Annotated in this window: 57 protein-coding genes and 1 pseudogene; 19 read left to right on the top strand and 39 right to left on the bottom strand. The window is 41.8% G+C overall.

All coding sequences use genetic code 11. The features are described 5' to 3' along the window. Positions 1-53: 53 nt before the first annotated feature. Positions 54-1,523 (bottom strand): MFS transporter, encoded by a 1,470-nt coding sequence (locus tag HWQ23_RS07475; RefSeq protein WP_292825762.1) that lies wholly within the window; start codon positions 1,521-1,523, stop codon positions 54-56. A gap of 236 nt (positions 1,524-1,759) precedes the next feature. Here HWQ23_RS07475 and queG point away from each other — a divergent pair, with 236 nt between their 5' ends. Both queG and HWQ23_RS07465 read left to right on the top strand, forming a co-directional pair. Further along, on the top strand, positions 1,760-2,758 hold the full coding sequence (queG, locus tag HWQ23_RS07470; protein ID WP_292825759.1) for a tRNA epoxyqueuosine(34) reductase QueG: 999 nt from the start codon (positions 1,760-1,762) through the stop codon (positions 2,756-2,758). Further along, on the top strand, positions 2,733-3,371 hold the full coding sequence (locus HWQ23_RS07465) for an HAD-IA family hydrolase (RefSeq protein ID WP_292825756.1): 639 nt from the start codon (positions 2,733-2,735) through the stop codon (positions 3,369-3,371). Before queG ends, HWQ23_RS07465 begins: the two co-directional genes overlap by 26 nt. 365 nt (positions 3,372-3,736) lie before the next feature. Here HWQ23_RS07465 and HWQ23_RS07460 read toward each other — a convergent pair whose 3' ends face one another. Further along, positions 3,737-4,111 (bottom strand): hypothetical protein, encoded by a 375-nt coding sequence (locus HWQ23_RS07460; protein WP_292825753.1) that lies wholly within the window; start codon positions 4,109-4,111, stop codon positions 3,737-3,739. 220 nt (positions 4,112-4,331) lie between these two features. Between HWQ23_RS07460 and HWQ23_RS07455 the strand changes: the two genes are divergently transcribed. Beyond that, a complete protein-coding gene (locus HWQ23_RS07455) occupies positions 4,332-4,862 on the top strand; it encodes an orange carotenoid protein N-terminal domain-containing protein (RefSeq protein ID WP_292825751.1) in 531 nt (176 codons plus the stop codon). Positions 4,863-4,950: 88 nt separating this feature from the next. Here the strand turns inward: HWQ23_RS07455 and HWQ23_RS07450 are convergent, their stop codons facing one another. Next, the gene (locus tag HWQ23_RS07450; RefSeq protein WP_292825748.1) at positions 4,951-5,715 is read right to left on the bottom strand and encodes an ABC transporter ATP-binding protein; all 765 of its coding nucleotides are present in this window, start codon (positions 5,713-5,715) and stop codon (positions 4,951-4,953) included. A 431-nt stretch (positions 5,716-6,146) separates the two neighbouring features. Between HWQ23_RS07450 and HWQ23_RS07445 the strand changes: the two genes are divergently transcribed. Then, positions 6,147-7,058, top strand: a complete 912-nt coding sequence (locus tag HWQ23_RS07445) for a DUF4351 domain-containing protein (RefSeq protein ID WP_292825745.1) — start codon at positions 6,147-6,149, stop codon at positions 7,056-7,058. 39 nt (positions 7,059-7,097) lie between these two features. After that, a complete protein-coding gene (locus tag HWQ23_RS07440) occupies positions 7,098-7,367 on the top strand; it encodes a DUF4351 domain-containing protein (protein ID WP_292825742.1) in 270 nt (89 codons plus the stop codon). Positions 7,368-7,385: 18 nt separating this feature from the next. Here HWQ23_RS07440 and HWQ23_RS07435 read toward each other — a convergent pair whose 3' ends face one another. The 5 genes from HWQ23_RS07435 to HWQ23_RS07415 form a co-directional block, all read right to left on the bottom strand. Further along, positions 7,386-8,603, bottom strand: coding sequence for an ABC transporter permease (locus HWQ23_RS07435; protein ID WP_292825739.1), 1,218 nt, complete (start codon positions 8,601-8,603; stop codon positions 7,386-7,388). 10 nt (positions 8,604-8,613) lie between these two features. Next, complete coding sequence (locus tag HWQ23_RS07430; protein WP_292825737.1) at positions 8,614-10,080, bottom strand: efflux RND transporter periplasmic adaptor subunit; 1,467 nt, start codon at positions 10,078-10,080, stop codon at positions 8,614-8,616. Positions 10,081-10,366: 286 nt separating this feature from the next. Next, complete coding sequence (locus HWQ23_RS07425) at positions 10,367-10,648, bottom strand: Uma2 family endonuclease (protein WP_292825775.1); 282 nt, start codon at positions 10,646-10,648, stop codon at positions 10,367-10,369. A 244-nt stretch (positions 10,649-10,892) separates the two neighbouring features. After that, on the bottom strand, positions 10,893-11,348 hold the full coding sequence (locus HWQ23_RS07420; protein WP_292825734.1) for a response regulator: 456 nt from the start codon (positions 11,346-11,348) through the stop codon (positions 10,893-10,895). A gap of 14 nt (positions 11,349-11,362) precedes the next feature. After that, positions 11,363-11,842, bottom strand: a complete 480-nt coding sequence (locus HWQ23_RS07415; RefSeq protein ID WP_292825731.1) for a hypothetical protein — start codon at positions 11,840-11,842, stop codon at positions 11,363-11,365. Between the two features lie 322 nt (positions 11,843-12,164). Here HWQ23_RS07415 and HWQ23_RS33610 point away from each other — a divergent pair, with 322 nt between their 5' ends. Then, on the top strand, positions 12,165-12,245 hold the full coding sequence (locus tag HWQ23_RS33610; RefSeq protein ID WP_472850388.1) for a hypothetical protein: 81 nt from the start codon (positions 12,165-12,167) through the stop codon (positions 12,243-12,245). Here HWQ23_RS33610 and HWQ23_RS07410 read toward each other — a convergent pair. The 11 genes from HWQ23_RS07410 to ureC all read right to left on the bottom strand — a co-directional run bounded on the left by HWQ23_RS07410 (position 12,209) and on the right by ureC (position 22,411). Then, the gene (locus HWQ23_RS07410) at positions 12,209-12,457 is read right to left on the bottom strand and encodes a DUF1816 domain-containing protein (protein WP_292825728.1); all 249 of its coding nucleotides are present in this window, start codon (positions 12,455-12,457) and stop codon (positions 12,209-12,211) included. The genes HWQ23_RS33610 and HWQ23_RS07410 overlap by 37 nt on opposite strands. Positions 12,458-13,524: 1,067 nt before the next feature. Next, positions 13,525-14,127, bottom strand: coding sequence for a hypothetical protein (locus HWQ23_RS07405; RefSeq protein ID WP_292825725.1), 603 nt, complete (start codon positions 14,125-14,127; stop codon positions 13,525-13,527). A gap of 45 nt (positions 14,128-14,172) precedes the next feature. Then, positions 14,173-15,198 (bottom strand): glucokinase, encoded by a 1,026-nt coding sequence (locus tag HWQ23_RS07400; RefSeq protein WP_292825722.1) that lies wholly within the window; start codon positions 15,196-15,198, stop codon positions 14,173-14,175. An 85-nt stretch (positions 15,199-15,283) separates the two neighbouring features. After that, positions 15,284-15,931, bottom strand: coding sequence for a histidine phosphatase family protein (locus HWQ23_RS07395; protein WP_292825719.1), 648 nt, complete (start codon positions 15,929-15,931; stop codon positions 15,284-15,286). A gap of 242 nt (positions 15,932-16,173) precedes the next feature. Continuing rightward, positions 16,174-17,307 carry an endonuclease NucS domain-containing protein gene (locus HWQ23_RS07390; protein WP_292825716.1) on the bottom strand — a complete coding sequence of 378 codons (1,134 nt, stop codon included), beginning with the start codon at positions 17,305-17,307 and terminating at the stop codon, positions 16,174-16,176. Between the two features lie 170 nt (positions 17,308-17,477). Further along, complete coding sequence (locus tag HWQ23_RS07385) at positions 17,478-18,041, bottom strand: Uma2 family endonuclease (protein WP_292825713.1); 564 nt, start codon at positions 18,039-18,041, stop codon at positions 17,478-17,480. A 33-nt stretch (positions 18,042-18,074) separates the two neighbouring features. Further along, positions 18,075-18,806: an ABC transporter ATP-binding protein gene (locus HWQ23_RS07380; RefSeq protein WP_292825773.1), complete on the bottom strand. Its 732-nt coding sequence runs from the start codon at positions 18,804-18,806 to the stop codon at positions 18,075-18,077. A gap of 222 nt (positions 18,807-19,028) precedes the next feature. Further along, positions 19,029-19,370, bottom strand: a complete 342-nt coding sequence (locus tag HWQ23_RS07375) for a type II toxin-antitoxin system VapC family toxin (protein WP_292825710.1) — start codon at positions 19,368-19,370, stop codon at positions 19,029-19,031. Between the two features lie 27 nt (positions 19,371-19,397). Beyond that, a complete protein-coding gene (locus HWQ23_RS07370) occupies positions 19,398-19,613 on the bottom strand; it encodes a hypothetical protein (protein WP_292825707.1) in 216 nt (71 codons plus the stop codon). 125 nt (positions 19,614-19,738) lie between these two features. Next, positions 19,739-20,692 carry an RpnC/YadD family protein gene (locus HWQ23_RS07365; RefSeq protein WP_292825704.1) on the bottom strand — a complete coding sequence of 318 codons (954 nt, stop codon included), beginning with the start codon at positions 20,690-20,692 and terminating at the stop codon, positions 19,739-19,741. A 3-nt stretch (positions 20,693-20,695) separates the two neighbouring features. Then, complete coding sequence (gene ureC, locus HWQ23_RS07360) at positions 20,696-22,411, bottom strand: urease subunit alpha (RefSeq protein WP_292825701.1); 1,716 nt, start codon at positions 22,409-22,411, stop codon at positions 20,696-20,698. A gap of 129 nt (positions 22,412-22,540) precedes the next feature. Here ureC and HWQ23_RS07355 point away from each other — a divergent pair, with 129 nt between their 5' ends. Next, positions 22,541-22,753, top strand: a complete 213-nt coding sequence (locus HWQ23_RS07355) for a hypothetical protein (protein ID WP_292825698.1) — start codon at positions 22,541-22,543, stop codon at positions 22,751-22,753. Positions 22,754-22,758: 5 nt separating this feature from the next. After that, on the top strand, positions 22,759-23,163 hold the full coding sequence (locus HWQ23_RS07350; RefSeq protein WP_292825695.1) for a pepsin/retropepsin-like aspartic protease family protein: 405 nt from the start codon (positions 22,759-22,761) through the stop codon (positions 23,161-23,163). A gap of 33 nt (positions 23,164-23,196) precedes the next feature. Here HWQ23_RS07350 and HWQ23_RS07345 read toward each other — a convergent pair whose 3' ends face one another. The 6 genes from HWQ23_RS07345 to HWQ23_RS07320 form a co-directional block, all read right to left on the bottom strand. After that, a complete protein-coding gene (locus tag HWQ23_RS07345) occupies positions 23,197-23,502 on the bottom strand; it encodes an urease subunit beta (protein WP_292825692.1) in 306 nt (101 codons plus the stop codon). A 14-nt stretch (positions 23,503-23,516) separates the two neighbouring features. After that, positions 23,517-23,819, bottom strand: a complete 303-nt coding sequence (gene ureA, locus HWQ23_RS07340; RefSeq protein ID WP_190736634.1) for an urease subunit gamma — start codon at positions 23,817-23,819, stop codon at positions 23,517-23,519. 38 nt (positions 23,820-23,857) lie between these two features. Continuing rightward, complete coding sequence (locus HWQ23_RS07335; protein ID WP_292825685.1) at positions 23,858-24,694, bottom strand: urease accessory protein UreD; 837 nt, start codon at positions 24,692-24,694, stop codon at positions 23,858-23,860. A gap of 102 nt (positions 24,695-24,796) precedes the next feature. Next, positions 24,797-25,588, bottom strand: a complete 792-nt coding sequence (locus HWQ23_RS07330) for a hypothetical protein (RefSeq protein WP_292825682.1) — start codon at positions 25,586-25,588, stop codon at positions 24,797-24,799. Next, positions 25,581-26,519, bottom strand: coding sequence for an SPL family radical SAM protein (locus HWQ23_RS07325; RefSeq protein ID WP_292825679.1), 939 nt, complete (start codon positions 26,517-26,519; stop codon positions 25,581-25,583). Before HWQ23_RS07325 ends, HWQ23_RS07330 begins: the two co-directional genes overlap by 8 nt. 66 nt (positions 26,520-26,585) lie before the next feature. Beyond that, complete coding sequence (locus HWQ23_RS07320) at positions 26,586-27,365, bottom strand: class I SAM-dependent methyltransferase (RefSeq protein WP_292825676.1); 780 nt, start codon at positions 27,363-27,365, stop codon at positions 26,586-26,588. Between the two features lie 120 nt (positions 27,366-27,485). Here HWQ23_RS07320 and HWQ23_RS07315 point away from each other — a divergent pair, with 120 nt between their 5' ends. Further along, a complete protein-coding gene (locus tag HWQ23_RS07315; protein WP_292700456.1) occupies positions 27,486-27,716 on the top strand; it encodes a type II toxin-antitoxin system HicB family antitoxin in 231 nt (76 codons plus the stop codon). A gap of 7 nt (positions 27,717-27,723) precedes the next feature. After that, positions 27,724-27,951: a type II toxin-antitoxin system HicA family toxin gene (locus HWQ23_RS07310; RefSeq protein ID WP_292825673.1), complete on the top strand. Its 228-nt coding sequence runs from the start codon at positions 27,724-27,726 to the stop codon at positions 27,949-27,951. A 43-nt stretch (positions 27,952-27,994) separates the two neighbouring features. Here HWQ23_RS07310 and HWQ23_RS07305 read toward each other — a convergent pair whose 3' ends face one another. The 5 genes from HWQ23_RS07305 to groES all read right to left on the bottom strand — a co-directional run bounded on the left by HWQ23_RS07305 (position 27,995) and on the right by groES (position 32,203). Next, on the bottom strand, positions 27,995-28,198 hold the full coding sequence (locus tag HWQ23_RS07305) for a DUF4351 domain-containing protein (RefSeq protein WP_292825670.1): 204 nt from the start codon (positions 28,196-28,198) through the stop codon (positions 27,995-27,997). 158 nt (positions 28,199-28,356) lie between these two features. After that, the gene (locus HWQ23_RS07300; protein WP_292825668.1) at positions 28,357-29,430 is read right to left on the bottom strand and encodes a ParA family protein; all 1,074 of its coding nucleotides are present in this window, start codon (positions 29,428-29,430) and stop codon (positions 28,357-28,359) included. A gap of 201 nt (positions 29,431-29,631) precedes the next feature. Further along, positions 29,632-29,937, bottom strand: a complete 306-nt coding sequence (locus HWQ23_RS07295; RefSeq protein ID WP_292825665.1) for a hypothetical protein — start codon at positions 29,935-29,937, stop codon at positions 29,632-29,634. 198 nt (positions 29,938-30,135) lie between these two features. After that, positions 30,136-31,773, bottom strand: a complete 1,638-nt coding sequence (gene groL / locus HWQ23_RS07290) for a chaperonin GroEL (RefSeq protein ID WP_292825662.1) — start codon at positions 31,771-31,773, stop codon at positions 30,136-30,138. Positions 31,774-31,891: 118 nt separating this feature from the next. After that, the gene (gene groES / locus HWQ23_RS07285; protein WP_292825659.1) at positions 31,892-32,203 is read right to left on the bottom strand and encodes a co-chaperone GroES; all 312 of its coding nucleotides are present in this window, start codon (positions 32,201-32,203) and stop codon (positions 31,892-31,894) included. 1,096 nt (positions 32,204-33,299) lie between these two features. Between groES and HWQ23_RS07280 the strand changes: the two genes are divergently transcribed. After that, the gene (locus HWQ23_RS07280) at positions 33,300-33,977 is read left to right on the top strand and encodes a response regulator transcription factor (protein ID WP_012407592.1); all 678 of its coding nucleotides are present in this window, start codon (positions 33,300-33,302) and stop codon (positions 33,975-33,977) included. An 83-nt stretch (positions 33,978-34,060) separates the two neighbouring features. On the opposite strand, the gene HWQ23_RS07275 is transcribed toward HWQ23_RS07280, so the two are convergent. From HWQ23_RS07275 to HWQ23_RS07240, 8 genes are all read right to left on the bottom strand, one after another. After that, the gene (locus HWQ23_RS07275; protein ID WP_335127755.1) at positions 34,061-34,300 is read right to left on the bottom strand and encodes an NIL domain-containing protein; all 240 of its coding nucleotides are present in this window, start codon (positions 34,298-34,300) and stop codon (positions 34,061-34,063) included. A 182-nt stretch (positions 34,301-34,482) separates the two neighbouring features. Next, positions 34,483-35,883 (bottom strand): hybrid sensor histidine kinase/response regulator, encoded by a 1,401-nt coding sequence (locus HWQ23_RS07270; RefSeq protein WP_292825656.1) that lies wholly within the window; start codon positions 35,881-35,883, stop codon positions 34,483-34,485. Between the two features lie 236 nt (positions 35,884-36,119). Continuing rightward, positions 36,120-37,109 carry a chemotaxis response regulator protein-glutamate methylesterase gene (cheB, locus tag HWQ23_RS07265; protein ID WP_292825653.1) on the bottom strand — a complete coding sequence of 330 codons (990 nt, stop codon included), beginning with the start codon at positions 37,107-37,109 and terminating at the stop codon, positions 36,120-36,122. Positions 37,110-37,441: 332 nt separating this feature from the next. After that, positions 37,442-39,718 (bottom strand): hybrid sensor histidine kinase/response regulator, encoded by a 2,277-nt coding sequence (locus HWQ23_RS07260; RefSeq protein WP_292825650.1) that lies wholly within the window; start codon positions 39,716-39,718, stop codon positions 37,442-37,444. Between the two features lie 119 nt (positions 39,719-39,837). Next, the gene (locus HWQ23_RS07255) at positions 39,838-40,599 is read right to left on the bottom strand and encodes a chemotaxis protein CheW (protein ID WP_292825647.1); all 762 of its coding nucleotides are present in this window, start codon (positions 40,597-40,599) and stop codon (positions 39,838-39,840) included. 9 nt (positions 40,600-40,608) lie between these two features. Then, complete coding sequence (locus HWQ23_RS07250) at positions 40,609-42,219, bottom strand: methyl-accepting chemotaxis protein (RefSeq protein WP_292825768.1); 1,611 nt, start codon at positions 42,217-42,219, stop codon at positions 40,609-40,611. 54 nt (positions 42,220-42,273) lie between these two features. Next, positions 42,274-43,548 (bottom strand): CheR family methyltransferase, encoded by a 1,275-nt coding sequence (locus HWQ23_RS07245; protein ID WP_292825643.1) that lies wholly within the window; start codon positions 43,546-43,548, stop codon positions 42,274-42,276. Positions 43,549-43,569: 21 nt separating this feature from the next. Continuing rightward, complete coding sequence (locus HWQ23_RS07240) at positions 43,570-44,052, bottom strand: chemotaxis protein CheW (RefSeq protein WP_292825641.1); 483 nt, start codon at positions 44,050-44,052, stop codon at positions 43,570-43,572. A 134-nt stretch (positions 44,053-44,186) separates the two neighbouring features. Here HWQ23_RS07240 and HWQ23_RS07235 point away from each other — a divergent pair. Continuing rightward, positions 44,187-45,052 (top strand): annotated as a pseudogene (locus HWQ23_RS07235) (Rpn family recombination-promoting nuclease/putative transposase). 313 nt (positions 45,053-45,365) lie between these two features. Here HWQ23_RS07235 and HWQ23_RS07230 read toward each other — a convergent pair. Then, positions 45,366-45,551: a hypothetical protein gene (locus HWQ23_RS07230; protein WP_292825638.1), complete on the bottom strand. Its 186-nt coding sequence runs from the start codon at positions 45,549-45,551 to the stop codon at positions 45,366-45,368. A 95-nt stretch (positions 45,552-45,646) separates the two neighbouring features. Between HWQ23_RS07230 and HWQ23_RS07225 the strand changes: the two genes are divergently transcribed. The 7 genes from HWQ23_RS07225 to HWQ23_RS07195 all read left to right on the top strand — a co-directional run bounded on the left by HWQ23_RS07225 (position 45,647) and on the right by HWQ23_RS07195 (position 52,911). Then, positions 45,647-46,489 (top strand): YaaW family protein, encoded by an 843-nt coding sequence (locus tag HWQ23_RS07225; protein WP_292825765.1) that lies wholly within the window; start codon positions 45,647-45,649, stop codon positions 46,487-46,489. Then, positions 46,471-47,922 carry an O-antigen ligase family protein gene (locus tag HWQ23_RS07220; RefSeq protein ID WP_292825635.1) on the top strand — a complete coding sequence of 484 codons (1,452 nt, stop codon included), beginning with the start codon at positions 46,471-46,473 and terminating at the stop codon, positions 47,920-47,922. The genes HWQ23_RS07225 and HWQ23_RS07220 overlap by 19 nt, the downstream gene beginning before the upstream one ends. 637 nt (positions 47,923-48,559) lie before the next feature. Continuing rightward, positions 48,560-49,078, top strand: coding sequence for a hypothetical protein (locus HWQ23_RS07215; protein WP_292825632.1), 519 nt, complete (start codon positions 48,560-48,562; stop codon positions 49,076-49,078). 470 nt (positions 49,079-49,548) lie between these two features. Continuing rightward, on the top strand, positions 49,549-50,070 hold the full coding sequence (locus HWQ23_RS07210) for a Ycf51 family protein (RefSeq protein WP_292825629.1): 522 nt from the start codon (positions 49,549-49,551) through the stop codon (positions 50,068-50,070). Between the two features lie 180 nt (positions 50,071-50,250). After that, on the top strand, positions 50,251-50,418 hold the full coding sequence (locus HWQ23_RS07205) for a hypothetical protein (RefSeq protein WP_292825626.1): 168 nt from the start codon (positions 50,251-50,253) through the stop codon (positions 50,416-50,418). 31 nt (positions 50,419-50,449) lie between these two features. Next, entirely contained in the window at positions 50,450-51,682 is a 1,233-nt protein-coding gene (locus HWQ23_RS07200; protein WP_292825624.1) for an iron-containing alcohol dehydrogenase family protein, read from the top strand. Then, the gene (locus HWQ23_RS07195) at positions 51,679-52,911 is read left to right on the top strand and encodes an aspartate aminotransferase (RefSeq protein WP_292825621.1); all 1,233 of its coding nucleotides are present in this window, start codon (positions 51,679-51,681) and stop codon (positions 52,909-52,911) included. Before HWQ23_RS07200 ends, HWQ23_RS07195 begins: the two co-directional genes overlap by 4 nt. Positions 52,912-53,514: the final 603 nt, after the last annotated feature.

The following is a 53,514-nucleotide window of genomic DNA, read 5'->3' as shown; positions in this document are numbered from 1 at the left end:
GGCATTGGGCATTGGGCATTGGGCATTGGGCATTGGGCATTGGGCATTGGGCATTAATTATTTCTCCCCTGCTCCCCCTGCTCCCCTGCTCCCCTGCTCCCCTGCTTTTTACTGATCCTCAAAACGGATGCAACTGCTGCCCCACAAAGTATTAGGGCTGCAAAGCGAAAAGTTCCTTGGAACCCCGCAACGATCGCCTCAGGAGGGGCAACAGAGACATCTGCACCCGCAGACATGCTAGCGATTAACGCTCCAAATACTGTCCCGATTAGAGAAACTCCAACCGTGTTTCCTGATGTACGTGACAAAGACAGCAGCCCAGAAGCAATCCCTAGCCGCTCCCTTGGTACTGCTCCCATGACAGTGCTATTGTTGGGCGATTGGAATAAACCTAGTCCAATGCCGTAAATAAAATAGCGCGATACATAGCCTACCTCAGTAATTTGAGCATCAAAGGTGCTAATTCCCAGACAGCCGCCAATCATCAACCCCAGCCCAATGGAACTGATTAATCGAGCGCTAAAGCGGTCTGAAAGTCTTCCAGATAGTGGGGCAATTAACCCACTAAGTACAGGCGACACGGCTAGTAGTAGCCCCACTTTTACCGTCGGATAATGCTTAACGCCCTCTAGAAAGAAAGGGACGATGAGTAGCGAACCGCCAATAACAATGAATGCTAGCCAGCCACTTAGCAAACCCATACTCAACTGAAGATTGCCAAACAGGTGTAGCTCTAGTAGCGGCTGCTCTATAATCGCTTCAACTACCAAAAAAGTTGTAAAACTCACGGCAGCGATCGCTAATAATACCAATGCATTGGTACTGCCAAAGCCCTGGCTTTGCCCTAGCGTCATACCCAGCCCAAAACTACCCAGAGTCAATAAAGCCAATATCGCTCCAAAAAAATCAAATTTCTGTTTGCCCGGAAGGTGTACAGAAGGCGGCACCACGCGAGCTATTAAGAAACTGGCGATGATCCCCAGAGGTACATTGATAAAGAATATACTATGCCAGCCTGAGAAGCTTAGGAGCAGCCCGCCAGCAGAAGGCCCAAAAGCAATTCCCAGTGACACTACGCTACCGATAACGCCAACAGCCCGACCTCGTTCGGAAGAGGGAAAAACTTCTGTGATGATTGCCAAACCAAGCCCAGAAATGAACACAGCACCGAGTCCTTGAAGCGCCCGAAAGCCGATCAACCAGCCAATACCAGGTGCAAAACCACATAACAGCGAACTGAAAGTGAACAGCACAAGTCCCCCCTGATATAAGGACTTCTTGCCCCACATATCCCCCAGGCGCGTTGCCCCCAAAACTAAACCGGAACTGACCAACTGGTAACTCAATACAGCCCATTGGGTTGTAGGGAAACTGGTATCAAAGGCTTGCACCAATGTGGGCAAAGCAACATTGATGATCCCCACATCTAGAGTAGACATGAACACCCCAAGTCCGACACCGACTAAGACCCAATTTTTTTGAGAGCCTGATAAAGCCAGAGGTTGTCCTTGCAATTGTGCCAACGTTTAGCCTCCGGCTTTGACTTTACGGTGATGAATAGTTTGCATACGTATATTAATTGTAGGCTGCTATACCTACTAACTGCTTTAGATCCCCGAAGTACGAAACCTTGAGACAGGGATATTACAGCGATTAGATAAAATTTATCATGTATGGAAGCAACAAATCTTAATCAAAGGTATTGACTATGTAATGTAAAGTTAATGTGCCTTTATTTAGGCAAAATCCAGATAAAAAAATGAATCAGTATTCCGTAACAAGCAGTAGTGTAGTGAAAGAAAAAGCCAGGGAGTTGGGCTTTCACAAAGTTGGAATTGCTGCTGTAGATAAGGTAGATCCCACAGAAGCGCAGAGGTTACAAGCATGGATTGAACTGGGTTATCACGCGGATATGGAATGGATGGCTAATCGAAAGCGTCAGGATATCAGCTTAGTGATGCCAAAGGCGCGATCGCTAGTGTGTGTGGTGCTAAATTACTACACAGCAGATCAACGTCCCGTTCGCGCAGCGTCTCCGTCAGGAGAAGGCGAGGAATACGCCAAAATTTCCCGTTATGCTTGGGGAAGGGATTATCACAAAGTGATGCATAAAAAACTCAAGCAGCTAGCTACATGGCTAGAATCACTTGATGAGGGCGTACTAGCTCGTTATTATGCAGACACTGGCCCGGTACAAGAGAAAGTCTTAGCACAACAAGCCGGAATTGGTTGGATTGCCAAAAATGGTAATCTGATTACACGAGAATATGGCTCTTGGGTATTTTTGGGAGAAGTGTTGACCAATTTGGAATTAGAGAGCGATCGCCCGCATACAGAACACTGCGGTAGCTGTACTCGTTGTATTCAGGCTTGTCCTACAGGTGCAATTACTCAGCCTTTTGTCGTGGATGCTAATCGCTGCATTGCTTATCATACCATTGAAAATCGAGCCAAGGAATTGCCAGAGACAATCACACCCCATTTGCAAGGCTGGGTTGCTGGTTGTGATATTTGCCAAGATGTTTGTCCTTGGAATCAACGTTTTGCCAGCCCAACTGATATTGCAGAGTTTCAGCCTTATCCTGGGAATATTGCTCCCCACCTGCTAGAATTAGCCCAAATCTCAGATCAGGATTGGGATAAACGATTTCCAGCATCTGCCTTGCGGCGGATTAAGCCAGAAATGTTACGACGCAACGCCCTAGCTAATCTTGACGCATCCAGGCGAAAGAATGACCCCGAAAGTAATTATTTTTGATTTTGATGGCACAATTGCTGATACAGTAGATGCCCTTGTAAGTATTGCTAATCGTCTAGCTGTAGACTTTGGCTATAGGCACATAAGTCCTGAGCAATTAGCCCTCCTTAAAAACCTAACATCTAGGGAAATTATTAAATACTCAGGAGTTTCTCTATTTAAGATCCCTTTTCTAGTTAAAAAAGTTAAAGGAGAATTAAAAAACAAAATCCCTGAATTAAAGCCAATTCCTGGAATTAAAGATGCATTAATGGAACTGCAAGCTAAAGGATTTAAGCTGGGCATTATCACTTCTAATTCTAAAGAAAATGTGACGCAGTTTCTCACAATCAATGATTTAAATCATCTATTTGATTTTATCTACTCAGGAATTACAATTTTTGGCAAAACAACCATAATCAATAACGTCTTGAGGCAAAACCAACTCCAGCCTCAAGAAGTTATTTATGTGGGAGATGAAACCAGAGATATAGAAGCATCAAAGAAAGCAAATGTCCAAGTGATTGCAGTGACTTGGGGCTTTAACTCACCGGAAGCATTAGCCAAGCAAAATCCAGATTATTTAATTCAGCAACCTAGTGAACTACTTGAAGTGTTAACAATTCAAAATTGAAAATGACGCTCTCTAGGAAGGCGAATAGCGTGTCGCAGACAGACGCGCTCTTTACGCGGACTCGTTGGCGCAGCCTCTACGAAGGCGTAGCCCAGGTAGAGAAGAGTTGAGGCTGCGCTAACAAAATTCACGCATTAAAGACATTTTGCCTACGGCACGCTATAGCCAACAGACTCTTATTTAAACCCCGACTGTAGCAAGCAAGATCCCCGCAGCGTAACTGAGCGGAGTTTCGGTGGCTTTGCCGGAGCGCTACCTGTAATGGTTGGGGTCTTAAACCCTTTAATTTACGATAAATGCTACTTAAATAATTATTAGTTAATAGTTAAAATTTTAACTATTAACTATTAAATGTTGGGGAAAACTTAATTTTTCCGTTCACCCTTTTCAAAAGCTTGTTCTAATAGATCATCGCTAACATTAGTTACACCCTCAGTCGGAGTATTCCCGACTTCCTTTGCTAAGTTTAGATAATCATCAGGATTACCAGTTGACTGGGATTGGGTTTTTGTCTCTTCTGGTTGAGAGGTTTTAAATTTAGATTCAGTCGCTGATTCGGCTGCTGCTACACCTTCACCTGTGCGATCAACTTCGCTAACGCTAAATTCTTGTGCAGCTGCATAATCAGCATCAAAATTCACCTTTGGCGCTTCTTCTTCACCACTAGCTATGCTTTCGGCAGCTAATTGGGCTTCGTGGGTGGGAGCTTCACTTAAATTGGGCTTTACTTCATCGGGCATAAACTAAAAAACCTTAGCTAAATTTTTTATTACTGAAGGAGATTGTAGCAAATTAATCTGCTGCTTTTTTGCTTCCTTAGGAGAGACTTTACCTCTACTAAAAGGTAGATTAAAGCTACAATTTCCAATTAATTTAACTCTTTCTCTTGGTAGTAGAATCTGATACTCAAACTTTGGTAAGCCTTAGTTTGGCCTGTAAAATTTCTTTGGAAATAAAATTATGACTGCAAGTTACGATAAAACTATTTCTCAAGCCCAGAGCAATGAAACTCAAAAATTGGTGGATGCGTTTAACGATTTAGATACTGATGCCAAATTAGCCTGGTTCTATTTGGTTTATGAAAAAATGGGTGACTCGATCACTCCAGCTGCTCCAGCTACGGCCGAACCAGAGTTAGCACCACTTCTGCTAAAAGACTATTTTGAGTTATCAGATGAGCAGCAACTAGATATAATGCGGGATATAGTTAACCGCAAAGATACAGAATATTCTCGTGCTTATGGGGCGATAAAAGAAAACAACCAGCTGTTAGTTTGGTATGCTTGGGCAGTAGCTATGGGAGATACGGTGGTTGACTTACCAGCTAGCTACGAGGCAACTAAGCCAATTAATGATCTGATTTCTCAGATTGAAGGACTAGAATTTGAGGAGCAAATGTCAGTGTTTCGGACAATAGCTGGTGAAGTGGGTTACACCGATGTTAAGCCGATCGCAACGCAAGCAGAAACTGGAAAAACAGCGAGTTTGTAATCCGCCCTGTCCACTAAAACTCGCAGCTAGACAAACAAAGTCCGCGTACTGCTTGGCAGAACCCGCAGGGTAGGCGGGCTTTAATAACTTATGACACCGCAAAGTGATTCAATTCGGCTGGGGTGAGATTAGAGTGTATTACTTCACCATCACGGAACCAAACGATGCGCCGGGTTTGACGGGCAACTTCTGGCTCATGAGTTACCATGACAACGGTGATTCCACTGGTATTTAGTTCGCCAAAAATATCTAAGACTTCTTGGGTTGTGCGCGAATCAAGTGCGCCTGTGGGTTCATCGGCTAGGAGTACTACCGGACGATTAACGATCGCACGCGCGATCGCTACTCGTTGTTGTTGTCCGCCAGATAGTTGAGTGGGTTTGTTGTTGAGGCGATTTGCTAAACCGACTCTTGTCAATGCTTCTATTGCGCGATCGCTTCTTTCTTTGGGATTCACATCAGCATACACCATCGGCAGCATCACATTTTCTAATGCTGTTAGTTGGGGCAATAGGTGGAATTGTTGGAAGACAAACCCCAGCTTTTTATTACGGATGTGTGCCAATGAGCGATCGTCCATTTGGGCTACATCGAGGTTATCTAAGTAATAATGTCCGTCTGTGGGACGATCTAAACAACCGATAATATTCATGGCTGTGGATTTACCAGAACCTGAGGGCCCCATGATTGCACAATATTCGCCCTGTTCCACAATTAGGTTGACATCATTCAGCGCTCGAATTTCTGTTTCGCCACTACCATAAATCTTGGAAATTTTTTCTAGTCGAATGATTGCTGGTTTCGCTACAGGTTCAGGAACTAGAGAATCGGTAATTAAAATAGTATTTGCCATAATCTGCTCAAAATTAATACTTAACTATTCAATCTTATTAAGAATCTATGTAAGCAGTCCCAAGATTATTTTGCGTCATTGCCCATTCTTGACCAAAGGCGCTGCGGGTATAAACAGTGAGGGCGACTTCGTAGCCAGTAATAGCAATTTCCATGTTTCTAGCTTTGTTACCCAAGCATCGTGATGTTTCTCCTTAATGTCGTGATGTTGATGAGAAATGTCGTGATGTTTGTCCTTAATGTCGTGATGTTGATGAGAAACGTCGTGATGTTTGTCCTTAATGTCGTAATGTTGATGAGAAATGTCATGATGTTTGTCCTTAATGTCGTAATGTTGGTGACGACAAAATAAAGTTGCGTCACCGAATAGCCCGTCGTCAGCATCGCTTCATTAGTAAAATAGTATAATACACAACTAATTACACATCCCTCTTGGCCTACGATAACACCTGCAAATACCTTGCTGAAAACTACCCTGCTGAGTTTGCTAGCTGGTTACTCTCAATTGACACCTCAGATATCCAAGTACTCAAAACCGAACTCAACCTTGAACCAATTCGCGCTGATTCGGTGAGTCCAGTGCTGCGGGAGGGTTTCCCTCCACAGGCAACTGGCGAACCCGTAAGGGTGACATTCCTGCAAATCGCCAACCAAATCTTACATTTAGAGTTTCAAACTACACCCAAATCCACAACCCCGCTTGACTTTCGGATGCTGGATTACTACACCAGATTAAAGCGAGAATACTGGTGTGAGATTAAACAGGTGTTAATTTTCCTTCAAGCTACATCTTCGGCGATCGCTTTTCAAACTCAGTATATAGACACGAACACTACACACAGATATCGAGTGATTCGTTTATGGGAAGAAGATCCCACGCCACTGCTGGCTAACCCCGCACTCTTATCACTAGCGACATTAGCCAGAAGCGACTCACCCCAAAGACTTTTAGAGCAAGTCGCTACTGCTGTCGATATGATTGAGGAAACAGACGAACGACAGAATATATCAGCTTGTGTACAGGTTTTAGCTGGTTTGCGGTTTGACAAAAATGTGATTAAACAGCTTTTTAGAGAGGAAATTATGCAAGAATCTGTGATTTACCAAGACATTCTGCAAAAAGGAGAGCAAAGAGGTTTGCAAAAAGGAGAGGTGGCGGTAATACTGCGTCTTTTGAAGCTTCGGTTTGGTGCAATTGAGCCGGAGATAGAACAGCAGATTCGCAAATTATTGATCGCTCAACTTGAGGAGTTAACTGAAGCACTGTTGGGTTTTAACAGCCAAAGTGATTTAGTGAATTATCTAGCAAATATCTCCCCACTTCAACCCAGTTTAGGGGATTAAGGAAGCCATCGCTTTGCCAAACCCACTAAAAAGCAAATTATGCAAGAATCTGTGATTTATCAAGACATTCTGCAAAAAGGATTGCAACAGGGATTGCAACAGGGAGAAGAACGAGGAAAGAAACAGGAGCCGCTACAACTGATTTTGCGTCAATTAACACGTCGGTTTGGTGCAATTGAGCCGGAGATAGAACAGCAGATTCGTACTTTATCGATCGCTCAACTAGAAGAGTTAGCTGAAGCGCTGTTAGATTTCTCCAGTCAAAGTGATTTAGTGAATTACTTACCTCAACCTCATCAGGAAGATTAAGTTTTGCGATTCCCATAACTAAGCACTTCTAAGAGCCACAATTGGGTCAAGTTTAGCAGCGCGACGTGCGGGAACAACGCCAAAGAATAAACCAATACCAGCAGAGACACTAACTGCCATAGTAATCGCTACGGGAGAAAGACTCGCTTCTAAAGGAGTCAAGGCTCCCACTAATAGAATGCCACTGATACCAACCGCAGTCCCGACTAGACCGCCAGCTGCGGAAACTATCACTGCCTCAATGATGAACTGTAGCAAAATATCTTGCTCAGTTGCCCCGATCGCTTTTCTCAATCCGATTTCTTGGGTGCGTTCGGTGACGGAGACAAGCATAATATTCATGATGCCAATGCCGCCGACAAACAACGATATCCCAGCGATCGCTGCTAACATAATTGTCAATGCACCTGTAATTTGACCGACAGTTTGCAAAGCATCTTTCTGGGTGCGAAGAGTAAAGTCATCTTCACCATTAATTTTGTGTCGTAGACGCAACAAATTACTAATTTGAAATTCTGCTGCATCCACGCTCTCGGAATCACGAGCGGCAGCTACGAGGTAATCTAAGGCGATACCATAAGGAGAATTCTTTCCTACAAGTCGGTTAGCTGAGGTTGTGATCGGTATTAAGGCAGCTTCATCATAATCTGCACCGACGCTAGAACCTTTGGCTATTAACGTCCCAATCACTTGAAAGCTGGTATTTCCAAGTCGCAATTGCTGACCGATGGCGTTACTATTACCGAATAGTTTTTCTGCCAAGTCTGCACCCAGCACAACAACTTGGTTGCTTCGCTTAATGTCTACCTCAGAGAAAAACCTGCCTTTAGCAGTTTCAAAATCCCGCACCGATAAAAAGCTGGGAGTTGTGCCAATGATGTTGACATCGGTGTTTTTGTTGCGGTATGTAATTACCTGTCTTCTGTTTAATTCGGGAGCAACTCCTACTACTGTTGGTACCTGAGAAGCGATCGCATCGGCATCTTGCAACACTAGAGTTTTTGGCACTTCAAAGGAGATACGCTGAGTTTCTCGATTACCTGGAATCACAAACAGCACATTTGGCCCTAATGACTCCAGCTGTTTATTCACGTACTTTTGCCCACCTTCGCCAATACCAATCATGGCAATTACTGAGGCGTTACCAATAACTATACCCAACATCGTCAGGGCGCTACGCAGTTTATTTGATAGCAGGGTTTTACCCGCCATTTGGACACTTTCTAAAAAATTCATCTGTTAATAATTACGAATTATTCTGTTTCTCTTTTGCCTTCTCAATTTTGTAGTCTTTGGGAGGGTTAACAAAAACGCGATCGCCTGCTTTAACTCCCTCTAAAATCTGAGTTTGCTCTTGGATTTGCGCCCCAACTGTAACTTCGCGGAATTGGGGTTTATTGTTTGCACCGGGTACAAGTACGCCAGTTTTGCCCTTTTCGGTGACGATTGACACCGTTGGTAATACTAAGGCATTCTTGACGCGATCGCCCAAAAAAGTCAGATCCACATTTAAGCCAGAACGCAGTTTATTTGTGCCAGTATCGAGAGCAACCCGCACCTGGAACGATGTCACACCTTGTTCTATCACTGCTTCTGGAGCAATCAGGCGCACATGACCTTTAAAAACTTGATCGGGATAGGCATCGGCGACAATTTCCACCTGCTGTCCCTGTTTCATTCTGCCAAGATCGGCTTCGGGAACTTGAGCTAATATTTCTAAACCGCGTGCGACAGCGACAATTGAACTGGAGGTTGCCGAGGCACTAGTAGAAGCAGAAGTTGTCGGTGTGACAAACGCGCCTGGTTCGGCATACTTTTGCGTCACAATTCCCGAAAGAGGAGCGCGAATAATTGTATCTTCCAACTGCACTTGCACACCCTTCAATTGAGCCTCAGCAGAGGCAACAGCTGCTTGACGCTGGACAATTTCCTCAGAACGCGTGCCATCTTCCAACAGAACTAATGCCGCCCGTGCTTCATTCACAGCCGCTTGGCGTTGGTCGATTTCCTCAGTCCGAGTGCCACTTTGGACTAACGAAAATCGTTTTTTAGCTTCTTCTAAACTGGCTCTAGCACTTTTGTCTTCGCTGATGGCTTGATCGAGTAATTGCTTCTTCTCTGCTCCCTGTTCGTATAAGTATTGATAACGCTTTACCTGTTGACTGCTATAATTCACCTTTGCTTGAGCCGCATCCACTTGGGATTGAGATTGAGCAACCTCTTGGGGACGATTACCAGCACGGGCGGCGGCAAGCTGGGCTTGAGCTTGTGCTAATCGCGCCCTAGCTTGAGCAATTTCTTGAGGACGACTACCAGCAACGGCTTCGGCTAGTTGTGCTTGACTTTGGGCTAAGTTAGCACGATACTGGCTTTTTTGGGCTTCAATGCTAGCACTATCCATACGGGCGAGAATTTGTCCTTGTTGAATGCGATCGCCTTGTTCAACATATAATTGCGACAGCACTCCGGGGTTCTTCGGACTAATATTTACGCTCTGAACTGGCACGACTTTGCCACTCGCTGTAATCCGCAAAGTCACGTTTTGCGCTGCTACTGGCACAGTTAATTGACTAATGTCTTCTTTTCTCCCTTGATTTACCAGGGTGTAGGCTGTGATACCAACAACCAAGACACCCCCTGCTATCAGCCCCATCAGCCAGCGTAATGGATACTTAACTTTGCCAATAACTGGAAATTCTATGTGCGTAGCCATATCTAGAAGCCTATGAATCTTGTTTTATGCGGGTAGTCCTCAGTGAGAGGGCAAGTGTAGGAATACGGATTTTTTCAAAGTTTTAGATTAAATCTTTATTAGTAAACTAACAACTAGACGCATAATTAGCTTCATAGTTGCTTAATCTTCCTTCATAATAGCGATTAGATATCTGTATGTCTTCACCTAAATGGGTGGCTTTAGCCACTGGTGTACTGTAGCGGGAGTTTGTCTACCTATAACAAACAATTGGCTCCCCTACGGTTATTGAGAATGGTTCAAGTAATTATTGCTGAAATTGGGTTAATAACCAAGCACCAACTTGACTTTGATTTATTTGACGAGTTCGCCGTAATGCATCGTTTAATAAAGAAATTGCTAATCCTGGTAATACCTGAGATTCTATAGTCCGCCTACTACCTTGGTTTTCAATAACAAAAGCCATAACTTGCATATTCTGGACATTTAAAATCCAGTATTCTTTTACTCCTAAATCTTCGTACAAAAGCCGTTTTTTGCCTTGATCATCAGCAAGTGAAGTATTAGCAACGTAGAGACGGCGATTTATCGCGTCTCTTGCCTTAACCGAACTATATTGCCCCTACGGTTGTTACCTGAGCAAGGGTTTGAATCCACTTTAGTGGACTTTAGCTATAGCAATCCTAAATCATTCGTGAGATAGAAAATTGCTGAAATGCTTATAGACACATACTTTTTATCTCTGTATTTTCTCACGTTTCAATTCGGATTGCTATATGCAGTCCAGATTTATTTTAAGACGGGAAAACAATGCAGATACTTAAACTCATCTATTAGTGTAAAACTAGTAGTTCGGGGCTAAAATTTTCCCCCACATGTGACTGTATTTGATTCGTAATCATGGAAACAAATTTGTCAAGGTCGAATGGTTTAAGTAGATATTCTTCAAACTCTACCTCTGGAATTTGGTCATGAGTACCTGTGGTAGATGTTGAAGTCACAATGATTGGAATATGATTACCATTGTCTGCTTCCATAGCATTCAATGTATTTAGCAATGTATAAATACTTTCACCTAAGAACCTAATTTCACAGACTAGGATGTTGGGCGTGAAAAAACTCAGGATTTCTAAAGCTTCTTTTATAGAACCAGCAGTAATCACATTTGCGCTCAGGTCTTTGAGTAACAACGCGTACAAATCTCTACTATCGCGATCGTTGTCTACAACGAGTACTTGTACACCTTTGAGTATCCCAACTGCCAAGCAAAAGTCATTGATTAAATTCATAATAAGACCTGCCATTAGGGCTTTAAGTGCAAAGTGGGCTGAAAAATCCGTAGTCTTAAGGAGGCAAGACAACCGGATAGGTCAAATAAAAAGTGCAGAAAGGCAACTGGACGGCTGATATCCAATAACTGCAAAATACCACACTGATCTTGAATTTTGTCGAAGCGTTGCGTAGGCGTAGCCCGTCGTAGACATCGCACTTTTTGCACTAATATATCAATATCCAAGACACAGGGCTGGGTGAATTCTTCTCGTTGACTGAATTCTGCCGGAGGATTAGTCGCAATCTCTCGCCAATTCAGTGACAACACCGAACAAATTTCAATAAAGGTATGACGCTCAACCGGACGACTACTGAAAAACCGCCAAATTGGTTGTCTAGTCTTGAGGTCAACTTCAAGAGCTAGATTCTCTTGTGTCCACCCCTTGCGAGCAAATGCTTTTTTAGCCTCTTGAATGCCAGTAAGTGATGCTTGGAGCGATCGCTTGACCATAGGACAAATACCCTGCTCCTTAAATCATGAACTTAAACTTTTATTAAGGTCTGCAATATTATAGCTTTTTCTGTGATATCACTATTCTACTCGATTAATCTTATACAAAATCCCAGAGTATACTCTTATTTTTTAAAGTTTTGTAACAAACTCAAAGTTATACGTTTATCTTATACATCTCAAGCTTTGGCAAGATTTGAGCTTAAACATTGATCTGTAATGCTTAAGTAGAGATTGAGAGCTTACTTATGAATACTTGCTTGCTCAAAAATTCTTGTTGCATAATTTAGAGATATAAGCTCTAAATTATGCAACAAGTTATATTATTGAAAAACCCCTTTTAGCAAAATATCTGCAAGACGGGCTTCAAAAACTAAATACTTCGACTTGTGCTTCCTGCTGAAAAATCGTTAGGACATCAGGCTGACATTGCTTGACTAATGCAATGATGTCTCTGGCTCCTTCCTGATATAAGTCTTCGACGTAGCCACTTCTAGAAAGTTGTGCCTCTTTTTCACTATCAAAAGGGCCAAAGTAATAAGTACAGCGCGGAACAGTGGTGTTAATTTCTACCCACCAGGCAAACTCTGACTGATTAGATTCAAATAAATTCATCAGGGATACGAATGATTAATTAAACTTGATTAAAGAAATTTTGGATCACAGATTAAAGTAAAGTGCGATATCAAGACATTCTTCATTTTTCCTCCTGTCGTTTTCTAAAATGGCATTTACTGATAGCAGTAGCTACAACGCCAGTAAACTCCTTTTGAACTGACGTGACGGAGTAAAGCATTTGAACAGCAAAGACAAGTAGATTTTCCCTTCATAGATTGACTGATTTTTGTAGATATATCAGCTTGACTGCAACCAATAATCAAATTATTTCGACTCGTTAATAAATGTTTCATTTTCCTAGCCTAAATTGTTAAATGATAATTTGCTAATTATTTTTAGTATGACATCCTAGTGTTAGAAATCATGTTTTAGGAAGCGATTAAGTAGCGTATAAGTTGTATGATATGAGCTTAAAAAATTAAATAATTATTAAAATACAGCAGAAGTAAATCTTCGGTAGACTGCGTTAGGTTAAAGCCCTAACGCACCATGTTATACCATTTCAGACAAACCCTGATACATATAGATTTCTCGTAGGGGCACAGCAATGCTGTGCCCCTACCAACGTATTTGTATCATTATTAAAGTGAAACGGTATTAGGGACTTCCAAGAAAGAAATTATCCATCTTGTGGGGTGGGTCGAAAAGCCCGCCCAGAATATCGGACGGGTGTTCGCGTAGCGGCACGTAGTGCGGACACCCATCCCACAAGCGAATTTGGGATGTTTTTTTATTTTCAGTCCCTTGTATATATAGCAATCTTATCTGAGTTGTGAAATTACTGTTTTAACGAACCGCTCCAGGCGCAGCGAAAAGTCGGAGCGGAAAATGTCGGTCTTGGGGTCTCCCCAAGAGGAGCAATTTTCCAAGAGAGCGCCGGCTTCCGAAGAGAAGTGCCTTGCGCGGGTTAAGAGCGTTGTGGCGACTTCGGGCGTTGGCGCAGCCCCCCGCAGGCATCTGAACTTTTGAAGACACACGCAGAGAGAGGAATCAACAGAAATTTTCACAAATGAATTAGGACTGCTATAGCAATCCTAATTCGGAATTCTGCATTCTTCTTCAACTCAATTTTTCAAAACTACATGGAAGGAATTTAAATACCCAGTAATGGTTTTAGCTAACGTATTCTGCTGTTTTTTTGTAGTTATTGCCATTACTTGATACAATCGCCCTTGGGCAACATACATTCTACTTTTAGTGATTTTCCCTCCAGAATTGATGTACTCAATTTCTTTGCCAGGATGATTATTGGAACTACGAATATTTCGTTGACTAATTAAATGACTTTTCGTAGTCTTTAAAGCCATATCCCGTGCATTATTAAGTACAGCTTGAGGATCAGTCATTTCACCATAACTATAAGGAAAATCATTGTAAGCAACTACATATGCTACTTGCTGTTTTGGTGGTTGAGCGATAAATATTTTTAAAGTAATTTCCCCCATGTAAGTTTTTTGGTATTGGGTATTTCTGTTGGGGCTTCCCGGCATCAAAATAGTAAAGCGTCCATCTGGAGCGGTGAATAACTTCCATTGCGGTTGCGCGGGTTGAGAAACGGTTGGTTTGACAACAGCCTTTGGAAGTTTGGGTTGACGCGCCTCCACCAGAACACATCCACCACAGACAAAGGTGGCGGCGATTAATGGCAACAGACTTTTAATTGTCATATTTTTGACGTTTTAAGATGCTGATATCACTGATGATGCTAGCTGTTATAACCTAGCAGCACATAAAGCAGCACCTATTAGCCCCACTTGCGGGTTGAGGATAACATACACGGGGATCTCTTCAAGGAGGGGGCGCATCCTCCCTTTTTGAGTGAAATTTAATAAGAAACCGCTATTTTGGATTAAGGGCAGGATTTTGGGCGCAATTCCACCAGCGATGTATAAGCCACCGTAAGGTAGAAGTTTAAGGGCGAGATTCCCGGCTTCTGCACCATAAGCGTCTATAAATAATTGCAAAGTTTGTTCACAGAGGCGATCGCGTTTTTCTAGTGCAGCAGTACCAATGGCAGCACCGGGATCAACACTTTTCTCTTCCTTTCCGGCTTCTTGTTCCCAAGTTCTAACGATTTGGGCAATATCTGGTAATTCGGCGGCAAATTTGCGATCGCGCAAAAATTGGTAAATTGCCACAATTCCCATTCCAGAAACCACGCGTTCCACAGAAACTCGCTGGATATCATGTTTAGCCAGCAGGTGTTTCAACAGTTGAAACTCGATCTCGTTCCGAGGGGCAAAGTCAGCGTGTCCACCTTCTGAGGGAAAGACTTGATAGTGGTTTCCCTGCTTAATTAAAAATCCTTGCCCTAAGCCAGTACCAGCACCAATAATTCCAATGGGGGCTTCGGGTTGAGATTTGCCAACTTGCAACGTCAGCAAGTCTTGCTTTTCTAAACCTGAAATGCCATAGCCAACGGCGGCGAAGTCGTTAATCAAAGAAATATGTGAGATACCCAATTCTTCTTCTAAACGTTCGGTATCTAGGAACCAGGCTAAATTGGTCAGTTTGGCAGTATTTTTGACAATGGGGCCTGCGATCGCAAAACAAGCCTTTTCTGGTATGGGTGTATTAGCTTTGACCAAAAACTGCTGCACTATCGGTACCAAATCAGGAAAATCGGCACTGTGGTAACTTTCCTGATAAATAGTATGTATTGCTGATGAATCTGATGTTTCAACCAATTGCAGAATAGTTTTCGTACCGCCGATGTCTCCTGCTAGTAACAAAGTCATAGAATTTATTCGTGAATTAAATTACTTTTTTTGTAGGATATACCCAACCTAGCAGAAGTCATGAACCCAAATCTCTATCAGAGGTTTAAGCAAATCGAATAACTTCTTCTATGTGGGTTAAATGGGAAGTATCTCCCGTTAGTTCTAATAACCATTCTGGGTCTTGGCGTACCACTTTTACCAGCGAACATAAAGAAGCTTTAACTTCTGTTTTGGCAATTTCCCCCACTAGCCCCATTGCTCCCCCCAACACAGATGCACCATGTGCCACTAGCAGGATATCCTCTGGCAAGTACTCAGTAGCTAAACATCTCGCAGTTTGCCCAGAACGTTCTCGTACTTTTTCGTGAGTTTCAGGATATTTAGCGGCGATGCGCGAAGTGTAGCTGGTGTCAATTCTGGGGAATAACTCTGCTAATGCTGGAGTCGAGAGTCTTCCGGGTTCTTCTGTCATCCAAACTGGGTTTAGCCATTCACTCAAGCCTGTTTCCAATTTGATCGGCAAATTCAGAACTTCTGCAACTGCGTTTGCCGTCTGTACGGTTCGCAGGAAAGGAGAAGCGAAAATATGGGCAATATTTTCTCTTTTCAATCGTTTCGCTAACTGTTGTGCCTGCACCATACCATCATCAGACAAAGGTGGATCGTAGCGTCGTTCGGCGGTGAGGAACCAATCAGGGTTTACGAAGTCGAGGCGGTTAGCGTGTCTTGCTATCCAGACTATTTGACTCATGGGTTTAATTCTTCCGGTGAATAGAATTCGCCGCTAAACAAATATAGATATCTGCAAGGAGGGCTGCAAATATTAATATATGACAAAATTGTAATAATTTGTAATAATATAATTTATTAGGAAAACTTATCAGTAGCGTCAGTGTAGTTTTACTTAAAGCTTTTTGAGCCAAGTTTCTAAAGCAATATCGACTATAGTAATCTGCTGAAATGTTTAGTAGGATTGCGATAGTCATACTTTGCTTATAGTCTTTGTCGCCATCTTTCTAAAGCTAAATCAACTAATCCATATAGAGAATCATAGTGATCAAATTTATATATATTAGGTCTTTCACCACCGTAATTAACAGGAAATTTATTTACATCAATCTCTAATAATTTTCTTTCTTCATATGTTAAAGGTTCAGAGTTATTAAGTTTTCTAGCTATTCTGTTTCTATCTTTAAAATGTTGATAAATATATTTATATTCTCGTCGATACTTAGAATTTTCGTTGTATGCTAATTCATTCATTATTTTTACTCTATTTGAAAGTGTCTTTTTGGATGAATTCATCTTTACACCAATTCCACTTGGTACATATCCCTCTAACAAAGCATTACTTTGCCAATCTGTCCAAATCCTTGCTCTACTTATGCGGTCACTACTATTATTTTTTAAACCTAACCATAAAAATATAATTGGTATTCCTTTACTATCAAAGTAAAATTCAGCGCAGAATTTACTTGTTTTTCTATTACCATTTCCATATCTAAAACCAACAGCAGAAGACATTTCTTCCATCCGTTTATCAAAGCTAAGAACCTTTTGACGAATTTTCAATATTCCCTCGTGTTGTTCAGAAGAGCATTTGGTTAGACGGTTCATCAGCCCTCTAGAAGGTGGGGGTATATCTTCATTCCTTTCTCTGTCCTGATGAGGAACTTCTATTTTTGAAACTTTACCATTATCTAAATTTTTTATCTGTAAATAATAGTTAATACCATCTGCTAAAACGGCAAATTCAAAGAAATCAATAGACAAATGATTATATTTTCTATCTGTAAAATTATCTTTGTGAAAATCAGGCTTAATTGCTATTAACCTAATAGGTTGCTGATAGTCTATTTCGTCTTGTAAAGGTTTTACTTCCTGTAAAGCGTCATAATATCGAGTTAGTTGCTGAATAATATATCTGTCTTCACCGTTTTTCAATTCCAGCACTACTAACTGTTTCTTATCATTCAATGCTAAGATATCGCAAATTTGACCATTAACATAATATTGTCGCTTTAGGGGAATTAATCCGAAAAGTTCCTTTAAATTTGCCCAAACAAAATCTTCTAAATCAGCTTCAGTCGCAAATTTCCAACTATCACCCGTTTTTCTTAAATTCACGAAATCCATTATCTCAGTCTAACTTCAGTAAATTACTACCTTTAGTATTCCCAAAGCTAGACAGGAATTTATACAATTGCTTATATAGCAGTTCTTAGTTGAGTAGGTACTGAACCCCACCTCCAACCCCCTAATCGCTTGCGATTAGGGGGCTATGATGTTAGGAAAAGCTATAATTTCAACCATCCAAATAGTTGCCCTACAGTTAACTGAAAGCCGCTAACTAAATCGGGGACTGGTAATATTTCTTGTTCTTCTTGTAAAAGTTCTGGTTGCTGCTTTGGTGGATAAACTAAAACAGAACGATCGCCTGGATCAATTAACCAACCTAAACGACTACCATGCTTTAGACAATGTAAGATATTTCCCGTTACTTTAGTCTGACTTTGATCTGGCGAAAGAATCTCAATTGTCCAGTCTGGATACGCCTGAAAAACATTTGCCACATCTCCACGTTCATCTAAGGGAATTCGCTCCCAAGCAAACACAGCTACATCAGGGACAATTGAACGTCCGCCAAACGTACAGCGCAACTCTGGAAATGCAAGGGCAATTCTTTGAGGTTTCGCTACAGAATTGATATTACTGACTAGTTCACCCTGAAGAATACTATGTTTTCCCTGTGGCATTGGCTTTTGAATAATTTGACCGTTGATGTATTCTGAGCTAGGCTTTGTTTCTGGTAGTTTTAAAAACTCTTCTAAAGTTAGGGGTTTAGTTAGTGATTTTACCATCTGCTTGTACCTCCCAAGATTTCATTTAATTAATTACCCTAAATAAGCTTTTTTAACTCGTTCATCATTAATTAATTCTGATGCTGCGCCTGTTAAGGTAATAGAACCAGCTTCTAAAACATAACCGCGATCGGCAATTTGTAATGCCAAATTAGCGTTTTGTTCAACTAACAGAATAGTCACGCCTGTAGCACGGAGATTTTCAATAATAGAGAAGATTTCCCGGACGATCGCAGGTGCTAAACCTAAGCTAGGCTCGTCTAAAAGTAAGAGTTGTGGTTTACTCATTACAGCACGAGCGATCGCTAACATTTGTTGTTCGCCACCACTAAGAGTTCCTGCTAGTTGATCGCGTCTTTGTGACAAGCGGGGAAATAGCTCAAATTGGCGCTGAATATCTGCTTTTATCTCTGCTTGATTGGAGCGAATATAAGCACCCAAAAGTAAGTTATCAAATACTGTTTGCCGCGCTAATACTCTGCGCCCTTCTGGACAATGGGCGATACCAAATTTTACAACCTCGTGAGCTTGGCGGCGAGTAATATTATGTCCATTATAAATAATCACGCCACTCTGAGGATTAACTATTTTAGATATGGCGCGGAGTGTGGTAGTTTTACCAGCACCATTAGCACCAATTAGAGTAACTACCTCGCCTTTTTGAATAATTAAATTAATCTTTTTCAGAGCTTGGATACCGCCATAATTAACATTAAGTTCTTGAACTTCTAAAATTGTATAGTTTGGTTTACTATCGGCGTTCATCGGCGGTTTACATCCAGAAATATTCAAGGCTGACACAAAAACTAACATACATTAATATACACAACGCGCTCACAATTTTGGGGCTAGGGATGCCTAGATTGGGCTACGCCTACACCTGATCAAAACAAGCGCCACTTATTTATTATTACCCAAAAACTTTGTCAACTCATCCCTGTTGGTATGGAAGCAAAGAGAGTTGAGGAATTAGTGCGATCGCTCCCATTACACAATTTGCACTGAATGAGTGTTAATTTCTGTTAAATTAACCAATTTTACATCATTTGTAAACAATATTGCATTTAGAGATTTTGCAGTTGCTGCAATTATTGCGTCAGGAAGCCTGAGTCTATATTGTTTGCGAAATGCAATTGTTAACTTTTTAATATTATTATCAATACCAACAACTGTAATTTTGTTTAAAAAATCAATAATTTGTGTTTCTTCTTCTAGACTAAGACTTGGATAAGAAAGTAATTCAATCTCAGTAACCACTGAGATAAAATATTGTCCTAATGGTAGTGGGTTTAGCAAGCGACCACCCAAAAAATACAAGACTACATACATTTGTATCTAACAAAATCAAAGGTAGTGTCAACACCACTCATCCCTAACTTGCTGCTGATATTCCAAAGGGTCTTGAGTTAGTTGAATTACACCCGCATACTGGTTTAAATTAAACTCTTGTTTTTGTTGTGATTGATGAGCTTCTAATATCTTCTCAATTTGCTGCCAGTCCTGATAATCTATCAATACCGCTACCGGACGCATGGCTTCATCAGTCACAATTTTTTTCTTAAAAGGTAGCATGATTTTCTATATCAGATAGAACGTTTTACTATTTGATTGTAACCTCAAGACAGAAAATCGATGAGGGCAACTTTACTCTCATCTTTAAGAGCGATATCTGGCAATCAGCCGCTCGATGCCTACGCTTATTTCCCAGAGTTGAGACTATCTAAAACTTGCTGTAATTCTGCTGTGGAACGAATTGCGATCGCACTTTTGAAAAGCGTTTTTAGTACAGATGGTTCTTCTATCTTATTGATAACTTCGACAATAGAGTTTGGCACTTCTCCAAATCGCGTTTCTAAGACTGTAATGATGTTTTCTCTAGCATTTTCGACAATTCCTTCTTCTTTTGCTAGCCTTTCAATACTAGTTACGTACCGCATTCTATCTGTCTCCTCGTAACTTCTCACTTCCGTTTTAAAACTAAGCGCCAACTCTTTTGGCAAAACCATTATCCAGTCGATAAACCGAAATAATTCCCGTATATCTTCCCGGCTATATCCCCGTTCATACAGCCGTCTGACTAGGCTTAGTTTCCACTGTAGCCGATTTTCTGGGTTTCGTTGCGTTGCCTTGGTCTTGAGATGCGCCATCACAATTACACCAAAGGGGTTGGTTGTTTGCTCTAAAGTTTCCCATTCTTGCTCATAGTCCAACAGTTTCGCCACAGGAAACTCTAAGCTGACGCGACATCCGCCCAGTTGATAACTGTAGCTGGAAGGTCGCCAATTCGCTTGTTCATCTGCTAAAACTGCTAAACTAATGACTCGCTTTTTATGGCGGTCAAATAAGCGGTAATTATATGTGTACATCCGTTCCGCAAATTGGCTGTCATATTGCCCTTGGACTTCCACATGAACCAATACCCAAGCTTCTTCTCCATCCAGTAGCCAAACTTTTGCGACTTTATCGACCAAACGCCGCCCTATTTCTGCATCCGGTTCTAGCTGTTGCAGTTCCGTGTCCAGAAATTCATAAGGTCGCGTCCAGTCGATTTCGGCATAAGCTTGGGTGAAAAAGAATTCCAGAAAGCGGGGAAAATATAGCTCAATGACTTCTTTCCAAGGACTATCGTAATCAGTAAGTTGCTCGGTCATAAATTAAAACAAAAAGTACCTCTGTGCCATTGGTAAAACTGTCGCAGGTTCACAAATCAGCAACTCACCATCTGCCCTGACTTCATAGGTTTCTGGATCTACTTCAATGTGGGGTAGTGCATCATTCAGCTTCATATCCCGCTTACTTAATTGGCGTGTTCCAGAAACTGCAACTGCTGACTTTTGTAAACCTAGCTGGCTGGGTATTTCTTTCTCTAAAGCTGCTTGCGAAACAAAAGTTAATGATGTGGCATGACGCGCCCCTGCAAAACTACCAAACATCGGTCGCATATGCACTGGTTGCGGTGTGGGAATACTGGCGTTAGCATCGCCCATTTGCGACCATGCAATCATTCCGCCTTTAATCACTATCTCTGGTTTCACCCCAAAAAATGCCGATCGCCACAAACACAAATCTGCTAATTTTCCCTCTTCCACTGAACCCACATATTGAGCAATTCCGTGAGCGATCGCCGGGTTAATAGTATACTTAGCAACATATCTTTTTGCCCGAAAATTATCTGCTCTTTGCTCTGTTCCTTGGGGGTTAAGAGTTCCCCGTTGCACCTTCATTTTGTGAGATGTCTGCCAAGTGCGAATTATCACTTCGCCTACCCTTCCCATTGCCTGAGAATCGGAAGAAATCATACTAAATGCGCCTAAGTCGTGCAAAATGTCTTCAGCGGCGATGGTTTCTCGACGGATGCGAGATTCGGCAAAAGCGACATCTTCGGCGATCGCTGGGTCGAGGTGATGGCATACCATCAACATATCTAGGTGTTCATCTAAAGTATTGACGGTGTAAGGACGTGTGGGATTGGTGGAAGATGGCAGAACATTGGCTTGGCTGCAAACTTTGATAATATCTGGCGCGTGTCCCCCGCCTGCGCCTTCAGTGTGGTAGGTGTGGATGGTACGGTTCTTAAAAGCAGCGATCGTATCTTCGACAAATCCGGCTTCGTTCAGGGTATCAGTATGAATCGCTACTTGCACATCATATTCATCGGCAACGCTGAGGCAAGTATCAATTGCTGCGGGTGTAGTTCCCCAGTCTTCATGAAGTTTTAACCCCATTGCACCGGCGGCTACTTGTTCTACAAGTCCTTGGGGTTGACTGGCGTTACCTTTACCCAAAAATCCTAAGTTCACGGGAAAAGCATCAGCAGCTTGCAGCATTCGGTAAATGTTCCAAGGGCCGGGGGTGCAGGTAGTGGCATTTGTACCCGTAGCTGGGCCAGTACCACCGCCAATCATCGTGGTAATCCCAGAAGCGATCGCCACTTCAATTTGTTGGGGACAAATAAAATGAATATGGGCATCGATACCGCCAGCAGTGAGAATCATTCCTTCCCCTGCTAAGGCTTCAGTTCCGGGGCCGATAATAATATCTACATTATTTTGAATATAAGGATTTCCGGCTTTACCAATTTTGAAAATCTTGCCATCTTTAATGCCAATATCCGCTTTGACAATACCCCACCAATCGAGAATTAAGGCATTAGTAATTACTAAATCAACAGCACCATCGGCGTTAGAAATGGGGGATTGTCCCATCCCATCTCTGATGACTTTACCGCCGCCAAATTTCACTTCATCGCCGTAGGTGGTGAAATCTTGTTCAACTTCAATAAATAATTCTGTGTCTGCAAGTCGGATGCGATCGCCTACTGTTGGCCCATAGGTTTCGGCGTAGGCGCGGCGATCCATTCTGTAAGGCATAATGCTACTCCTGGTGTTGATTTTAGAGTTTATGGGATTGTACGATTCTCTATAAGATGGCAAAGCTGAACACGCTTTCGATAATTTGGGTTTATGCTATGAATGAGCATTCTTGGAGGCATAGACAAAATGACCCTAGCAGACATAATTCCTATAGCTCGAAAGCTTTCTCCATCAGAAAAAATCAAGCTAATTCGCATCCTTGCCGAAGATTTAGATACAGTAGAGGATATTTCTCCATTGGAACCCTTCAAAACCTACGATTTACCTACTCCTTATAATAGCTTTGGGGCTGGTACAGTCATGATGGAAGCACTTAAATCAGAGGATTCCATTCATTAACCTGTATGCGGTTTAATTATTCGACTACAAATTCCACTCAAGACGAATTTGATAGTTTACCCAGAATTCCCCTAGTTTTAAGTCGAGAAAATCACAGCATAGAAGCAAATGGTTTAGTTGATAGCGGTGCTACTGTCAATGTTATGCCTTATGAACTAGGGCTTCAGTTGGGTGGGATTTGGGATGAGCGTAAAGCTATTATTCAATTGGCAGGAAATCTCCGCAATCAACCTGCCATACCATTTTTCGCAAGGGCTGAAATTAGCAATTTTCCACCTGTGCAGTTAGTATTTGCATGGGTAAGCAGTCTTAAGGCTCCTTTAATTCTTGGACAAACTAATTTTTTCTTGGAATTCGATGTTTGTTTTTTTCGTTCCAAATTGGAGTTTGAAATTAAACCTATTCAATAAGCTTTTTTAAACGCAGAGGGACGCGGAGGGTTTTTAGAGATTACCGTTAATTTTGCTGTTGAAGCCGTAGACTTGGCGAGTACCAACTAATGGTACTAAAATCACTTCTTTTTCATCGCCTGGTTCAAAGCGGACTGCGGTTCCGGCTGGGATATCGAGGCGCATTCCTCGCGCTTGTTCTCTGTCAAAATTTAAGGCGGTGTTAACTTCATAAAAGTGATAGTGGGAACCGACTTGTATGGGGCGATCGCCTGTATTTGACACTTGTAATTTTAGAGTTGGACGACCAACATTCAGTTCAATCTCACCTTCTGGTGTAATAATTTCTCCAGGAATCATAATAAATTCAAAAATTAACGAATTGGATTATGTACTGTTACTAACTTTGTGCCATCAGGAAAAGTTGCTTCTACCTGCACTTCATGCACCATTTCAGGTATCCCTTCCATGACATCATCTCGCGTCAATAGAGTTGTACCATAACTCATCAATTCAGCTACAGTTTGCCCATCCCTTGCGCCTTCTAAAATGGCAGCAGAAATATAAGCGATCGCTTCGGGATAATTTAGTTTTAAACCCCTTCCTTTACGTCTTTCTGCTAATAAAGCAGCAGTAAAAATTAATAGCTTATCTTTTTCCTGCGGCGTCAATTGCATTCGTACTTCCTCCTCTGAGTTCTCCGCGCCTCTGCGGTTCAAATCTGCCACACTCTTGGTATACAATTACCACGATTCAAAAAAGAAACTCGCAGCAACTGCCAAACATCGATAAACCAGTTTCTCACCTCAGATGTAGAAGCACCGCGATATCGACACAATAATCCATGTTGTAACCGACTAACACCCGCTTCTCCTTCCCCATTCCATAAATTTCGGGTTTTTTCCACAACTTCTGCGGAAACTGCACCACCAACCCAAACTAGACTACCTACTATTGGTTTTCCAGCCAAACCGTGGGGACTGTGGAAAATATCTTCGCTACCCCGTAACCATTGCCGATCAATCCATAAGGGAACATCTTGTTGCCAAATTTCGGTGTGCGATCGCCATTCTCCAAGATAAAATTTTTCTCCTCTAGCACTGCGACCAAATCGGGTAATTTCCCAGCCTAACCAACTAGCCCCGGTTGCTAATTCTACCCGTAAATCTTGCCGATAAATCGCACCGTTAAATAAAATTGTCTCTTGCGGCAACCATTCTAAACAAGCACCAGCATCAACTTGCATTTGGATGGTTTGTCTAGCTTGCAAGCCATTGCTGCGGTATATCTTACTAGCAGCAGCTGTAGTGATTAAGGCTTGGGCTTGGGGTTGGAGGTGGATGTTAGAGGATAAGCGATCGCCTCCCACAACTCCCCCGGCTGTGTGTAAAATTACGCTATGACAAATTTCCCCCTCTGGATAAAATGGGCGTTGTACCTTCAAGGGCGCTTGTTGGTGATTGTAAATTAATTGGGTTTTACCCTGGCGATCGGCATAGACTAAATTAAGTTTGCCATGCCAACCTTCTGCTGTTTGCGAGTTGCAAGTCATTTATAAATTCAAAATTAAAGTTCAGAACCCTTATATTTATTTAATACATTCTCTGCTGCTTTACCTGCAATTGATCATTATTTTTTCGCCAATATTACATAATCATCTAATGTATAGTGGGACTGATGCTTTTGACCAATATACTGTTGGAGTAGTGGACTCATATACAGTTTTTTCTAAAGAATAGTAGGATATGTGCATTTCCGGGATATCAAAAAAACCGCTACTACTTTGGAGAAACAAAGCTAAACCATAAGCAACTGTTCCTGGCCCTGCTGCAATATCAAGGATATTAACCTTACTTGGTAGTAAAGCATCCTGGTAAATCAGAAACCAAGCTAAATATACGCAATATACATTTTCTAAAAAATACTTCATAAAGTAGACATGAGGAGTCAGACTAAAACGGTAGTCTGGATCGTGTCCAATTTTTAAGTTATTAATATCATCAAAAGCGTCTTCTAGCTTAATAAATAACTGTTTGTCAGGAATCCTACTAAATTCTTCTTTGAGATATTCAACTAAACTTGATTCAAAATCATCAAATATACGTTCATCAATAGCAGTAGATTGCAGTTTATATTCATCGTGTTGGATTAAATTAAAAACTTTATAGATATATTTAACGAATTCCGCATCTGGCATTAATATTAGATTAGCTTTTTCCTGGGATGCTTCCGTCAGTTGTTTAGTTAAAGTTTCTGTTTGTCTTTTGTATTCTTGGGAATAACGTTCAAGTTGAAGTTTATCCCTAAATAGTTTTTCTAACCATGAGAATGTTGCACCTGATTTTTGAATCTCTTGCAATAGTTGCACTGCACGTCGGATATCCCCGCGTTTTAAAGATAATTTAAATTGCTGACTTCGCCACCAATTTACGATAGGATTATTCATAACCAAATCCCTCTTTGCCTTCCATAATTTGTACACCTGGAAGCCGAGAAACTAACTTTTCTTTAAATTTCATATAGCTTAATTTTTCATCGTCATACCACCAAGCGTATTTTTGCTTAATTTCTTCAGCTTCTTGGCGAGTTGATGCTATAAGAGAACGACTATGGCTAGCATGAAAAGCTTGAATTACAACCCTATCTGCGATCGTTAATTTGTCAATAAAAGCAGCTTCATCAGTTGCTAAAGTAGGAAGTAGAGGGGTAATAGTGATAGATATTTTAGGAACAAAACCTTTATAATAATCAATATTTTGTTTAATTTTATTGATGGCATTTAGTCTGGCTTTAATACTGGGCGATCGCGGTTCAAAATCTTTTCTCACTAATTCACTCCCAGTAGGAATGCTCATATTAATTCGCAATCGCTTAAATCGTTGTAAATAATCAATATCTCTAGTAATAATTGGGCTACGAGTTTGAATCACCAAAGTTGGAGTTGGATAACCGTCAATCCCCACATCAAGCATTACCTCCAACAATCGACGAGTCAGTTGATGTTTAGACTCAAGTGGTTGATAAGGATCAGTAACGCTACTCATGTATATACTAGGAGGAATCTGGGGATTTTTTACATACCATTTTTTTAATTCTTTCGCTAAAATCTCAGCAGCATTTTCTTTAAAAATTACCCATTTACCCCAATCTTCGCGCATTTGAGCATTCGGGCTAAATGCAGCAGCATAGCAATAACTACAACCGTATTGACATCCCCTGTAAGGATTGAGAGTAAAATCATAATCACCAATAAAACCACTAGCTTTTGTTAAAAGTGATTTAGCATTTTGTACATAAACATTCACATCTCCAAATTTTTCTTTGACTAATTTGGTAGGAATGCATTCGCAATAACCTTCATATTTTGGTTGTGCCATCTGAATCCTGATATTTATTGAGAGTGAATTAACGCACTCTACTTTTTATGATTCCCATTTTTATTTTTAAATTACTTCCCCAAGGTGTACGCTAGTGCGATAGACCATATAGACAAAACCACTCTCATCACGAAAGTGCTGATATAATTCTTCAAAATTATCAATAAGCTGTTCGTATGCCAAGCCTTCACACGGTAGGTAAGAAACACTCATTGCTCGTCCAATAAGTCCAGTTAAATCTAACTGTTGCCTATAAGTAAAATTATATTCACGGATGTTAATAAAATGGGGAGTTACTAACAGTGGTTCTACCGACTGCATTCGAGATTCTGCTGGGTGATTATTAGATGCTTCGCGGACTATTCGGCTATATTCTGTAGTTAAGGCATCTTCTTTATCTCGATTATTCCACACCACAGCCAAGCGTGCTGATGGTTTTAAAATGCGGTGAAATTCCAATAAAGTTGGTTCGGGATTGAACCAGTGGAAAGCTTGAAAACAAGTAACTAAATCAACTGAATTATCAGGTAGTTGGGTAAATTCTGCTGTTCCATCACGAAACTCTATCAAAGGATGTGGTTTAGCAGCTTCTCGCATCGCCGCGTTTGGTTCTATGGCTATGACATTAACTCCCCGTTCAGCTAACAATCTTGAAGCAATTCCTGTACCTGCACCAATATCTGCTGCTACGAGTTGGGAATTTTCACCTAATCCTTCCAAGATAATATCAATTGCATCTGCGGGGTAACTTGGTCGATATTTTACATAATCCTCTGCTCTGTCAGAAAATCGGTTGAGTGGGTTTAAGGTATGTAAGGGGGTTGTTTCAGGATTAATTTGGCTCATGGGTTTTGATGTAAAAGTAGAAGTGCGTCACCGAATAGGCCGTCGTAGACATCGCTGTAGTTCAGAAAAGCGATATCATGACAATTAAACCGCTCTAAACAGTAACATCTACATACAATAATGGAAAGATTGCTAAACATCCACATTGAGAAATTACCTGAAGGCGTTTATTTAGCAACATCTGATGAGCTTCAAGGTTTAGTAGCTCAAGGACGCACTGTTGCTGAAACTTTAGAAATTGCTCGTGATGTAGCGCGTAAGTTATTAGAAGCACAATCTCAGGATGAAGAACTAGATTATTTGCAACCAATAGCTGAACAATTTAACTATCCTTTAGTTGTAGGTCAGTAGTCAATTCATGGGACGGCTAGCTGGGTTTAGCTACAGACAAATTATCAAAATATTAAAAACCTTTGGCTTTGTTTTTCATCGTCAAGCCGCAGGGAGTCATGAAATCTGGTTTAATCCTGAAAGTAATCGTTACACTACTATTCCCAATCATTTTGGTGATATGCCAGAGGGAACATTACGTGCAATTTTAAAGCAAGCTGGTATTGAACCTGAAGATTTTCTTAACCGCTCTTAGTAATAAAGAGGGTTTATATTCATTTTGATTAAGCTTGTTGTTGCTATTCTAACCAAGCTACCAAATCAGCAACTTCCGAAAAATCAAGTAAATCTTCTCCCAACTCCTCTAACTGTTCAGCAGATAAATTCCGAACCTGCTCAACTAATGATGCTTCAACATCACCAAAGCGCCGTTTAAGCTGACGGCTAATCAATTTAAACGCTTCTTTTTGAATAATATCTTGATAAATTACAGACTCTTTCATAACATCCTTCTGCAAAAATCCCCGAACTGAATTCAATTTTCATCACAAGATTTCTAATAATATAAAACAATGTAGCATTCTGCGGGTTGTTTGATTGTGCTTTCCTTTACCCAACTTAGATTGCTACCCTATATCAAAATAGATTTACATTTATTTTTTCAAATACAATGTTTAATTATCCTGTGAGCTATCAACAAAAAACTAGTTTTTAATCTCTTGATTTGATCTAATTGATTTGGCGACCATTGTCCCCGATCTTGAAGATTTCTTACTGGTTCCATTTGATCTAGTCTTGCAATAGGGCAATTTAGCCACATACTATTTTGAATAAGAATGTTCATATCTTCTATTCCACCTAGCGAGAAATCTTCTGATGGGTGATTTTGCAAAACAGAGGGATGTTCCTTTATTTTATTTTCTAGTGTTTCTACAAGTTCTTTGACCTTTTGCACAATCTGTATCCCCATTGCGTTATCTGCTGCAATTATTTTCTTATTTTTCTCATCTTTAGGCTTTCTTGTGTCGTATCCATTGAAAATCCAACCTGCAAATACAGGTTTACCAAGACTTATATATTTTTGATTATGAGGATTATTAGTATCATGTAGTTGACATCCTATTTCCCATTCCTTAATAAACCGTGGTAGTGTTTCTCCTATTAGCCCAACACAATACGAACAAAAAATATCAGATGTACAAGGAACAATAAAATAATTAGAAGAATACAATGCAGTTCTAACCAAATTATTAAATGATGGTGGTAAGTCAATTAATACATAATCATACTGGTTCTCTTCCTTACTATTAGCTTCTTGTATTAGCCTGCTTATTATTGAATATTTTTCAAGGCCATTACCAGTGAGTAGATCCGACCCAACACTTAGTGATTCTGAATAGACATTCAACCAAGCATCACTAGCAATTAAATCAACTTTATTGTGAGTTCTGTATCCGTTGTGTTTATAGTACTGTAGTGGACCTTCGTTTTGTAAAAACCTCTGTAGATATGCTCTTATAGTAGTTCCATAAGGGTTTTCTGGGCTTGGTAAAATATCTGTAAAACGATCACCTAACATTGCTATTGAAAGATTTGATTGTGGATCAAAATCTATTAACAACACTTTTTTGCCTAATCGTGCAAGCGCATCTCCTAAATTCCATGTAATAATTGTTTTGCCAACACCGCCTTTATTGTTAAAAATTGAAATTACTTTAGTTTTATTGCTGCTCATCTCTTCCAATCTAGTGTTTTTTTTACGTGATTATACTTATTATATTAACGATGCGTCAATTTATCCAAAACGCCGATTTAATAGACCAAAGCACGCGAAGTAAATTACTTGAGTTTATAAAAATTACAAAAAGCGGCTAGTTTAAAAAAAACTAGCTGCTTTTACAAATAAAAAATAGTAATAAATAAGCTATTTAAACGTCTAAAAATTACACCAAAATAAGGTATTAATATCCAACAATCTTGCCCAATGTTGAATAGATATATCTAACAATCGTATTCTTCTTTGCACTTCGGGATGTATATAAGGACTTATTGACAATTGCTGTTTAAACTTACTTGTAAGAGATGTTAATTCACAAGCATCAGCATATCTTAAAAAAACAAGCTGATCTTTTATATCTGGACTTAGGCTTTTATGATTATCAACTGCATGAATAAAATCTTCTAGTCTTTGCTCAATATTTTTCCTAGCATAACTTGCTTGTGTTTCTAAGATGTAATTCATGGTGAATGTCATTAAATATTCATATTCTAACTGTTATTTTTATAATGTTCATTCCTTAGCAGAATATTTGTACTACTATTTTTGCGCCCTTTGTGTCCTAGCCTCCGGCAACAGCTTCACCAAAGGCAGTTCAAACAAAAAAACAGCCGCCTCCATCAGGAAGCAGCCATTTTCACAAATTATCTAACTACAAAGTATTTAGTAATCGAAGTCGCCGCCGCCACCAGCACCAGCGCCAGCAGGAGCGCCATCCTTAGGCTCAGGCTTGTCAACTATGATACATTCGGTTGTCAACACCATACCAGCGATGGAAGCAGCGTTTTGCAGAGCAGAACGAGTCACTTTCGCAGGGTCAACAATACCAGCCTCTAACAAATCGACGAATTCGTTTGTTGCAGCGTTGTAGCCAACGTTGAATTCTTTCTCTTTCACGCGTTCAGCGATCACAGCACCATTCTGACCGGCGTTTTCAGCAATCCGCTTCAGAGGTGCAGGTAAGGCGCGAACCACAATCAAAGCACCAATCAACTCTTCATCCTTAAGATTGCTCTTTGCCCAAACTTCCAATTCAGGAGCAAGGTGAGCCAGAGTTGTACCACCGCCAGGAACGATACCTTCTTCCACAGCAGCTTTAGTAGCGTTGATAGCGTCTTCTAGGCGCAGTTTCTTGTCTTTCATTTCGGTTTCGGTCGCTGCACCAACTTTCACTACAGCGACACCACCAGAGAGTTTAGCAAGACGCTCTTGCAATTTCTCTTTGTCGTAAGAAGATTCGGTTTCATCGATTTGACGACGAATCTGTTCGACACGAGCCTTAACAGCAGCTTCGTTACCTTCGGCAACAATTGTAGTGCTGTCCTTGGTGATGGTGATCCGGCGAGCTTTACCCAGGCTATCCAGCTTGGTGTTATCTAGCTTCAGACCAGCATCTTCGGTGATTAGTTGACCACCAGTTAAAACAGCGATGTCTTCTAGTAGTGCTTTGCGGCGATCGCCAAAGCCAGGAGCCTTAACAGCAGCCACGTTGAGTACACCGCGTAAACGGTTTACTACTAAAGTTGCCAAAGCTTCTTTTTCGATATCTTCGGCGATAATCACCAAAGGACGACCAGCACGAGCTACTTGCTCTAACACTGGTACAAGGTCTTGTACCAAAGCAATTTTCTTATCGGTCAGCAGTAGGAAAGGCTCATCAAAAACCGCTTCCATCCGCTCAGGGTCGGTAGCGAAATAAGGAGAGATGTAGCCTTTGTCAAAGCGCATCCCTTCAGTGATTTCCAACTCGGTGAACATAGATTTCCCTTCTTCTAGGGAAATTACGCCTTCCTTGCCCACCTTGTCCATTGCTTGGGCAATCATCTGACCAACTTCTTCGTCATTACCAGCCGAGATCGCACCAACTTGGGCAATGGCTTTGGAATCTTCTACTGGACGGGCGTGTTCTTTGATTTTTTCTACCAAGAAGGCAGTAGCTTTGTCTATACCACGCTTGAGCGAAATCGCATTAGCACCAGCTGCAACGTTCCGCAAGCCTTCTTTGACGATCGCATGAGCTAAAACGGTGGCAGTTGTAGTGCCATCACCCGCAGCATCGTTGGTCTTAGAAGCAGCTTGACGAATCAGAGCTACACCAGTGTTTTCAATGTGGTCTTCTAATTCAATTTCTTTGGCGATCGTTACACCGTCATTAACAATTTGCGGTGCGCCAAATTTCTTTTCTAGAACTACGTTACGACCTTTGGGGCCAAGGGTAACAGCTACAGCCTCAGCCAGGATGTCAATGCCTCGTTCTAGAGCGCGACGGGCGTTTTCGTTGTAGATAATGCGCTTTGCCATAGGTGTCTAAATTCCAGGAGTAAGTCAATTTTTTTTTTGAATTGGGCATTGGCTAAACAGGGCATTGGGCATTGGGAAAACTCTTCCCTATTCCCCATTCCCCATTCCCTATACCCCACTAGATAACGACTGCTAAAATATCTTTTTCAGAAAGCAGTACATATTCTTCGGTACCGAGTTTGATGTCAGTGCCAGCGTACTTAGAGTACAGCACCTTATCGCCGACTTGAATTTCCAATTCCTGACGGCTACCGTCATCGTTACGCTTGCCAGGGCCAAGGGCGACTACTTCCCCTACCTGGGGCTTTTCCTTGGCGGTGTCGGGCAAATACAGACCACCTGCGGTCTTTTCCTCTGAGGCGCTCACTTTTACGAAAACGCGATCGCTCAAAGGTTTAACTGTAGAAACGCTTAAAGATAAAGCTGCCATAATTATTTTCTCCAGAGTTTTAGCACTCTCAACCCCTGAGTGCTAATCTACCGAAAAGTGGCATCCAATGGCAAGAATCCCTTGAGTACGGGTTCCCGAACTAGAAGATCATCGGTGTACTTAAGTATAAATGCTTAATTATCTCTACCTTTCAGGTTCCGTTCTATAAGTTACGAAGAGAGTAGGGAGTAGGGAGTTATAACAATTCTTCCCCCATTCCCCACTCCCCTTCTGAGTCAACTTTATTTGCAAAGCTGGGAAATTGTTATAGAACTGTAATCAGGGAGCCGCTCGATGAATAAAATACAGTGATCCAGTCTAGCCATCAAATCCCCAAAACCACTAAGTCTCCAGAACATAAAGCCCTGAGTAATTGTCTAGAAACTTTAGGACTTGCAAAAATTCAGCGACACATTTTTATTTGCGCTGACTGGACAATTGCTAACTGCTGCTCAAAACAAGCTAGTCTGGAATCCTGGGAATACTTAAAAAAGCGACTTAAAGAGTTAAAACTTGATGAGTCGCAACAGAGTCATCCCATTTGCGTCTATAGAACTAAAGCCAACTGCTTGCGCGTTTGTTGTTCTAGACCCATAATGGTGGTTTACCCTGATGGGGTCTGATATGGCCAAGCAAACCCGGAAGTTATTGAGCGGATCATCCAAGAACACTTAATAGGCATAATGGCGGTTGAAGAATATGTGTTTTTAACCCATCCTTTGCCAGAAACTTCCCTCGTTTCTTGTGAACACCTCATAGAGGCTTAACAACCGAATGATATGGTATAGCAGTAAGCTTAAAGAAAGTGCGGGTTGGTTTTGAGGTAGGGTCATCTTTAAGCCAATACTTACTTGTGAGTCAGAAGGATTATTATTTAATCAGTGTTTTTTCGCCCGCCCCTTTCAATGCGATATATAATAGCGCATTATAGATACTACTGCTATACGTATCCTTGCTGGACTTTTGCTATCGAGCTACTAGTCTCTCGAAAATGCTCGGCATTTTTGAGGCTTCGAGACAGCAAAGGCAAGTTAAGTAGGAAAAAGGACAACATCTCGAAATAACCCACCATAGAGGATAAATATTCAAGACTTTGATGGACCGAAGCGCGACAAGTGCCACTGCTATGAAAGAGCCCAGCATGAAAGATCACAAACGACTTCTATTGATTGATGATGACCCGAACCTCATCTTGCTGGTGAAGGATTACTTAGAATTCCGGGGATACGAAGTCATCACCGCCGAAAATGGACGCGAAGCTCTGGAAATTTTAGAGCAAGATGTTCCAGACATGATCATCTGCGACGTGATGATGCCGGAAATGGACGGATATACTTTTGTGGAACAAGTCCGGCAAAACGAACGCACCAGCTGGATTCCGGTTCTTTTCCTTTCAGCTAAGGGACAAAGTGCAGACCGAGTTAAGGGTCTGAATAAAGGTGCTGATGTTTATATGGTCAAACCCTTTGAACCAGAAGAACTCGTAGCGCAAGTTGAATCCTCGCTGAAACAAACTATCCGTTGGAAAGAACACCAAGCTAAAGGAGGCGAAAACGGTTCCCGTATCCAGGTTCCCTTCGATGTGCAATTAACCCCAACCGAACTGAAAGTAGTCCAGTTTGTCGCTAGGGGTTTAGCTAACCGGGAAATTGCTGAAGAACTAAATGTTAGTCAGCGCACGGTTGAAAGCCATGTGTCCAATATGTTGGGCAAAACCAATCTCCACAACCGCACTGAACTAGCGCGGTGGGCGATTGAAAATCAAATGGCTTAAACAAAGTTAAGAGTTAAAAGTTATGAGTTATGAGTTATGAATTTTTTAACTCCTAACTCCTAACTCCTAACTCCTAACTAAATCTACCAACCATCTTCTTCAGGGCTGGATTGGTGCAAAACTTCTAAGTCCAGTTCATCCAGGTAAGTTAAAGTACTTTCAATCTGGGAAACAGTACCTCGCAGTTCCAGAACGAAGCAGCTATATTGTGGCACGTTTGCGTTTACCTGAGCATCAGCAATAATCACCGTTACCCCATAGTGAGAAACCAGTCGTGAAATGACTGGTTTCTCATGCAAGTCTTTAGGAATGCGAACTTGGATACGAGTTTGGGTGCGTCTACTATCTAAAATATCAGTATTAGATTTTACTTATTTATTTGGAATTACCATTGTAGCTTTCTACTCGACTTCTTGGATGAGGTTTTGCTTTGCACGATTTCTTTTAAGACTAGCGTCACTCATCCCATACAGGCAAGCAATTCTGGATTCTGGATGTTGACTTATTATATAGGAATTGTACTCAAATTGGTAACTGGTAATGCTATTGGAATTTCGATCGCAAATTCTGTTCCATAACTAAGTTCAGATTTTAGCTGGATATTTCCCTGATGTTTTTCAATAATTTGATAGCTAATTGCTAAACCTAGTCCCGTTCCTTTGTTGACAGGTTTAGTTGTAAAAAAAGGATCAAATATCTTACTTTGGATTTCGGAATCAATTCCAGAACCGTTATCTCTAAATCTAATTATCACTGTTTCTAATTCAGTTACTTCGGTTGTAATCACAATTTGCTTTTGGATCTGATTATCTAGCTCTAGTAAAGCATCAATGCCATTACTAAGGATATTCATGAATACTTGATTCAGTTGTGCTGGATAACATTGAACTAGTGGCAGATTTCCATATATTTTAATAATTTCAATTTTTTGTTTGAGTCGATGGTTTAAAAGTAATAAAGTACCTTCAATACCTTCATGAAGATTAACAGCTTTTTTCTCGGAATGATCAAGTCGAGAAAAGTTTCTTAGTGACAGCACAATGTCACGAATCCGATCAGTCCCTATCTTCATGGATGAAAGAATTTTTGGTAAATCATCAATGATAAAATCAAGGTTAAAATCACCATAATCATCTTGCAATACAAAATGTGATTCAGGATGTTTTTGTTTATATAGTTCGATTAAATTTAAAAGACAGTTAACATGGTTATTCAAGTGGTTAAAATTGCCCTGAATAAAATTCACAGGATTATTAATCTCGTGGGCTAAACCTGCAACCATCCGACCCAAGCTAGACATTTTCTCAGTCTGAATCAATTGAACTTGGGTAGTTTGTAATTTCCGTAAGGTATGTTCTAATTGTTGTGCTTGAAGTTGAGCAGTAGCGGTTGCTGTAGTCAGTGCTTTGAGGTTATTGTATGCCTTGGAATGATAACGGATGCGGGCTATTAACTCAACTGCATCGGGTAACTTGATTAGGTAGTCATTTGCACCCTCAGTAAAAGCGGTGGCTTTCAGCTTTGCTTCTTCTTTACTGGATAGCATGACGATCGGAATATCACGAGTTACTGGATGAGAGCGAAACCAACGCAGTAGCATTAATCCATCGATATCTGGCATGATCATATCCAAGAAGATCACCGTTGGGGCAATGGCGATCGCATCTTGAATAGCCTTAGCTGGATTGCTTGTATAATCAAGGGAAATATCTGTTTCTGTCGCAATCATCCGACGGAAGGCTTCGCTAATAATTACCTGATCGTCAATTAGCAAAAGCTTCACTGTGGATGTTTTGGAATCCAGAATAAATGGCACAGCTTGTGGGGTTTGTGGTTCACTCCACTTCGGTGATAATCTTTCTGTCTCTTGAGATATTTGTAAGAGTGCTGTTTCTTGTAGGTTCATTTAGCACCTATAAATGGTGTTTTTTTGAAAAATTACAATCTAATAAATTAAATTTATTAATTTTTAATGTCGTAATTATGTATCAGTAATTAAGTATTGATAGTAAATTGAAAGCCTTTCTATGTAAAAGTATCTTCATAAGTTACTCCAATTTACCGTAACTGATTATACTAAGATATTCCAGAGTAATAACAAGTAAGTGGAACAGTATAATTAAGTAGTAGAACATTAAGCATTTACCGTAGATCAGGCGGAAAACACTTGATACACGCTGATGCGATCGCCTCAAGTGGCAAAACCTCCACCGCAGCTCCTAATTCCACTGCTACTTTCGGCATACCATAGACAACGCAAGTTTTGCGGTCTTGGGCAATAGTGTGCCAACCTGCTTGGCGTAATCCTTTTAAGCCTTGAGCGCCATCTTGACCCATCCCCGTCAGCAACACCCCAATCCCCTTTCCAGTCCAATTTTTAGCCACACTTGTGAAGAAAACATCGACCGATGGACGGGAGGATAAATTTAGTGGTTCTTTGTCATAGCCAAGGGTGAGGTCGGGACGCATCACCAAATGAAGATTTGTGCCAGCAAGCAGAATTTTACCAGGCTGTGGTATTGCACCAGCGATCGCTAGTTCCACAGGCAGGGGAATTTGCTCGTTCAACCAGGTGGCAAAACCTTGGACAAATTGGGCATCAACATGCTGGACAATGACTACAGCCGCCCCAAAATCTTGGGGAAATTGGGAGAGAATAGTTGTCAATGCTTGGGGGCCACCAGTGGAAGCCCCCATAACAATTAGGGGTGGAAGTGATTTTGGGCGATGGATAGGCGGCGATCGCCGACGTGAAGATTTACCAATTAAGCGGGTGATCGTGGCAATTTTATTTAGTAGCCCATCATCATCTAAGGCTGGCGTATTGATAGCATCCAAGGCTCCATAGCCCATTGCTTCAAAAACCTTGGCTGCATAGCGATTAACGCTAGCAGTAACCATCACAATAGCGCAGGGAGATTCGCTCATGATCTGCCGTGTAGCTTCTACTCCATCCATGCTAGGCATCAGCACATCCATCAAAATTAAATCGGGAGTATCAGCTGCACACTTGTTCACCGCTTCCACGCCATCGTAAGCAACCCACGCCAGATAGCAGTCTGGTATTTTTACCACAATACGCCGCAGTGCCTCTACAGCCATGAACATATCATTAGCGATCGCAATTCTCACAGGTTATACCATTTTGGATTTTGGATTTTGGATTGTCAAAGATTTATTGCTAATCCCTTTTAGCGCTTTCTTCTTTTTGTTTTTGTCGTCTTTCTTCCTTGGCGGTTCGTTCCTTTATTTCTCAATTTCAAGTTGACACACTACATAATATAAATTCTCCAAAATCAGGCTACAAATACAAGATTGGAAACCCATATCAAGTAAGAGCGCTCTTTTATTATGAATTACTAATTATACAAAAATGGGATAAATAGTATTTTTTGAGATTGATGAAAAAGCCTTGTAATAAAGACTTTTAATCCCAAATCCAAAATCCAAAATCTAAAATTGATTTATGCCTCTCCAATTAAATCAATCACCGCCTTTAACAGAGTCTCATCATGAAAGCTACTCTTAGTCAGGTAGTAGTCTGCACCTGCTTCTAACCCTTGCAATCGGTCTTCTTCCCGGTCTTTATAAGATACGATAATCACGGGTATTTGCTTCAACTTGGCATGAGTTTTGATCTGGCTAGTAAGTTCAAAGCCATTCATCCGGGGCATATCAATATCTGTCACCACCAAGTCATAATCGCCGCTACGGATTGCATTCCAACCATCAATGCCATTAACTGCGACTTCCGCTTTATAACCATTGTTTTCCAAGAGTTTGCGCTCCATTTCGCGCACAGTTATCGAATCATCCACCACTAACACTCGCTTGTAAACTTTGGTAACTGCTTGATGAGCAGATTGATTTACTTGAGAGAGTTGTCCACTGGAAAATACCTTCGCAATGGAACGTACCAAATCTTCGACATCGACAATCAACACTGGTGAACCATTATTCATCAGGGCGGCGGCGCTAATGTTGGCGACTTTACCAAGGCGGGGATCTAAAGGTCGGACAACCAAACTGCACTCACCGAGAAACCGATCTACAACTAATCCATAACGGTTAAGGCGATCGCTAATTACAATAACTGAGAGCGATTCTATATTCACCGCAGTCGAGGGTAACTCTAAAACTTGACTTGCCAAAATCAACTCCACAGGTTGATTATTTATCAGGAAAAATGGGCGATTTTCCGATAGAGCAATATTAGACTTGGGCAAGATGACTACCTGTTCAATACGTGTCAGCCCAAAGGCATAAGGTTCGCCAGCAATTTCCACCAACAAGGTGCGAATCACAGATAACGTTAGCGGTAACTGCAAGTGAAAGGTCATGCCCTTTCCCAACACAGAAACCGCCCGCAGCGTTCCGCCAACTTCCCGCACTGTGCTATGGGCTATATCCAGCCCCACACCTCGACCCGAAATTTCGGTGACAGTTTGGGTTGTGGAGAAACCAGGTAAAAACAGGAATTCCATTAACTCGACTTCGGTAAGTTGGGCGGCCATTTCCGGGTTTGTCAGTTGTTTGATGATGACTGCTTGGCGCAAAAACTCCATATCGATTCCCCGTCCATCATCTGAAACAGTGATAAACAGCATTCCGGCGCGATGGTTAACTTCAATGCGAATAATTCCTTCTTCTGGCTTTCCTACTGCTAGACGCTCTTGGGGCGGTTCGATGCCATGATCGATCGCATTCCGTAAGATATGAGTCAAGGGAGCTTCCAGACGTTCTAGAATATCTCGATCTACTAAAGTAGACTTACCAAAGATTTCCAGTTTCACCCGTTTACCCAATTGTCTTGCTAAGTCACGTACCATTCGCCCAAATCCCTGTCCCCCATCAGCAAAGGAACACATCCGGGTAGCAATAATTTCCTGATACAGGCGATGGGCAAGGTTAGCAGAACGCTGAGAAAATACTTCTAGTTCGTTTTGGCGATCGCTGATCATCTGGTAACATTCTTTAGCTTTTTGATCGGCTGCACTTAAGTTTTCTTTAATTTGCCGATTCAGATGATAGTTGCCTAATAATTCCTGTAAGTTCTCCAGCAGGTTGGACAATTCCCCCTGCTTGCTTCTCAGCTTCAGCAAAGAGTTGGCAAATGGTTCTAAGGAGTTCGCCTCAACTAAAGACTCTCCTGCTAAACCCATCAAGCGATTCAGATTTTCAGTACTCATTCGCACCGCCCGATTTGGGGTGATGCCTAGTTCTTCTGGAAATTTGGAGATATTTAGCGGGGGTGGGGAAACAAGGGGTGTCTGTTGGTTCTCTTCTAACTGCGCTGTTATTAGTAGGGGATGAATTTCTGTAGAGGTTGCCTCTGGAGTTAGGATATTAGCGATCGCACTCACTAGCGATTCAATGCCAACATCTTCTAATATCTGCAAATTTGGGTTAACTGTAACCGTTTCAGCTATATGCAGGAGCATATCTACCCCTTGCAGCAACACATCAATGCGATCGGCAGTTAAGATAACTTTTCCTTCTTGAGCCGCAACAAAACAGTCTTCCATCACATGGGCAACGTTGACAGCCGATTCAATTTGGACAATTCGGGCAGCGCCTTTGATGCAATGGGCTGCCCGCATTAAGGCTGCCAATTCTTTTTGGGGATCGGGCTTCGTCTCCAGTGCCAATAGGCAATCATTCAACACCACAACTTGAGCTTTTACTTCCATGTTGAATAGATCAAGCAAGGAAAGATTGCTGACATCAAATTCTTCTAACATTACAAGTTTTCCTAGAACACCGATTCATTAATCCTGGAAGAACCCCTCTCCTACAAGTAGAAGAGAATTTAACTCCCCCAACGCTAGTAGGGAAGGGGGTTGGGGTGTTAGGTTTTTGATCACTGCACCTTCCTAGCCAAGGTGGTAAATAATAATTCATCATCTAAATAGCTGACACTGTGCGTTAGCGTAGCTCTCCGTTCGCGTAGCGTTCCGCAGGAAAGGAATCGCTCGATTTGCTTCCCGTCCGGTTGCCAGTGGAATAATCCTTGAGTATAGGTTTGAGTCAGACTCTTAGGCGCATCTTGTAATTCATCCCGGTGAAATCGGTGTACTCCATAAAGTTCATCTACAGCAAAGACCCAAGTGTTACCTGCCTTTTCCAGCACCACTAGGCGCGAATACACCACTGGACTCAGCGTTTCTACTGCTGTATCGGCAACTTCCAAATTCAACAGATGACTCAAAGAGATACACAAGAGCAATTCGCCTCGGATACTCACCAATCCCCGCAGGATTTGGTTGCTGCGATGCGGTAGGGTATGAATCACACTCGGAGGGGAAATTTCTTTAAAGATTTGGGCAGAAAGTGCTAGCCATTCTCGTTGCAGACGAAAAATTACAACCGTCATTTGAGTTGTGGGTAAAGCATGGGATATCTGGGAATTTTCATCGACTCTAGATTTAGCCAGTAACTCAGTCCACTCTTGCCGATAATCTTCAGGTATAGAGCGCTCTAGCAAATGACGACCAGCAGTAGAGTAAACGGGGCAATTGCGGCAATGGGTATAAGTGGCTAATTGGGGACAAGTGCGATCGCCCTGAATGCCGATAGAATTCCAACAACGTTCAATATTTAATGGAGTAGCGATCGGGTTCATAAGGGTTAATCAAGAGATTTGGTGAATCAATGGTATAGCGTCTTCTGTTTTCACCTGAAAGCGGGCAATCTCTTGACGTAATCCCTGTCCCACTTGGTTAAGTTGGGCGATCGCATGATTAATTTCCCGCAAGGAATCCGCAGTTTGCACCGAGCTGCTGCTCAACTGCACCATCGTCTCACTAATTTGTTGCGCTCCCACAGATTGGGTTTCCATACCCTGGTTGACAAACTCAAATCGCGGATTCAAGTCTTGCACTTGCTGGATAATTTGCCCAACCTGTGTATTGATGTTGGCAACATCTTCTATACTCCGCCCTACTTCTGCGGCAAACTTGTCCATCTCCATCACACCTGTAGAGACTGACGATTGCATCTGCTTCACCATCTGCTCAATGTCGAGGGTAGCAACGGCAGTTTGATCTGCTAGTCGGCGAATTTCTCTAGCAACTACAGCAAAGCCCAAACCATACTCTCCAGCTTTTTCGGCTTCGATCGCAGCATTTAATGACAACAGATTCGTTTGGTCTGCCACTTTGGTAATTGTGACGACGATAGTATTAATGTTGTTTGCCTTTTCGCTAATTACTCCCAGTCGGGCAGCAACAGCATTAGTGGCTTCTGCTAACTGCCGCATAGTGGTTTCCATCCGCACTATATCTTTTTGGCTATCATTCGCTGCTGTAGTTGTGATTTGGGAAATGGTTGCAACTTGTTCCATTGCACTTACTAATTCCCTAGAGGTAGCGGAAATTTCTTTGGTAGCGGCAGCTACCTCATTAGTAGAAGCTACTTGCTCAATGAGCGTCCCTTCTAATTGTTTACCTGAAGCTGCTATTTGAGTAGCTGAGGTAGTTACTTGAATGCCTGAATGCTGTACTTGACGAATCAGAGTATTCAGATTCTGAGTCATAGTTTGGAAAGCACTTAAGAGTCTATTCATTTCATCTTTGCTGTTGGGGTCAGCCTTGACCTGAGTTGTTAAGTTACCCGTGGAAATTTGCTCTGCAAGCCCAACGACACCCATAATCTGACTAATAATCTGAAATGCAACTTGTCGAGCGATTATAACCCCCAAAATAATTGCAGTTGTCGGGCCAATGAAAATTCCTACACAAATCCAGAAAATGCTGCGAGCTACATTTTGTTCGACATCTTTTTGTAGCTCTGATATGTAACCTTCATTAAGTTTTAAAAGTTTGCCTGCTTGCTCGTCAGTTATTTTAAATAACGGTTCCTCCTTATTTGCTCCCTCAGAATCCATGCGATTACGTAATTGAATTGCCGCTTGAATAGTGGCAAAATCAGCTGATTTCCCTTGACGCATTAACTCAATTAGTTTTTTCCAAGGATTACGAACACCAAGTTGATTGAACTGTTGTTCAAGGTCTAACAATTTCTCATGGGCTTTCTGCCAAGCATCCAGTTGTTCTTTAAGTAAGTCATATTCTTTTTTTTCTTGTTCGGTTAATGGCGTTGCTTCATACTGTTTAACGCCTTCCTTAATCTGTTTCCAAGCGTCCTCGATTTGAGCTATTGCACCCTGTCTTTCACTAACAGTGACTTCAGGATCAAATAGTAACCGTTCTGCCGATTGGATTTGTGTCTGACCTTCGTTAATCTGTCAAAGTCTAGGGAAAACCTACGCAGTATTGCCTCCTACTTGATCTCCTCACTACCTATGCTTCGTTAATCGGTAAATTCGTTGCCAGAGAAGATTAGCACTATCAGCATCTCCTTGATATTCTTTGAGTAATGCCAGATGAGTCAGCGCCTCTTCGTGAGTAGGTTGTAAATAAATTGCTTTTTGAAAAGATTGTGCCGCCGGCTCATTTAGTGCCATCGCTTGCTGCACCTGACCGAGTAAAAGATATGCTTCAGTACTCACCTGATTTTGGTTGAGATAGTCGTTGCATAGTTTAACCGCCTCATTCAACGAACCTTGGTCGGCTAAAGCTCTAGCTGTTTCTAACAAATTTACCTTTAGGTCTTTTGGCGATATGGGGTTCTGGGGAGCAACATTTAACCTCTCTGGTGCGGCAAACTTGGAATGGGGTTTTTTCGGTAGCTGTCGCTTGTTGAGAACATCTATATTTTTGCCTGTAAAGCTTTGTCCTTGAAGATTGGGATGATGACTTTTGCGAACATTTTCGCACACTCTCGACTTTCGATGAGCAACTACTGAATGTTGACGAACTGAGACAAATTCAGTTTTAAACAATAACCAAGTTTCAGCATGTCCAACAAATAACAAGCCTTCTGGCCTTAGCAACCTTTCTAAGACTTGAATGGTGCGCTCTTTTGTGGTCATATCGAAGTAAATCAACAGGTTACGGCAAAAAACTAGATCATAAAGCGGCGTGTCAGCAAGAAAAGCCGGATCTGCCAAGTTGCCATTAATAAAATTCACTATGCATCTCACCTGTTCAGACAGCTGGTATCCTGCCTCATCTGGCTGAAAATAGCGCTCTTGAAATGATCGGTTATTGCCCCGAAACGAGTATTGATTGTAGATTGCTCGTTGAGCTTTTAGCAGGCACTTTTTGCTAATATCAACAGCATCGATCTGAATGTTTGTAGGATTTAATCCTGCTTCCAATAGAGCGATCGCAATGGAATATGGTTCCTCACCTGTTGCACACGGCACACTCAAAACCCGCAGTACGCCCTGTGGATTTGCTGGCAACCACTCAGATAATACATAATGCTTCAGAAATGCAAAAGATTCTGGTTCTCGAAAAAACCAAGTTTCTGGAACAACTACGCTGTCAATCAGTGCTTCCCATTCCTGGGTAGATGCCTGCAATTTCCCCAAGTAGTTAGCAATATCCCTTATACCGCAATCTGCCATGCGTTGAGATATTGCACTTGCGATCGCATCACTACCAATAGAGTTTGCATCTAAACCAATCTTGCTTTTTAGTAAAGCTTCAATCACAGATTGTGCCATTTATTGAGTCTTCAGACCAATCTAAAATCCAGTATTGCGATCGCTTTCTGGCAAGAGATTGACTTGCTGTGCTTCTGAGAATAAGTACTCAACACGAAGACACTGAATCATCCCTTGGTCGTCTACAATCATTTTGCCCAAATATGGCGCTGTATCTATCTGGATATTGGGATTAACAAATTCAGACTCAGACTTATGTAATGTTTCTACAACTTGTTCTGTCATCAAACCCAAAATATAAGGAGCCTTAAGTTCTGTATTATTACTCACCCAATAATTGACTAATACAATCCTAGTACTCAGGTACTCACGCGAGGGTTTGCCACGCATCAACTGGCATAAATCGATTACTGGTACAATGCGTCCGCGATAGTTAAAAACACCAGCGATATACTCAGGCTGGTGGGGCAAAGTTTTGAGCAGGACAAGTGGTATTACTTCTACAACCTGTCGGCTTTCTATGGCATATCGTTCATTCCCGATGTTGAGAAGTAACATTAACATTATATTTACATCTCTACTGTTACCTTTTATATTCCTTGTCGGCTATGCAAGACACCTATCCTACAGAGATGAGAAATTTATTGCAGGCATATTCGCATATTCTAAAAACTATATACAATTTCTTTAAAGCTGCCATGTATGACAATATCTGTAAATTCATTGCCGAAAACTTCAAAGATGATTTAGCAACATGGTTACTAGGTTCACCGGTTAAATTAACAGAACTTAGCCCTACTGAATTATCAAGCGAACCAATTCGCAAGGCAGCGCCGTGCGGGGCTTCCCCCCCCGTTGAGGCGACTGCCGCGCCGATTCATTAATCTTATTGCAATCTGATGATTTAGTTCTCCATACCGAATTTCAAACCGATGCTGATGAAGATATCCCCTTTAGGATGTTAGATTATCGGGTTAGGGTTTATCGCCGCTTTCCTAACAAAGAAATGCGCCAAATAGTAATCTATTTGAGAAAAACAAGTTCAGAATTAGTCAGTGAAAACAGTTTTAGATTAAACAACACTTACCATCAGTTTGAGGTAATACGCCTGTGGGAACAACCTACAGACAGGTTTATGAGTATTCCAGGTTTATTACCCTTTGCCGTGTTAAGTCAAACAAACGATCCTACAATGGTATTAACCCAAATAGCCAAAGCAGTTGAAGCAATTAGCGTAGGCGTAGCCCGCCGCAGGCATCGCCAGCTACAAAGAAATATAGCTGCTGCCAGTGGCATTCTAGCAGGTCTGGTGTTAAAGAAAGATGTAATTAGGAAGATTTTCAGGAGTGAGATTATGCGCGAATCAGTCATTTATCAAGAAATCCTAGAAGAAGGCGAAGCCAAAGGTAAAGCAGAAGGTGAAGCCAAAGGCAAAGCAGAAACAACAAGAAAATTGGCTTTAAATTTGTTGCGAATTGGAATGAGTTTAGAGCAAATTGCTCAAGTTACTGAATTATCTATTGAGCAAATTCAAGTTTTACAAGAGGAGATTCAACAATCTTAATTTTAACTAATCGCTTTAGAAAATACGTGGCTATACAAGCAAAACCCGCGATCGCGGGTTTCAAAGTTTTTATTAGTCCCGCGCCCAGAGAAGTCTGAGCATTGGCTTTTGGCGATCGCGTAGCCTCTTCTCTTCTTAGGCTTCGCCAACGAGTCCGCGATCGCGCAGCTTGCTTAAGAGAAGGGCTACGCCAACGCGAGGTTGTGGAGACTGTTGTGTGTAGCTTATGACCACAGTTGTTTCCAATCTTCGCTAGTTAAGATAACTGTCATCGCTAATATTAATCATAAAATTTATCAATAATTATAGGTTACTATGGCGATCGCTCATAGGAGTTTTCAGTCGCCACACAAGCCAGGCGTAGGCGTAGCCAGCCGTAGGTATCGCCCAAATTTTTTCGTAACTCATTCTTAATAGCTGGCGATCGCACCTGAGTTGTCGTTGTGGAAGACAATAACTCTACTAGATCAGCCCTCTCTTCATACTCTTTTTTCGGCAAAGGTATTGATCAAAGTCCAAAATTATTACTAATGACTGCTGAAAGCTAATAGTAGAATAAGGTACAGAAAGTTGCACGGAAGGGAGGATGGTAAATTGGATGAAATGAGGGCGGCGCTAGAGTTAGCGACCGAAGAAGAATTGCAAGATTTAACGGCGATTCTATTTAGTCGTAAGTTCAATCCCCTAGACTATGTACACACACCCGAACCCATCGAAGTGCAAAGCCAAGACCGCAAAGCTTGGTTAGACGCATTAGAGGGTCGCTTTCGCTTTTTGGCGGCAGATGGGATAACAGTATTGCGGGGACGTACAGGCGAGGTAACTTATCGACAAGCGTTAGTTCAAGTATGTAAGTATCTAAAAATTCCCTATTCTAATCAGCTGGCAACTATTGATTTAGAAGCAGAAGTATTTTTGCATCTGCTAGGACAGGTGTGGAAAAAATTGCCTGAACAGGAAAAGCAAAAATTGACTGTACAAGTGCAGCGTCAGCTGCTCAAATCAGAACTAAAACAACCGCTACCACTTTTATTGCAACGTGACCCCTTGGGGTTACTTTTCAAAGGCGGTAGTGCTCTAGCTGTTACTTCCATGCTTCAGCCAGTTGTACTTAAGCAAATTGCCCGTCAATTTGCCATCCACTTTGCTACCTATGAAGTAGCTAAACAAGCGGTGATTACAGGCTCAGAAGCAGCTGCAACGCAATTTCAAAGCTATGTATCTATGCAAATGGCGCAACGGGGTATGACAGTGAGTGCAGCTCGTTATGGGGCAGCCCGCACGATGTTTGCTGTGATTGGGCCGATAATGTGGACTTGGTTTTTTGCGGATTTAGGGTGGAGAGCGATCGCCACTAACTATGGTCGAATCATCCCTACCATCTTCGCCTTAGCTCAAATTCGCCTCACTCGTGAGGAATGTTGGGAGCCAGCTTGAACAAAGTTTTTGACTATTTCAAGTCTCGTTGGCAATCTTCTTGGAACTACTCTCTATGGGCACTGTTAATCTTCCCATTGAGTCCTTTTTTGGGGGCTGTGACTATAGGTTTTGTCTCATTAATAACTTTACTGAAACAATACCGCAAAATTAGCCGCCGCCCCCTCAACTGGGGATTTGCCCTTTTGAGTGTATTGCTGATCGTGACTGCTGGGTTTGCCCAAGACAAGACAGCAGCTTTCGTCGGCTTATTTAATTTATTACCATTCTTTTTACTTTTCGCTGCTCATAGCACTCTGATTCAAACATTTGCCCAATTGCGGCAAATGGCTTGGATTTTGGTAATTGGTTCCATGCCGGTAGCGATTATCGGCTTGGGACAGTTATTTTTAGGCTGGAGTTTGAAGTTCGAGGTTTTGTGGATTGTCTTTGCTTGGACGATCAGACCAGGAGGAAATCCGCCAGGTCGCATCGCTTCACTCTTCTTGCACGCTAACACCTTCGCTGCTTATCTAGCAATAATTTTCATCCTTGGTTTAGGGTTGTGGCTAGAAAACTATCAGCAACTAACAGCCAAGACCAAACAGCGCGGTCTTCTCCCAACGCCAAGCAGCGTCTTTTGGAGTTGGGGAGACGCCAAGGACGCGTCTGGGGTCTACCCAAGTAGAGTAGCTGCCGTTCAAAAGTCATTCCTCCCCCATTTCTCTACTCCCAACTTCCCACTCCCCCTCCTCTTCCTAACTGTGGCGATGATTACAAATTTCATTGCCTTGATTTTTACCAATTCGCGCAATGGGTGGGCGATCGCTATTCTTGCCTGTTTAGCTTATGCACTCTACCAAGGTTGGCGCGTTCTTGTGGGTGGCGTTGCTGCGATCGTCGCTAGTGTGCTTTTGGCAGCTTTTTCTCCCTCGCCAGTGGCTCAATTTTTTCGTCAGTACGTTCCTGCTTTCTTTTGGGCAAGGTTAAATGACGATATGTATCCAGGTAGACCAGTCGCTTTAATGCGAAAAACTCAGTGGGACTTTGCCTGGTCTTTAGCTGAGAAACATCCTTTGACTGGCTGGGGGTTACGCAGTTTTAGTGGACTCTACAAAGCGCAGATGCAGATTCCCTTGGGTCATCCCCATAACTTGTTTTTGATGTTATCTGCTGAAACTGGTTTTCCGAGTACTTTTTTATTTTGTGGTTTACTCGCTTGGATTTTGATTACAGGTGTTCAATTACTACGAAAGTCAAAATATATGAATACAGAAGACAGATTGATATTTTTCAGTTATCTTCTGGCTTTTGTTGGATGGGTTCTATTCAATACAGTAGATGTAACCCTATTTGATTTTCGTTTGAATACGCTTTCATGGTTAATTTTGGCTGGCATTTGTGGAGTAGCACATCGTTATAAGCAACAAGACAGGCTTGCATCTCATCCGTGAGTTCGACGAACTTCTCTGTTCCTCTGGGAGTCGAAGAGGGGCGTTTTGCGTAGTAAAATCTCTTAGAGGTCTTTTGATTGGGCTAATTAGGCGGACACTATATGAGCCGTCGAATTCACGTCAAATTAGTTAGGCGTCGAGAATAGCCATTAGTTACTTTTCAGTGCATACACTGATGCCTTTTCTGATTTTAGAGTAAATAATATTACTATAGAACGGGGCTAGTACTTAATTAGTTCCTGTTGCTGATTGTTGGGAAGGTGTAGGGACAACCCTTTGTGGTTTTTCTGCATGACGGGCATCTCTTGTAGATGCCCTTTTGTATATTTATAAAACTTACGCACTGTACAAATGCATCGTGATGTGAATTAAGGATGCTCCCGGTTGTTTCAGGCTTTTCTTAATTATTCTGCGATGCCTACGGCGGTAAACTACGTAAATAGACCATGCTGTAAGGGCACAGCATTGCTGTGCCCTTACGAAAGATATGGTTTTTAACCTTGATTCATATTTGGTATTTCTTGTCAATGCGTAAGTCCTAATTTATTATTTTTCTTCAGTTAAGCAGAATTTTAAAAAATATTGAATTTGACGGAATATCTTAAAAATTTTTATCTTTCATAAAGGAACATAAAACATGATTGCTGAAATTAAACTAGGTCTTTGTAACCCGCCAGAACCTATCTATTTGTATGTGAAAAGTGGAGAATTAAACGGGGAATCTTACCTGTGGTATAACTACGATATCAATAATGATAAAACTATTCCTGTCCAACAAACAGGGCTAACTGGGTATATATCTGAACTGAAATTAAAAACGACAGAATTTAAGGGAAAGGACAACGTTAAATTAGACATATTTGTGAGAGCGGATGAAATTTATGTTGTGAGGACTGGGATAGAAACGAACTTTGCTAAAACTTTCCTTTTAGCTGTATTACTAGTTCAGGACTTTTCCAAGCCCCTGATTATCGCTGCAATTGCTGGAAAAGAGAATGTGGTTTTTTGTAACCTCTACGACGCGGTAACTAAAACCAGGATTCACTCCGAATGGAACAGAGATGCTGATTGGCCGGCAATCATTGATAGTGTTCAAACTAAGTTGCAGACATCTAAAAATTTTCATATCGTCTCTGGTGAGCCAATACTGTTCTGAGGTTGGCTCCATTTCACCGCTAAACTTAGGCTAAACGCAAGTTTAAACTTTATTCTGACTGCGATCGCGCCCAATATTCTGATTGGCATCAGAAACTACCATAACCCCTTATGGTGTAAGCTCTCGTTGACGCTCCCACCCCTTGAGGAGGTGGGATTCATGCGTAGAACCGCATAGGTTGCGTCAAGCAACCCCTACCTACTCGACTGAGGTCTAAACCTAGTCTTGTACTTACTTTTGCTAAAATATTGGCGACTCCATTAAGATCCGCGTTGACGCATTCACCAGAAGATGTTTTATACATTCCCCGCCTAATCGAAAAGATCACTACGGAATTCCTTGACGAGTCCACGGCTTCAAGTCGTGGAATTCATGCGTAGAATCGCAGTTCCTGAGTCACCTTGCCTCTGATGAGCTTTCTGCTCTAATAGCTATAGGTAATAAAAAAAATACGCCTCACTAACCAACTTATGCTCACAACAGCTAACTTTCTTCAGTACACCCAATGGTCAGGTATAGCTACCTTGGTATTCGCAGCCTTAGCAGCTTTGGCTTTTATTCTCAAATGGGGCATCCGCTTTCGGCTGGTGGGTACAACTGGCTTTATGCTGGTGGTGACGGGTGGTTTATTTGCACTCTCGATAGTCCCCTTGAGTCGGACTGTGATTCCAGGAGCAGTCCGGTACACTCTAGTTTATGACAATGGATCAACACAAGCGGTGATTGCCACATCACCCCAAATTACACCCACACAAGTAGAAACAACTTTACGTCAAGCAGCTAGTAATCTGTTTTCTTATGGTCGCTCAGGTACACGGGAAGACGATCAGTTGACAGTTCGCGCCCGTACCGTTATTCACCCGGAACCAGGGATTTCTGTACCAGTTTACTTGGGTGAGGTGAAGCGATCGCTCGTTTCTCATCAAAATTCCCCAATCACAGTCCAAATTTACACAGACAATTTCGCCCAATTGCCAAAACCTACCGCTTAAAAGGAGCAGAGGGGCGTATATTTACACGCCCCTGATGTATCTGTAGCTAAGGATTGGATGAAATAGCATGACCACCTATACATGATCAATTCTTGATTGCTTTTCTTGAGAATCTGACAATGGTAATGTGAATTAATCATACGGTTATTCAAAACTTTGATAGTTCGGAATTTCAGGTGGATGGGCATCATAGATTTAGTGCGATTCGTCAAACTACTCAATCAGTCGGCAACAGGCTTTGTCTATTTCATTGCTTGGCTCAAATCCAGATCAGCCGGGTGTAAGGTTGGAGCCATGCAAAAACCAGCTTGGCAACAAGTATTCCTGATCACCCGTCTATTTGATTAAGAAATATCAAAGTTTTGGCAAACTAGATTATATGTCCAATAAATTTTCTACTGAACCTTCTTTGTCTACTCAAACCTCTAGTTCGTTATTTACGCTCACAGTTGCCCCAGCAAAAGTAATCCGTGGTTCTGGGGTGTTGCAAACAGCCGCAGCAGAGATCGCCTGTTTGGGAAGTCGTCCCTTAATTGTGGCAGGTGAGTCTACTCTCGCCATCAGCCAACAAATGCAACCATTTTTAGAAACGCAACAGTTACATACTGCCCAAGCTACTTATGGTGCAGATTGCTGCGAAGCTAGCCTGAAATCTTTACAGAAGAGGGCAAAAGAACATAAAGCTGATCTGATTATCGGTGTTGGTGGCGGCAAAGCCCTAGATACAGCGAAATTAGTCGCGCAGCAGTTACAGTTGCCAGTGGTGACAATTCCGACTTCCGGGGCTACCTGTGCAGCTTGGAGCGCCTTGTCGAATGTTTATTCGGAAGATGGGGCATTTCTCTACGATGTGGGGCTTTCTAGATGTCCCGATTTACTGATACTCGATTATGACTTGATTAAAACTGCACCACAACATACTTTAGTAGCTGGAATTGGTGATGCGATCGCTAAGTGGTATGAAGCCTCAGTTAGCAGTGGGCATTCGCAAGACACTTTAATTATTGCTGCGGTGCAACAAGCACGAGTTTTGCGAGATATCCTCTTGCAAAAGTCAGCCGCCGCCATCAAAGAACCAGGTAGTGAAGTTTGGCGAGAAGTCGTAGATGCTACTGTTTTACTCGCTGGCGTAGTTGGGGGACTTGGAGGGGCGCAGTGTCGCACAGTTGCTGCCCATGCGGTGCATAATGGTTTAACGCACATTTCGGGACATGGCAGTATTCATGGCGAAAAGGTTGCTTTTGGAATTTTGGTACAACTGCGTTTAGAAGAAATGCTACAAGGCAATCAACTAGCAGCATCAGCACGGCAACAGTTGTTAAAGTTCTACGCAGAAATTGGACTACCCCAAAAATTAAGTGATTTGGGATTGGGCAATATTACATTAGGCGAGTTGCAAACAGCCGTTGAAATTGCTCTAGTTCCTAATTCTGACATCCATCGACTACCATTTAAAGTCGCGCCAGAACAGTTGATGGCGGCAATGGTTTCTACCACTGCACCTATAGATAGTAGGGATACTACGGCAGTCGCCTCAACGGAGGGAACCTCCGCACGGCGCAGCCTTATAAATCGAGTTTCGCCCAAGGGAATCAGTGACGAGGTTTTATGAGTTTAAATTGGATTGTCCCAGCAGAACGCATACAAAAACTGCCACCTTATGTATTTGCCCGTTTAGATGAACTGAAAGCTAAAGCACGGGAACAAGGTTTAGATTTAATTGATTTGGGTATGGGAAACCCCGATGGTGCAACGCCAGCACCAGTAGTAGAAGCAGCGATCGCAGCCTTGAAAGATCCCGCTAATCACGGTTATCCTCCTTTTGAAGGGACTGCTAGTTTTCGCCGTGCGATCACCAACTGGTATCATCGCCGTTATGGTGTGGTTCTCGATCCTGATAGCGAAGCTTTACCGCTACTCGGTTCTAAAGAAGGGTTAACCCATTTAGCGATCGCCTATGTTAACCCTGGTGATTTAGTTCTGGTTCCTTCCCCCGCTTATCCCGCCCATTTTCGCGGCCCGGCGATCGCTGGCGGGAAAATCTACAGCTTGATTCTCAAACCAGAAAATGACTGGTTAATTGATTTAGCTGCGATTCCTGACGAAATCGCTAAACAAGCTAAAATTCTCTATTTCAACTATCCCAGCAATCCGACTGCTGCCACCGCACCCCGCGAATTTTTTGAAGAAATCGTCGCCTTCGCCCATAAATATGAAATTATGCTGGTGCATGACTTGTGTTATGCCGAGTTAGCTTTTGATGGTTATCAACCCACTAGCTTGTTAGAAATTCCTGGTGCGAAAGATATTGGTGTGGAATTTCACACCTTATCGAAAACCTACAATATGGCTGGTTGGCGCGTTGGGTTTGTGGTGGGTAATCGGCATATAATTCAAGGTTTGCGGACGCTGAAAACTAACTTAGATTACGGCATTTTTGCTGCCTTACAAACAGCAGCCGAAACTGCTTTACAACTGCCAGATGTGTATTTGCACGAGGTACAAGAACGCTACAGTACCCGCCGCGATTTCCTGATTCAAGGATTAGGAGAGTTGGGTTGGGATATCCCCAAAACCAAGGCGACAATGTATCTTTGGGTGAAGTGTCCCGTTGGCGTTGGTTCCACAGATTTTGCCCTGAACGTGTTGCAGCAAACAGGCGTTGTCCTGACTCCAGGTAATGCCTTTGGAGTTGCAGGTGAGGGTTATGTAAGGATCAGTTTAATTGCCGACTGCGATCGCTTGGGTGAAGCTTTACATCGCTTCAAGCAAGCTGGCATCCGCTATCAACCTGAAAGCGTAGTTTCTACTTCAGAAGCGATCGCCGATCTCGTCAGTTGAGTAGAGTCAGGAAACCCAACATTACATGACTAAAATTTTTGCTGATCATGTTTGATATCATCTAAAAAAGTAGAGAGAGTTAACAATGATTGGTACTAATATTTACATCACTCAGGAAACTCAAGAATCTCTAATTAAAGCTGCTGCTTTCAAATAAATATCTGTTGTAGGACTTACGCAAAATATCTCCCAAACTCTGATTTCTCCGTGTCCTCTGCGCCTCTGCGGTTCGTTATTCCCTAATTCGTGCGTAAGTCCTGTGTTGAAGAACTAGCTTCTTCTATTTTGAGGGAAAGTATTCAAGAAAAGTTTAGGCAAATTAGCTATTCTTCAAAGAATCAAGGCAAATTTGCCATTAATCCTCTTGTAAAAATGCAACCATACGCTTATTTAGCTTAAACGAAAAGAAGCCCCACACTCACTTTTAGGAGTGTGGGGTGAATTTTTTGGGTGATGAAGAATTGACCCCTAACTAATTCAATCCGTAGGATTGACACGGCGTTCGCGCAGCGTGTCGTAGACAGGGGTCGATGATGAATCACCATTTTGTAGAGATAGCTTTTGACCGTTGGTTGAAAGGTGATGTTAACGGAAAGAAATCAG

This window comes from Nostoc sp. JL33 (genome assembly GCF_017114985.1).
Lineage (GTDB): Bacteria > Cyanobacteriota > Cyanobacteriia > Cyanobacteriales > Nostocaceae > Nostoc.
Note: the sequence above shows the minus strand (reverse complement) of the source record. Positions and strands in the feature narration are given on the sequence as shown.

What these genes read in the sequence shown, in the direction of transcription:
- HWQ23_RS07365 (WP_292825704.1), bottom strand. Translation starts at nt 20,692, where the DNA reads ATGACCGAGCAACTTACTGATTACGATAGTCCTTGGAAAGAAGTCATT.
- HWQ23_RS07325 (WP_292825679.1), bottom strand. Translation starts at nt 26,519, where the DNA reads ATGGCACAACCAAAATATGAAGGTTATTGCGAATGCATTCCTACCAAA.
- HWQ23_RS07330 (WP_292825682.1), bottom strand. Translation starts at nt 25,588, where the DNA reads ATGAATAATCCTATCGTAAATTGGTGGCGAAGTCAGCAATTTAAATTA.
- HWQ23_RS07205 (WP_292825626.1), top strand. Translation starts at nt 50,251, where the DNA reads ATGGGCATCATAGATTTAGTGCGATTCGTCAAACTACTCAATCAGTCG.
- HWQ23_RS07420 (WP_292825734.1), bottom strand. Translation starts at nt 11,348, where the DNA reads ATGAATTTAATCAATGACTTTTGCTTGGCAGTTGGGATACTCAAAGGT.
- HWQ23_RS07415 (WP_292825731.1), bottom strand. Translation starts at nt 11,842, where the DNA reads ATGGTCAAGCGATCGCTCCAAGCATCACTTACTGGCATTCAAGAGGCT.
- HWQ23_RS07210 (WP_292825629.1), top strand. Translation starts at nt 49,549, where the DNA reads ATGCTCACAACAGCTAACTTTCTTCAGTACACCCAATGGTCAGGTATA.
- HWQ23_RS07220 (WP_292825635.1), top strand. Translation starts at nt 46,471, where the DNA reads ATGTTGGGAGCCAGCTTGAACAAAGTTTTTGACTATTTCAAGTCTCGT.
- HWQ23_RS07335 (WP_292825685.1), bottom strand. Translation starts at nt 24,694, where the DNA reads ATGACTTGCAACTCGCAAACAGCAGAAGGTTGGCATGGCAAACTTAAT.
- HWQ23_RS07200 (WP_292825624.1), top strand. Translation starts at nt 50,450, where the DNA reads ATGTCCAATAAATTTTCTACTGAACCTTCTTTGTCTACTCAAACCTCT.
- HWQ23_RS07295 (WP_292825665.1), bottom strand. Translation starts at nt 29,937, where the DNA reads ATGAATTACATCTTAGAAACACAAGCAAGTTATGCTAGGAAAAATATT.
- HWQ23_RS07255 (WP_292825647.1), bottom strand. Translation starts at nt 40,599, where the DNA reads ATGAACCCGATCGCTACTCCATTAAATATTGAACGTTGTTGGAATTCT.
- HWQ23_RS07195 (WP_292825621.1), top strand. Translation starts at nt 51,679, where the DNA reads ATGAGTTTAAATTGGATTGTCCCAGCAGAACGCATACAAAAACTGCCA.
- HWQ23_RS07345 (WP_292825692.1), bottom strand. Translation starts at nt 23,502, where the DNA reads ATGATTCCTGGAGAAATTATTACACCAGAAGGTGAGATTGAACTGAAT.
- groES (WP_292825659.1), bottom strand. Translation starts at nt 32,203, where the DNA reads ATGGCAGCTTTATCTTTAAGCGTTTCTACAGTTAAACCTTTGAGCGAT.
- HWQ23_RS07305 (WP_292825670.1), bottom strand. Translation starts at nt 28,198, where the DNA reads ATGAAAGAGTCTGTAATTTATCAAGATATTATTCAAAAAGAAGCGTTT.
- HWQ23_RS07440 (WP_292825742.1), top strand. Translation starts at nt 7,098, where the DNA reads ATGCAAGAATCTGTGATTTATCAAGACATTCTGCAAAAAGGATTGCAA.
- HWQ23_RS07245 (WP_292825643.1), bottom strand. Translation starts at nt 43,548, where the DNA reads ATGGCACAATCTGTGATTGAAGCTTTACTAAAAAGCAAGATTGGTTTA.
- HWQ23_RS07455 (WP_292825751.1), top strand. Translation starts at nt 4,332, where the DNA reads ATGACTGCAAGTTACGATAAAACTATTTCTCAAGCCCAGAGCAATGAA.
- HWQ23_RS07435 (WP_292825739.1), bottom strand. Translation starts at nt 8,603, where the DNA reads ATGAATTTTTTAGAAAGTGTCCAAATGGCGGGTAAAACCCTGCTATCA.
- HWQ23_RS07465 (WP_292825756.1), top strand. Translation starts at nt 2,733, where the DNA reads ATGACCCCGAAAGTAATTATTTTTGATTTTGATGGCACAATTGCTGAT.
- HWQ23_RS07280 (WP_012407592.1), top strand. Translation starts at nt 33,300, where the DNA reads ATGGACCGAAGCGCGACAAGTGCCACTGCTATGAAAGAGCCCAGCATG.
- HWQ23_RS07320 (WP_292825676.1), bottom strand. Translation starts at nt 27,365, where the DNA reads ATGAGCCAAATTAATCCTGAAACAACCCCCTTACATACCTTAAACCCA.
- HWQ23_RS07240 (WP_292825641.1), bottom strand. Translation starts at nt 44,052, where the DNA reads ATGTTAATGTTACTTCTCAACATCGGGAATGAACGATATGCCATAGAA.
- HWQ23_RS07350 (WP_292825695.1), top strand. Translation starts at nt 22,759, where the DNA reads ATGCGGTTTAATTATTCGACTACAAATTCCACTCAAGACGAATTTGAT.
- HWQ23_RS07395 (WP_292825719.1), bottom strand. Translation starts at nt 15,931, where the DNA reads ATGAGTCAAATAGTCTGGATAGCAAGACACGCTAACCGCCTCGACTTC.
- HWQ23_RS07310 (WP_292825673.1), top strand. Translation starts at nt 27,724, where the DNA reads ATGGGACGGCTAGCTGGGTTTAGCTACAGACAAATTATCAAAATATTA.
- HWQ23_RS07380 (WP_292825773.1), bottom strand. Translation starts at nt 18,806, where the DNA reads ATGAACGCCGATAGTAAACCAAACTATACAATTTTAGAAGTTCAAGAA.
- HWQ23_RS07430 (WP_292825737.1), bottom strand. Translation starts at nt 10,080, where the DNA reads ATGGCTACGCACATAGAATTTCCAGTTATTGGCAAAGTTAAGTATCCA.
- HWQ23_RS07215 (WP_292825632.1), top strand. Translation starts at nt 48,560, where the DNA reads ATGATTGCTGAAATTAAACTAGGTCTTTGTAACCCGCCAGAACCTATC.
- HWQ23_RS07375 (WP_292825710.1), bottom strand. Translation starts at nt 19,370, where the DNA reads ATGTATGTAGTCTTGTATTTTTTGGGTGGTCGCTTGCTAAACCCACTA.
- HWQ23_RS07410 (WP_292825728.1), bottom strand. Translation starts at nt 12,457, where the DNA reads ATGAATTTATTTGAATCTAATCAGTCAGAGTTTGCCTGGTGGGTAGAA.
- HWQ23_RS07260 (WP_292825650.1), bottom strand. Translation starts at nt 39,718, where the DNA reads ATGTTAGAAGAATTTGATGTCAGCAATCTTTCCTTGCTTGATCTATTC.
- HWQ23_RS07315 (WP_292700456.1), top strand. Translation starts at nt 27,486, where the DNA reads ATGGAAAGATTGCTAAACATCCACATTGAGAAATTACCTGAAGGCGTT.
- HWQ23_RS07385 (WP_292825713.1), bottom strand. Translation starts at nt 18,041, where the DNA reads ATGGTAAAATCACTAACTAAACCCCTAACTTTAGAAGAGTTTTTAAAA.
- ureC (WP_292825701.1), bottom strand. Translation starts at nt 22,411, where the DNA reads ATGCCTTACAGAATGGATCGCCGCGCCTACGCCGAAACCTATGGGCCA.
- HWQ23_RS07460 (WP_292825753.1), bottom strand. Translation starts at nt 4,111, where the DNA reads ATGCCCGATGAAGTAAAGCCCAATTTAAGTGAAGCTCCCACCCACGAA.
- HWQ23_RS07400 (WP_292825722.1), bottom strand. Translation starts at nt 15,198, where the DNA reads ATGACTTTGTTACTAGCAGGAGACATCGGCGGTACGAAAACTATTCTG.
- HWQ23_RS07300 (WP_292825668.1), bottom strand. Translation starts at nt 29,430, where the DNA reads ATGAGCAGCAATAAAACTAAAGTAATTTCAATTTTTAACAATAAAGGC.
- HWQ23_RS07355 (WP_292825698.1), top strand. Translation starts at nt 22,541, where the DNA reads ATGACCCTAGCAGACATAATTCCTATAGCTCGAAAGCTTTCTCCATCA.
- HWQ23_RS07270 (WP_292825656.1), bottom strand. Translation starts at nt 35,883, where the DNA reads ATGAACCTACAAGAAACAGCACTCTTACAAATATCTCAAGAGACAGAA.
- HWQ23_RS07405 (WP_292825725.1), bottom strand. Translation starts at nt 14,127, where the DNA reads ATGACAATTAAAAGTCTGTTGCCATTAATCGCCGCCACCTTTGTCTGT.
- HWQ23_RS07450 (WP_292825748.1), bottom strand. Translation starts at nt 5,715, where the DNA reads ATGGCAAATACTATTTTAATTACCGATTCTCTAGTTCCTGAACCTGTA.
- HWQ23_RS07370 (WP_292825707.1), bottom strand. Translation starts at nt 19,613, where the DNA reads ATGCTACCTTTTAAGAAAAAAATTGTGACTGATGAAGCCATGCGTCCG.
- queG (WP_292825759.1), top strand. Translation starts at nt 1,760, where the DNA reads ATGAATCAGTATTCCGTAACAAGCAGTAGTGTAGTGAAAGAAAAAGCC.
- ureA (WP_190736634.1), bottom strand. Translation starts at nt 23,819, where the DNA reads ATGCAATTGACGCCGCAGGAAAAAGATAAGCTATTAATTTTTACTGCT.
- groL (WP_292825662.1), bottom strand. Translation starts at nt 31,773, where the DNA reads ATGGCAAAGCGCATTATCTACAACGAAAACGCCCGTCGCGCTCTAGAA.